Origin of the sequence: Brevibacillus nitrificans, assembly GCF_003710965.1 — a bacterium.
GTDB lineage: Bacteria > Bacillota > Bacilli > Brevibacillales > Brevibacillaceae > Brevibacillus > Brevibacillus centrosporus.
This window is the reverse complement of the sequence record NZ_RHHU01000022.1, coordinates 1-54,546: the sequence shown is the minus strand read 5'-3', so window position 1 is coordinate 54,546 and position 54,546 is coordinate 1. Positions and strand designations below refer to the sequence as shown.

73 protein-coding genes, 1 rRNA gene and 1 other annotated feature (1 of these 75 only partly in view) are annotated in these 54,546 nt (G+C 48.8%); of the genes, 70 read left to right on the top strand and 4 right to left on the bottom strand.

The genetic code is table 11. The features are described from left to right. Positions 1-34: the final stretch of a DNA integrity scanning diadenylate cyclase DisA gene (disA, locus tag EDM59_RS28805; protein ID WP_122926763.1), read on the top strand. It extends 1,043 nt beyond the left edge of the window; the window shows 34 of its 1,077 coding nt (coding positions 1,044-1,077); the start codon falls outside the window, past its left edge; it ends in the stop codon at positions 32-34. 113 nt (positions 35-147) lie between these two features. Further along, the gene (gene pssA, locus EDM59_RS28800) at positions 148-876 is read left to right on the top strand and encodes a CDP-diacylglycerol--serine O-phosphatidyltransferase (protein ID WP_092276910.1); all 729 of its coding nucleotides are present in this window, start codon (positions 148-150) and stop codon (positions 874-876) included. Between the two features lie 176 nt (positions 877-1,052). Here the strand turns inward: pssA and EDM59_RS28795 are convergent, their stop codons facing one another. Beyond that, the gene (locus tag EDM59_RS28795; RefSeq protein ID WP_122926762.1) at positions 1,053-1,448 is read right to left on the bottom strand and encodes a nucleoside triphosphate pyrophosphohydrolase family protein; all 396 of its coding nucleotides are present in this window, start codon (positions 1,446-1,448) and stop codon (positions 1,053-1,055) included. A 288-nt stretch (positions 1,449-1,736) separates the two neighbouring features. Between EDM59_RS28795 and EDM59_RS28790 the strand changes: the two genes are divergently transcribed. The 26 genes from EDM59_RS28790 to EDM59_RS28665 all read left to right on the top strand — a co-directional run bounded on the left by EDM59_RS28790 (position 1,737) and on the right by EDM59_RS28665 (position 28,469). Continuing rightward, positions 1,737-2,825: a PIN/TRAM domain-containing protein gene (locus EDM59_RS28790; RefSeq protein WP_122926761.1), complete on the top strand. Its 1,089-nt coding sequence runs from the start codon at positions 1,737-1,739 to the stop codon at positions 2,823-2,825. A 21-nt stretch (positions 2,826-2,846) separates the two neighbouring features. Beyond that, positions 2,847-3,533 carry a 2-C-methyl-D-erythritol 4-phosphate cytidylyltransferase gene (gene ispD, locus EDM59_RS28785; RefSeq protein WP_122926760.1) on the top strand — a complete coding sequence of 229 codons (687 nt, stop codon included), beginning with the start codon at positions 2,847-2,849 and terminating at the stop codon, positions 3,531-3,533. A gap of 3 nt (positions 3,534-3,536) precedes the next feature. Beyond that, positions 3,537-4,010, top strand: a complete 474-nt coding sequence (ispF, locus tag EDM59_RS28780; RefSeq protein WP_122926759.1) for a 2-C-methyl-D-erythritol 2,4-cyclodiphosphate synthase — start codon at positions 3,537-3,539, stop codon at positions 4,008-4,010. Positions 4,011-4,076: 66 nt separating this feature from the next. Then, complete coding sequence (gltX, locus tag EDM59_RS28775) at positions 4,077-5,543, top strand: glutamate--tRNA ligase (RefSeq protein WP_122926758.1); 1,467 nt, start codon at positions 4,077-4,079, stop codon at positions 5,541-5,543. Positions 5,544-5,887: 344 nt separating this feature from the next. Continuing rightward, entirely contained in the window at positions 5,888-6,553 is a 666-nt protein-coding gene (gene cysE, locus EDM59_RS28770) for a serine O-acetyltransferase (protein ID WP_092276928.1), read from the top strand. Beyond that, on the top strand, positions 6,534-7,940 hold the full coding sequence (gene cysS / locus EDM59_RS28765) for a cysteine--tRNA ligase (RefSeq protein WP_122926757.1): 1,407 nt from the start codon (positions 6,534-6,536) through the stop codon (positions 7,938-7,940). Before cysE ends, cysS begins: the two co-directional genes overlap by 20 nt. Before the next feature lie 17 nt (positions 7,941-7,957). Further along, a complete protein-coding gene (locus EDM59_RS28760) occupies positions 7,958-8,359 on the top strand; it encodes a Mini-ribonuclease 3 (RefSeq protein ID WP_122926756.1) in 402 nt (133 codons plus the stop codon). 2 nt (positions 8,360-8,361) lie between these two features. Further along, entirely contained in the window at positions 8,362-9,117 is a 756-nt protein-coding gene (gene rlmB / locus EDM59_RS28755) for a 23S rRNA (guanosine(2251)-2'-O)-methyltransferase RlmB (RefSeq protein WP_092276934.1), read from the top strand. Between the two features lies 1 nt (position 9,118). Continuing rightward, entirely contained in the window at positions 9,119-9,643 is a 525-nt protein-coding gene (locus tag EDM59_RS28750) for an NYN domain-containing protein (protein WP_122926755.1), read from the top strand. A gap of 81 nt (positions 9,644-9,724) precedes the next feature. Further along, the gene (sigH, locus tag EDM59_RS28745) at positions 9,725-10,375 is read left to right on the top strand and encodes an RNA polymerase sporulation sigma factor SigH (RefSeq protein ID WP_092276940.1); all 651 of its coding nucleotides are present in this window, start codon (positions 9,725-9,727) and stop codon (positions 10,373-10,375) included. 298 nt (positions 10,376-10,673) lie between these two features. Continuing rightward, positions 10,674-10,823: a 50S ribosomal protein L33 gene (gene rpmG / locus EDM59_RS28740; protein ID WP_003392018.1), complete on the top strand. Its 150-nt coding sequence runs from the start codon at positions 10,674-10,676 to the stop codon at positions 10,821-10,823. Then, entirely contained in the window at positions 10,823-11,071 is a 249-nt protein-coding gene (gene secE, locus EDM59_RS28735; protein ID WP_092276943.1) for a preprotein translocase subunit SecE, read from the top strand. Before rpmG ends, secE begins: the two co-directional genes overlap by 1 nt. 45 nt (positions 11,072-11,116) lie before the next feature. Continuing rightward, positions 11,117-11,653, top strand: coding sequence for a transcription termination/antitermination protein NusG (gene nusG, locus EDM59_RS28730; RefSeq protein WP_092276946.1), 537 nt, complete (start codon positions 11,117-11,119; stop codon positions 11,651-11,653). A gap of 181 nt (positions 11,654-11,834) precedes the next feature. Continuing rightward, a complete protein-coding gene (rplK, locus tag EDM59_RS28725; RefSeq protein WP_023558754.1) occupies positions 11,835-12,260 on the top strand; it encodes a 50S ribosomal protein L11 in 426 nt (141 codons plus the stop codon). A gap of 88 nt (positions 12,261-12,348) precedes the next feature. After that, positions 12,349-13,032 carry a 50S ribosomal protein L1 gene (gene rplA / locus EDM59_RS28720; protein WP_092276949.1) on the top strand — a complete coding sequence of 228 codons (684 nt, stop codon included), beginning with the start codon at positions 12,349-12,351 and terminating at the stop codon, positions 13,030-13,032. A 42-nt stretch (positions 13,033-13,074) separates the two neighbouring features. Next, positions 13,075-13,239 (top strand) — a sequence feature (ribosomal protein L10 leader region). 24 nt (positions 13,240-13,263) lie between these two features. Beyond that, complete coding sequence (gene rplJ, locus EDM59_RS28715; RefSeq protein WP_122926754.1) at positions 13,264-13,779, top strand: 50S ribosomal protein L10; 516 nt, start codon at positions 13,264-13,266, stop codon at positions 13,777-13,779. A 56-nt stretch (positions 13,780-13,835) separates the two neighbouring features. Then, on the top strand, positions 13,836-14,198 hold the full coding sequence (gene rplL / locus EDM59_RS28710) for a 50S ribosomal protein L7/L12 (protein WP_092276955.1): 363 nt from the start codon (positions 13,836-13,838) through the stop codon (positions 14,196-14,198). A 122-nt stretch (positions 14,199-14,320) separates the two neighbouring features. Next, positions 14,321-14,917, top strand: a complete 597-nt coding sequence (locus tag EDM59_RS28705; RefSeq protein WP_092276958.1) for a class I SAM-dependent methyltransferase — start codon at positions 14,321-14,323, stop codon at positions 14,915-14,917. Positions 14,918-15,224: 307 nt separating this feature from the next. Further along, on the top strand, positions 15,225-18,767 hold the full coding sequence (rpoB, locus tag EDM59_RS28700) for a DNA-directed RNA polymerase subunit beta (protein ID WP_122926753.1): 3,543 nt from the start codon (positions 15,225-15,227) through the stop codon (positions 18,765-18,767). Between the two features lie 29 nt (positions 18,768-18,796). Continuing rightward, the gene (rpoC, locus tag EDM59_RS28695; RefSeq protein WP_122926752.1) at positions 18,797-22,423 is read left to right on the top strand and encodes a DNA-directed RNA polymerase subunit beta'; all 3,627 of its coding nucleotides are present in this window, start codon (positions 18,797-18,799) and stop codon (positions 22,421-22,423) included. Between the two features lie 147 nt (positions 22,424-22,570). Further along, on the top strand, positions 22,571-22,825 hold the full coding sequence (locus EDM59_RS28690) for a 50S ribosomal protein L7ae-like protein (RefSeq protein WP_092276967.1): 255 nt from the start codon (positions 22,571-22,573) through the stop codon (positions 22,823-22,825). 120 nt (positions 22,826-22,945) lie between these two features. Next, positions 22,946-23,389, top strand: coding sequence for a 30S ribosomal protein S12 (rpsL, locus tag EDM59_RS28685; protein ID WP_005828873.1), 444 nt, complete (start codon positions 22,946-22,948; stop codon positions 23,387-23,389). A 53-nt stretch (positions 23,390-23,442) separates the two neighbouring features. After that, entirely contained in the window at positions 23,443-23,913 is a 471-nt protein-coding gene (gene rpsG, locus EDM59_RS28680; protein WP_007716226.1) for a 30S ribosomal protein S7, read from the top strand. 71 nt (positions 23,914-23,984) lie between these two features. Then, positions 23,985-26,063, top strand: coding sequence for an elongation factor G (fusA, locus tag EDM59_RS28675; protein WP_122926751.1), 2,079 nt, complete (start codon positions 23,985-23,987; stop codon positions 26,061-26,063). Positions 26,064-26,181: 118 nt separating this feature from the next. Continuing rightward, positions 26,182-27,372, top strand: coding sequence for an elongation factor Tu (gene tuf / locus EDM59_RS28670; RefSeq protein ID WP_092276973.1), 1,191 nt, complete (start codon positions 26,182-26,184; stop codon positions 27,370-27,372). A 161-nt stretch (positions 27,373-27,533) separates the two neighbouring features. Next, positions 27,534-28,469, top strand: a complete 936-nt coding sequence (locus tag EDM59_RS28665) for a DMT family transporter (RefSeq protein ID WP_122926750.1) — start codon at positions 27,534-27,536, stop codon at positions 28,467-28,469. A gap of 8 nt (positions 28,470-28,477) precedes the next feature. On the opposite strand, the gene EDM59_RS28660 is transcribed toward EDM59_RS28665, so the two are convergent. After that, the gene (locus EDM59_RS28660; protein WP_122926749.1) at positions 28,478-28,876 is read right to left on the bottom strand and encodes a globin domain-containing protein; all 399 of its coding nucleotides are present in this window, start codon (positions 28,874-28,876) and stop codon (positions 28,478-28,480) included. Positions 28,877-29,234: 358 nt separating this feature from the next. Here EDM59_RS28660 and rpsJ point away from each other — a divergent pair, with 358 nt between their 5' ends. From rpsJ to EDM59_RS28465, 38 genes are all read left to right on the top strand, one after another. Beyond that, on the top strand, positions 29,235-29,543 hold the full coding sequence (rpsJ, locus tag EDM59_RS28650; RefSeq protein WP_005828858.1) for a 30S ribosomal protein S10: 309 nt from the start codon (positions 29,235-29,237) through the stop codon (positions 29,541-29,543). 149 nt (positions 29,544-29,692) lie between these two features. Next, a complete protein-coding gene (gene rplC / locus EDM59_RS28645; protein WP_092276984.1) occupies positions 29,693-30,322 on the top strand; it encodes a 50S ribosomal protein L3 in 630 nt (209 codons plus the stop codon). A gap of 20 nt (positions 30,323-30,342) precedes the next feature. Next, positions 30,343-30,966: a 50S ribosomal protein L4 gene (gene rplD / locus EDM59_RS28640; protein ID WP_092276987.1), complete on the top strand. Its 624-nt coding sequence runs from the start codon at positions 30,343-30,345 to the stop codon at positions 30,964-30,966. Next, positions 30,966-31,256, top strand: a complete 291-nt coding sequence (rplW, locus tag EDM59_RS28635) for a 50S ribosomal protein L23 (RefSeq protein WP_007716243.1) — start codon at positions 30,966-30,968, stop codon at positions 31,254-31,256. Before rplD ends, rplW begins: the two co-directional genes overlap by 1 nt. Before the next feature lie 32 nt (positions 31,257-31,288). Beyond that, on the top strand, positions 31,289-32,119 hold the full coding sequence (rplB, locus tag EDM59_RS28630) for a 50S ribosomal protein L2 (protein WP_092276990.1): 831 nt from the start codon (positions 31,289-31,291) through the stop codon (positions 32,117-32,119). 49 nt (positions 32,120-32,168) lie between these two features. Beyond that, entirely contained in the window at positions 32,169-32,450 is a 282-nt protein-coding gene (rpsS, locus tag EDM59_RS28625; RefSeq protein WP_092276993.1) for a 30S ribosomal protein S19, read from the top strand. Positions 32,451-32,479: 29 nt separating this feature from the next. After that, entirely contained in the window at positions 32,480-32,812 is a 333-nt protein-coding gene (rplV, locus tag EDM59_RS28620; protein ID WP_092276996.1) for a 50S ribosomal protein L22, read from the top strand. Positions 32,813-32,825: 13 nt separating this feature from the next. Beyond that, entirely contained in the window at positions 32,826-33,488 is a 663-nt protein-coding gene (rpsC, locus tag EDM59_RS28615) for a 30S ribosomal protein S3 (RefSeq protein ID WP_005828842.1), read from the top strand. 2 nt (positions 33,489-33,490) lie between these two features. After that, positions 33,491-33,925, top strand: a complete 435-nt coding sequence (rplP, locus tag EDM59_RS28610; RefSeq protein ID WP_007787078.1) for a 50S ribosomal protein L16 — start codon at positions 33,491-33,493, stop codon at positions 33,923-33,925. Then, the gene (gene rpmC / locus EDM59_RS28605) at positions 33,915-34,112 is read left to right on the top strand and encodes a 50S ribosomal protein L29 (RefSeq protein ID WP_092276999.1); all 198 of its coding nucleotides are present in this window, start codon (positions 33,915-33,917) and stop codon (positions 34,110-34,112) included. The genes rplP and rpmC overlap by 11 nt, the downstream gene beginning before the upstream one ends. A 22-nt stretch (positions 34,113-34,134) precedes the next feature. Continuing rightward, positions 34,135-34,401 (top strand): 30S ribosomal protein S17, encoded by a 267-nt coding sequence (rpsQ, locus tag EDM59_RS28600; RefSeq protein WP_092277002.1) that lies wholly within the window; start codon positions 34,135-34,137, stop codon positions 34,399-34,401. A gap of 41 nt (positions 34,402-34,442) precedes the next feature. Further along, a complete protein-coding gene (gene rplN, locus EDM59_RS28595) occupies positions 34,443-34,811 on the top strand; it encodes a 50S ribosomal protein L14 (RefSeq protein WP_092277005.1) in 369 nt (122 codons plus the stop codon). Positions 34,812-34,860: 49 nt separating this feature from the next. After that, entirely contained in the window at positions 34,861-35,175 is a 315-nt protein-coding gene (gene rplX / locus EDM59_RS28590; RefSeq protein ID WP_092277008.1) for a 50S ribosomal protein L24, read from the top strand. 27 nt (positions 35,176-35,202) lie between these two features. Further along, the gene (gene rplE / locus EDM59_RS28585) at positions 35,203-35,745 is read left to right on the top strand and encodes a 50S ribosomal protein L5 (RefSeq protein WP_092277011.1); all 543 of its coding nucleotides are present in this window, start codon (positions 35,203-35,205) and stop codon (positions 35,743-35,745) included. Positions 35,746-35,769: 24 nt separating this feature from the next. Beyond that, positions 35,770-35,955 (top strand): type Z 30S ribosomal protein S14, encoded by a 186-nt coding sequence (locus tag EDM59_RS28580; RefSeq protein WP_007716256.1) that lies wholly within the window; start codon positions 35,770-35,772, stop codon positions 35,953-35,955. A 27-nt stretch (positions 35,956-35,982) separates the two neighbouring features. Continuing rightward, a complete protein-coding gene (gene rpsH / locus EDM59_RS28575; RefSeq protein ID WP_092277014.1) occupies positions 35,983-36,381 on the top strand; it encodes a 30S ribosomal protein S8 in 399 nt (132 codons plus the stop codon). 38 nt (positions 36,382-36,419) lie between these two features. After that, positions 36,420-36,956: a 50S ribosomal protein L6 gene (gene rplF, locus EDM59_RS28570; protein WP_092277017.1), complete on the top strand. Its 537-nt coding sequence runs from the start codon at positions 36,420-36,422 to the stop codon at positions 36,954-36,956. Positions 36,957-36,988: 32 nt separating this feature from the next. After that, a complete protein-coding gene (rplR, locus tag EDM59_RS28565) occupies positions 36,989-37,351 on the top strand; it encodes a 50S ribosomal protein L18 (protein ID WP_047074697.1) in 363 nt (120 codons plus the stop codon). Positions 37,352-37,369: 18 nt separating this feature from the next. Then, the gene (gene rpsE, locus EDM59_RS28560; RefSeq protein ID WP_055746222.1) at positions 37,370-37,867 is read left to right on the top strand and encodes a 30S ribosomal protein S5; all 498 of its coding nucleotides are present in this window, start codon (positions 37,370-37,372) and stop codon (positions 37,865-37,867) included. Between the two features lie 17 nt (positions 37,868-37,884). Beyond that, positions 37,885-38,064 (top strand): 50S ribosomal protein L30, encoded by a 180-nt coding sequence (gene rpmD, locus EDM59_RS28555; protein WP_092277020.1) that lies wholly within the window; start codon positions 37,885-37,887, stop codon positions 38,062-38,064. 32 nt (positions 38,065-38,096) lie between these two features. After that, on the top strand, positions 38,097-38,537 hold the full coding sequence (gene rplO / locus EDM59_RS28550; RefSeq protein WP_007716272.1) for a 50S ribosomal protein L15: 441 nt from the start codon (positions 38,097-38,099) through the stop codon (positions 38,535-38,537). Further along, a complete protein-coding gene (gene secY, locus EDM59_RS28545) occupies positions 38,537-39,832 on the top strand; it encodes a preprotein translocase subunit SecY (protein ID WP_092277024.1) in 1,296 nt (431 codons plus the stop codon). Before rplO ends, secY begins: the two co-directional genes overlap by 1 nt. Positions 39,833-39,893: 61 nt before the next feature. Further along, positions 39,894-40,538 (top strand): adenylate kinase, encoded by a 645-nt coding sequence (locus tag EDM59_RS28540; protein WP_122926748.1) that lies wholly within the window; start codon positions 39,894-39,896, stop codon positions 40,536-40,538. 6 nt (positions 40,539-40,544) lie between these two features. Beyond that, positions 40,545-41,291 (top strand): type I methionyl aminopeptidase, encoded by a 747-nt coding sequence (gene map, locus EDM59_RS28535; protein ID WP_092277030.1) that lies wholly within the window; start codon positions 40,545-40,547, stop codon positions 41,289-41,291. A 116-nt stretch (positions 41,292-41,407) separates the two neighbouring features. Then, positions 41,408-41,626 (top strand): translation initiation factor IF-1, encoded by a 219-nt coding sequence (gene infA / locus EDM59_RS28530; RefSeq protein ID WP_023558720.1) that lies wholly within the window; start codon positions 41,408-41,410, stop codon positions 41,624-41,626. Positions 41,627-41,660: 34 nt separating this feature from the next. Then, on the top strand, positions 41,661-41,774 hold the full coding sequence (rpmJ, locus tag EDM59_RS28525) for a 50S ribosomal protein L36 (RefSeq protein ID WP_003333770.1): 114 nt from the start codon (positions 41,661-41,663) through the stop codon (positions 41,772-41,774). 21 nt (positions 41,775-41,795) lie between these two features. Next, positions 41,796-42,164: a 30S ribosomal protein S13 gene (gene rpsM / locus EDM59_RS28520; RefSeq protein WP_092277034.1), complete on the top strand. Its 369-nt coding sequence runs from the start codon at positions 41,796-41,798 to the stop codon at positions 42,162-42,164. A 16-nt stretch (positions 42,165-42,180) separates the two neighbouring features. Further along, entirely contained in the window at positions 42,181-42,582 is a 402-nt protein-coding gene (gene rpsK / locus EDM59_RS28515; RefSeq protein ID WP_092277038.1) for a 30S ribosomal protein S11, read from the top strand. A gap of 156 nt (positions 42,583-42,738) precedes the next feature. Beyond that, the gene (locus EDM59_RS28510; RefSeq protein WP_049742248.1) at positions 42,739-43,683 is read left to right on the top strand and encodes a DNA-directed RNA polymerase subunit alpha; all 945 of its coding nucleotides are present in this window, start codon (positions 42,739-42,741) and stop codon (positions 43,681-43,683) included. Between the two features lie 58 nt (positions 43,684-43,741). Then, complete coding sequence (gene rplQ, locus EDM59_RS28505) at positions 43,742-44,101, top strand: 50S ribosomal protein L17 (RefSeq protein WP_122926747.1); 360 nt, start codon at positions 43,742-43,744, stop codon at positions 44,099-44,101. Positions 44,102-44,281: 180 nt separating this feature from the next. After that, a complete protein-coding gene (locus EDM59_RS28500) occupies positions 44,282-45,133 on the top strand; it encodes an energy-coupling factor transporter ATPase (protein WP_122926746.1) in 852 nt (283 codons plus the stop codon). Next, positions 45,109-45,981 carry an energy-coupling factor transporter ATPase gene (locus EDM59_RS28495; protein WP_122926745.1) on the top strand — a complete coding sequence of 291 codons (873 nt, stop codon included), beginning with the start codon at positions 45,109-45,111 and terminating at the stop codon, positions 45,979-45,981. The genes EDM59_RS28500 and EDM59_RS28495 overlap by 25 nt, the downstream gene beginning before the upstream one ends. A gap of 2 nt (positions 45,982-45,983) precedes the next feature. Continuing rightward, positions 45,984-46,781 carry an energy-coupling factor transporter transmembrane component T family protein gene (locus EDM59_RS28490; protein WP_122926744.1) on the top strand — a complete coding sequence of 266 codons (798 nt, stop codon included), beginning with the start codon at positions 45,984-45,986 and terminating at the stop codon, positions 46,779-46,781. Then, positions 46,778-47,512, top strand: coding sequence for a tRNA pseudouridine(38-40) synthase TruA (truA, locus tag EDM59_RS28485; protein ID WP_122926743.1), 735 nt, complete (start codon positions 46,778-46,780; stop codon positions 47,510-47,512). The genes EDM59_RS28490 and truA overlap by 4 nt, the downstream gene beginning before the upstream one ends. Positions 47,513-47,764: 252 nt before the next feature. Then, complete coding sequence (gene rplM / locus EDM59_RS28480) at positions 47,765-48,202, top strand: 50S ribosomal protein L13 (RefSeq protein ID WP_092277054.1); 438 nt, start codon at positions 47,765-47,767, stop codon at positions 48,200-48,202. A 20-nt stretch (positions 48,203-48,222) separates the two neighbouring features. Further along, on the top strand, positions 48,223-48,615 hold the full coding sequence (rpsI, locus tag EDM59_RS28475) for a 30S ribosomal protein S9 (protein ID WP_005828788.1): 393 nt from the start codon (positions 48,223-48,225) through the stop codon (positions 48,613-48,615). Between the two features lie 131 nt (positions 48,616-48,746). Beyond that, positions 48,747-49,469, top strand: coding sequence for an N-acetylmuramoyl-L-alanine amidase CwlD (gene cwlD / locus EDM59_RS28470; RefSeq protein ID WP_281274599.1), 723 nt, complete (start codon positions 48,747-48,749; stop codon positions 49,467-49,469). Positions 49,470-49,566: 97 nt separating this feature from the next. Further along, positions 49,567-50,679: a P-loop NTPase gene (locus EDM59_RS28465; RefSeq protein ID WP_122926742.1), complete on the top strand. Its 1,113-nt coding sequence runs from the start codon at positions 49,567-49,569 to the stop codon at positions 50,677-50,679. 64 nt (positions 50,680-50,743) lie between these two features. Here EDM59_RS28465 and gerD read toward each other — a convergent pair whose 3' ends face one another. Further along, positions 50,744-51,379 carry a spore germination lipoprotein GerD gene (gene gerD, locus EDM59_RS28460; protein ID WP_092277061.1) on the bottom strand — a complete coding sequence of 212 codons (636 nt, stop codon included), beginning with the start codon at positions 51,377-51,379 and terminating at the stop codon, positions 50,744-50,746. 125 nt (positions 51,380-51,504) lie between these two features. Here gerD and EDM59_RS28455 point away from each other — a divergent pair, with 125 nt between their 5' ends. Then, positions 51,505-52,092, top strand: a complete 588-nt coding sequence (locus tag EDM59_RS28455; RefSeq protein ID WP_122926741.1) for a KinB-signaling pathway activation protein — start codon at positions 51,505-51,507, stop codon at positions 52,090-52,092. Positions 52,093-52,132: 40 nt separating this feature from the next. On the opposite strand, the gene pdaB is transcribed toward EDM59_RS28455, so the two are convergent. Further along, positions 52,133-52,897, bottom strand: a complete 765-nt coding sequence (gene pdaB, locus EDM59_RS28450) for a polysaccharide deacetylase family sporulation protein PdaB (protein WP_122926740.1) — start codon at positions 52,895-52,897, stop codon at positions 52,133-52,135. Positions 52,898-53,024: 127 nt separating this feature from the next. Between pdaB and EDM59_RS28445 the strand changes: the two genes are divergently transcribed. From EDM59_RS28445 to EDM59_RS28435, 3 genes are all read left to right on the top strand, one after another. Then, the gene (locus EDM59_RS28445; RefSeq protein WP_122926739.1) at positions 53,025-53,669 is read left to right on the top strand and encodes a stage II sporulation protein M; all 645 of its coding nucleotides are present in this window, start codon (positions 53,025-53,027) and stop codon (positions 53,667-53,669) included. A 124-nt stretch (positions 53,670-53,793) separates the two neighbouring features. Continuing rightward, the gene (locus EDM59_RS28440) at positions 53,794-54,027 is read left to right on the top strand and encodes a hypothetical protein (RefSeq protein ID WP_092277074.1); all 234 of its coding nucleotides are present in this window, start codon (positions 53,794-53,796) and stop codon (positions 54,025-54,027) included. 192 nt (positions 54,028-54,219) lie between these two features. Continuing rightward, positions 54,220-54,546: ribosomal RNA gene (locus tag EDM59_RS28435) — 16S ribosomal RNA — on the top strand; the annotation flags it as partial.

Sequence of the window (54,546 nt, the reverse complement as noted above, 5' to 3'; positions counted from 1 at the left end):
TCAGGAGCAAGTGTTCATTGACAGGCACATTTAAAGTAGAATAGGATTAAGGCATTATTTGTATTCAACATTTGCCTAGGGGACCCGATAGCTTACAGGGTCAACAGGATACTCGTCTCCTTCGCAAAAGAAATCAGGAGGTAGTCTATGTTCGTGAAATCGTTACCGAACATACTAACCGTAAGCAATTTGTTTTTAGGTGTACTCGCAATCATTTTGGCGTTTCGAGGCGATGAATTCGTCGATTATGCGGCCATTACCGTAATTATTGGGATGCTGGCTGATGGCTTGGACGGGCGTGTAGCCCGGATGCTGAATGCACAAAGTGAGTTTGGGAAGGAACTGGATTCCTTGTCAGACGTCATCACCTTTGGCGTAGCACCTGCCTTTATCATGTATGTTGTCGTGTTGAATGATTTTAACTGGATTGGCATCTTGATCACAGCGATCTTCCCGATCTGTGGAGCGCTGCGGTTGGCTCGTTTTAACGTACAGGCTGGTGTTCCTGGCTATTTCATTGGACTGCCGATTACGGCGGCAGGCGGCGTGCTTGCGACTCTTGCCCTGTATCACCAAGTATTTAATACGGCCCTGCTCGCCATCAGCATGCTGCTGCTCGCCTTTTTGATGGTATCGAAGGTCAAATACCCGAACTTCAAAAAAGTAGGAATCCCGAAATCTGCGTACTGGATTACCCCTGTGATTATTGCGATCGTCGTTGTTGTAGCGATTAAATATCCGCAGCAGTTTCCGAAAATCGTGTTCTTGCCGCTTGCTTTTTACGCTTTATACGGGATAAAAAAAAACGTTGACTTTCTTGTCAAAAAGTTTCGCAAGAGAAAAAACAAAGAAGAGGAATCCGTTCCTTTCGAATAGGTGAGCAGATGAGAAAACTTGGCTCCGCCAATCCTTTTGGCGGGGCCTTAGTTGCACTTATGCTGGCTAAGAATCTATAAATTGTTACTGTATGAAAAAACCCGCTAATCCATTAGCGGGTTTTGCATTTTTCCATGCAACCTTTTGAGCGTTCGTTCGTAATACGAGTGTGAGGCCTAGGAAAGATTGAAGACACCGAGCGTGTTCAAGCGGGTGGATTCCTTTTGCAGGACGTCTTCTAGCTTGATGTCCGTGATGTTGCAGAGAGCTGCCAGGTAAAAAAGGTTTTTGCCCAGCTCGGCGGTTACGACATCGCGGCAATGCTCGCACAAGGGACCTGTGAAATGGGTGTCCAAATACGATTTGTTTTCCTCCAGATTTTTACTGGAGTCGTACGTTTGTTTCTTCGCAGCTACTTCGACACAGCCGCACTCCGTGACCGCTTTTGTCAGCGATCGATTGATGCGGGATGCAGTTTCCTGAACTTTGGACATGACGTCCAGTACGCTTCGATGCCTGATCAAGAGTTCGGAGACTTGCGTTTGAAAGTCATCTAAGTTGCTTCTGTCCATGTGGTTCACCTCTGCTTTAGGCTGTAAATATCGTCAAAATTTTCGAACATTACGCTACAGCCATTATAAGAAGGGAGCCATGCCTCTGTCAATTTGTATCAAAAGGAAACGGACGTTCGAGGTTGACGGCAAAATGTTAGTTATGTTAAAATTTTTAGCTATTTGACATGGCAAATTAAATTTTGCTATAGTTGGGGGGAAAGTGGTGATGATTGGTTTTCACCATTTGGAAAGAAATAGGGTTTTACTTATAGGCTTCTGTCTATATTAATAAAAGGAGGTGAAGGCATGGTACGCCGCATAGGAAAAATCTTTTTTGTTTTGGTTGGTGGGGGCTTGGGCTACCAGTATGGGGCTGACTTGTTCTCATTGTTAAACCAGCTGTTGAATTTTGGAGAGATCGCAGGTACGCAATACATTGGTGCGGTTCTTGGTGCCATCTTGTTCTTCTTTTTAGCCAACTGGCTCTTGGACTACATCTTGAGAGTGATTCGTTGGGGAGAAGAGACGCTCGTTAAGATGCCAATTGTGGATGTCATGTTCGGAGCGATGGGGTTGATTAGTGGTCTTATTGTTGCCTTTTTATTATTCCTGCCCATCAGTAAAATTCCGATTCCCGTGATAGGAGATTTGTTGCCACTGGTCGTGTCTGGTTTGCTTGGTTATTTGGGTTTCCAAGTGGGATTCCGCAAACGGGACGAAATTATGGCTGTATTTTCTATCGGTCGGAAGGATAGGAAAAAAGACAATAGCAACACCACTACGAACGTCGAGAACAAGATTCTCGATACGAGCGTGATCATCGATGGCCGCATTGCGGACATCTGCCGCACGGGCTTCTTGGAAGGCGTGCTGGTCATTCCAGGATTCGTACTGGAGGAACTTCAACATATTGCTGATTCTTCCGACGTGCTGAAACGAAACAGAGGACGTCGTGGACTTGATATTTTGAACAAGATTCAAAAGGAAATGAAAGTGAAAGTGCAGATTTGGGAAGGTGACTTTGAAGAAGTCTCTGAGGTAGACAGCAAGCTGATCAAGCTGGCGAAAGTCATGAACGGGAAAGTCGTGACGAATGACTTCAACCTGAACAAAGTATGCGAGCTGCAAGGTGTCGCTGTGTTGAACATCAATGATTTGGCAAACGCGGTGAAGCCGGTCGTCCTGCCAGGTGAAGAAATGAACGTTCAAGTCATCAAGGACGGCAAGGAGCACGGCCAAGGGGTTGCTTATCTCGATGATGGCACCATGATCGTCGTGGAAGGCGGACGTGAGTATATCGGCAATGAAGTGGATGTACTCGTGACCAGCGTGCTGCAAACTTCTGCTGGACGTATGATTTTCGCTAAGCCTAAACTGTTGGAAAAAGCATTGTAGAGAGATTGAGAGGGAAAACAAGTGGGGACAGGAGTCGTGATCGTGGCCGCAGGTTCTGGGAAAAGAATGGGCGGTGAACGAAACAAACTGTGGTTGCCTCTGGGTGGGGAGCCGATTTTGGCTCATACGGTTCGCCTGTTTGCTACACACCGGGAGATTGATGAGATCGTACTGGTTGTGAGTGCAGAGGACCATAGTAATGTACTGAAATGGCTTGATCGGGAGCGGATCCGTGTAAAGGTGACCTTAGGTGGTGCCGAACGGCAGGACAGCGTGAGAAACGGACTGACCGCTCTTTCTGATAACTGCTCTTTTGTGCTTGTTCACGATGCTGCCCGTCCTTTCATTACTCGCCAACAGATCAGCGCTCTGATCAAAAAGGTTCAACAGGATCAGGCAACGATTGTGGCTGTACCAGTCAAGGATACGATAAAAGTGGTGGGGGCGACTGGGATTGTAGAGTCGACCCCAGCGCGTGAAAGCTTGTGGGCTGTGCAAACCCCACAAGCTTTTCGTATGTCTTTGCTAAGAGAGGCGCATCAGGCGGCTGTGGAGACCGGCAAAATGGGAACAGATGACGCCATGCTCGTGGAATGGCTAGGTCACCCTGTGACAATCATGCAAGGAAGCTATGAGAATATAAAAATCACCACGCCCGACGATCTGTGGCTAGGTGAAGAGATCTTACGGAAAAGAAAGGGAGAGTAAACCATGCGGATTGGACAAGGCTTTGATGTGCATCAGTTGGTAGAGGGACGGCCATGTATGATTGGAGGAGTCACGATCCCTTATGAAAAGGGGTTGCTTGGACACTCCGATGCAGATGTTCTGCTGCATGCGATCAGCGACGCGATTCTGGGAGCGATCGGAGAAGGGGATATCGGCAGACACTTTCCCGATACGGATCCCGAATTCAAGGACGCGGATAGCGTAAAGCTGCTGGAGCATGTGTGGGGATTGGTCAAAGAGAGAGGCTATCGTTTGGGGAATGTCGATGCGACGATCATTGCGCAAGCTCCCAAAATGGCTCCGTACATCCCGCAAATGCGTGAAGTCATAGCGCGCGTGCTGGAAGCGGAAGATCCTTCGCAAGTCAACGTGAAGGCGACAACGACGGAAAAACTGGGCTTTCCAGGACGTGGAGAGGGAATCGCTGCTCAGGCTGCTTGCTTGCTTGTCAAGTAGAGGGGCAAGGTGTAACATAAGGCATTAGAAACATTTTCGTTTATATTCATAAGGATGGTGCTACCCATGGCGAAAGAAATCCGTACGCGATATGCTCCTAGTCCTACGGGGCATTTACATATCGGCGGTGCTCGTACAGCGCTTTTTAACTACCTGTTTGCGAAACATCACGGCGGTTCCTTCATTGTTCGGATTGAAGATACCGACCAAACGCGCAACAAGGAAAATGCTGACGAAGAGCAAATGAAAAACCTGAAATGGCTCGGCGTGAAATGGGAAGAAGGTACAGACGTTGGCGGTCCTTATGGGCCTTATCGCCAAATGGAGCGTCTGGACATCTACCGTACCTATATCGAGCAATTGCTCGCAGAAGGCAAGGCGTACTATTGCTACGCGACCAAAGAAGAGCTGGATGCAGAACGCGAAGAGCAGCTCGCTCGCGGAGAAACACCTCGCATCCTGGAAAAGCATCGTCATGTTACAGATGAGCAGCGCGCTCAATTTGAAGCAGAAGGACGCGTACCATCCATTCACTTCCTCGTTCAGGACGACCGCGAGTACGTGGTCGATGACATGATTCGTGGACAAGTGACTTTTAACTCGAACGAAATGGGCGATTTCGTCATTTGCCGTCCCGACGGAATCCCTACCTATAACTTCGCGGTGGTCATCGACGACTACCTGATGAAGATCAGCCATGTCATTCGTGGGGAAGAGCATCTTTCCAACACCCCGCGTCAGCTGATGATTTATGAGGCGTTTGGTTGGGAGCCGCCACAATTTGCTCACTTGGCTTTGATTCTGAACCAAGAAGGCAAAAAGATGTCCAAGCGCGACGAGAGCATTCTCCAGTTCATCGAGCAATACCGTGATCTGGGCTTCTTGCCGGAAGCGATTGTGAACTTCCTCGTGCTCTTGGGCTGGTCTCCGGGCGGCGAAGAAGAGATCTTCCTCATCGATGATCTCATCAAGCTGTTCTCGATGGATCGCGTGAACAAGTCCCCAGCTGTATTCGATGCAACTAAAATGAACTGGATGAACAACTTCTATCTGAAGCGTCAGCCATTGGATCTGATCACAGATATGTGTGTGCCGCATCTGCAAAAAGCAGGATTTATCGAAGAAAACCTGTCCGATGCCAAAAGAGATTGGGTTCGCAGCATCGTGGGGCTGTATCAGGAGCAAATGTCGTACTGCGCGCAAATCGTTCCGCTCGCAGCTCTTTTCTTCCTCGACGAAGTGGTGTACGATGAGGAGGCGATGTTGGTTTTGAAGGAAGTGCAGCTGCCAGAGGTATTGACTTCTTTCGTCAAACACCTATCGGCACAAGAGGCATATAATGTGGATGTTATCAAAGCGGCGCTGAAGGATGTTCAAAAGGAAACGGGACACAAAGGCAAGGCGTTGTTCATGCCGGTTCGTGTAGCGGCTACAGGGCAGGCGCACGGACGTGATCTCGCAGAAACGCTGTATCTGTTGGGCCGTGACAAAGTGCTGGCCCGCACCAATCAAGTGATTGCAAACGGGCGATAAATTTACGATTGCCTGATTGATAAAAGGATGCGACGACCAGGAGAAGTACGGCGTCAGACACATCTACAGAGAGGGTGGAAAGGTGAGAGCCGCCCGATGTGTCCCGTCTGGAAATGCACCTGGGAGCAATGAGCTGAACGTGCCTGTTTCCTGATGGGCATCAGTAGGTGATTCGGCAGCCCGCCGTTATCGGGCTTATGAGCGCGATCGCTGTGCACCGATGGGGGGCGAACGATCGTAAGCAGAGTGGAACCACGGTAAAAAGCCGTCTCTGTCCCTTTTGATTGAGGGACAGGGACGTTTTTTATTTTACAGAAAGAAAATGAGGCGGGAGGTGCCACCCAGTGTTTGCACAATTAAAAGACGACATTCAAGTTGTATTTGAACGAGACCCGGCAGCGCGCAGTACTCTGGAGGTTGTCATGACCTATTCCGGTTTGCACGCGATATGGGGGCACCGGATTGCCCACAAGCTGTGGAAGGCGGAGTGGTGTACATTGGCTCGCGCTGTTTCTCAGTTATTCCGGTTTTTTACGGGGATTGAGATTCATCCGGGTGCGAGAATCGGCAGAGGGTTGTTTATCGACCACGGAATGGGTGTCGTAATTGGGGAAACGTGTGAGATTGGCGATAACGTGACGATCTACCAGGGTGTGACCTTGGGGGGGACGGGAAAAGAAAAAGGAAAGCGGCATCCGACTATTGGCAATGATGTCATCATCGCGACAGGAGCAAAGGTGTTGGGTTCCTTCAAGATTGGCGATAATTCAAAGATAGGGGCAGGCGCTGTCGTCTTGCAGGAAGTGCCGCCTAACTCGACGGTAGTAGGGATCAAGGCGCGCATTGTCATCCAGGATGGCAAACGCGTAAAATGCGATTTGGACCACGTGAATCTGCCTGACCCAGTGGCAGATACGATCCGTCAAATGCAACGGGAAATTGATCACTTGCGCAAGGAATTGGATCATTTGAGGGAGGATAAAAAGAATCATGAGCATTCAGTTGACTAATACATTGACCAGGCGAAAAGAACCGTTCGTCACAATCGAGCCGGGAAAGGTAAAGATGTATGTGTGCGGTCCTACCGTGTACAACTACATCCACATCGGAAACTCCCGCCCAGCGATCGTGTTTGATACGCTTCGCCGTTATTTGAAGTACCGCGGCTACGAAGTGACTTTCGTGCAAAACATTACGGATGTGGACGACAAACTGATTCGCGTGGCAAACGAGGAAGGGACGACGGTCAAGGAAGTGGCGGACCGCTTTACAGATGCCTTTAACGAAGACCTGCGTTCGCTCAACGTATTGCCGCCGGATATTCAACCGCGCGTCATGCAGACGATTCCGGAAATCATTACTTTTGTCGAAGGTCTGATTGAAAAAGGATTTGCCTACGAAAGTGAAGGGGACGTCTATTTCCGCACTGGCCGTTTTCGTGAATACGGCAAGCTGTCACATCAGCCGCTGGATGACTTGCAGGCAGGTGCCCGTGTGGAAATCAACGAGAAGAAAGAGCATCCTCTCGATTTCGCCCTGTGGAAAGCCGCGAAGCCAGGTGAAGTGGCTTGGAGCAGCCCTTGGGGAGAAGGCCGCCCAGGCTGGCATATCGAATGCTCGGCGATGGCACTGAAGTTTCTTGGGGAAGAAATCGATATTCATGCCGGTGGTACGGATCTGGTGTTCCCGCACCATGAGAACGAAATTGCGCAGTCTGAATGCTTTACTGGCAAGGTATTTGCTCGCTACTGGCTGCACAACGGCATGCTGAATATCAACAACGAAAAAATGTCCAAATCACTGGGGAACTTCCTGCTGGCGAGAGATTTGGTGCAAAAGTTTGGCGGTCAGCTAATTCGCTTTTTCATGCTGCTGGGTCATTATCGCAACCCGATCAATTTCAGCGATGACCTGCTGGAGCAAGCCTCCAATGGACTGGAACGAATCAAGACAGCCTACAACAACTTAAGCTACCGCCTGGACTTGGCGCGAGACGAGGAGCCGAACGGTCAGGCAGAAGAGCAAGCACGGATCATCGGCGAGCTGCGAGAGCGGTTCATTACAGAAATGGACGACGATCTGAATACAGCCAACGCCATCACGGTACTGTTTGATGTGGTCAAAGAAGCAAACCTGTACATGCGCCAGGAGAATGTTGGGAAGACGGAAATTCAGGCGTACAAGGATCTGCTCGTGGAACTGACAGGGGTGCTCGGTTTGATCCTGGAGCAGGAAGAAGACCTGCTGGACAGTGAGATCGACGCTTTGATCGAGGAGCGGACAGAAGCTCGCAGGGCCCGTAATTTTGCGCGTTCCGACGAAATTCGCGATCTGCTGGCTGCAAAAGGAATCGTGCTGGAAGACACTCCACAGGGTGTTCGCTGGCGCCGAAAATAAGGGGCCGAAGAGACGAAATGCAAAAAGAAGAATTGACCCGAGACCCGAATCAGACGAATCCGCTCGTGCTGGCTTTCCTCGGAGACGCTACGTATGCCCACTGTGTGAGGTATCATTTGATTGCCAAGGGGCTGGTGAAACCAAATCTGCTCCACAAAACGGCAAACCGTTACGTTTCGGCAAAGGCGCAGGCGAACATTTTGTTGACCCTGCTGCCTACTTTGCCGGAAGACGAGGTAAACGTCGTGAAGCGGGGACGAAATGCCAAGTCCGGGTCTACCGCGAAAAATGCGGATATTATTGATTATCGACATGCGACAGCATTTGAAGCGCTCATCGGGTATTTGTATCTGAACGGAAAAGAAGAGCGGATCGCTGAAATCATGCAACAGGCTTTTGCGATTGTGGAAGGAGAATAACGATGAGTGAAGAGTGGATTCTCGGGAAAAACCCGGTGATCGAGGCGCTCCGGTCAGGGCGCACGATCAATAAGATTTGGATTGCGGAGGGCACGAACAAGAACCTGATGGCACCTGTCTTTGCGCTGGCAAAGGAGCAAGGTGTGATCGTGACGACAGCCAATCGCAAAAAGCTGGATCAGCTTGTTTCTACAGATAACCACCAGGGTGTAGTGGCTTCTGTTGCTGCGTATGATTACGTGGAAGTAGACGACATTTTGAAACGGGCGGAAGAGAAGAACCAGCCGCCATTTATTCTGCTGCTGGACGAGCTGGAGGATCCGCACAATCTCGGCTCCATCATGCGTACGGCAGATGCAGTAGGCGCGCATGGTGTCATCATTCCGAAAAGGCGCTCGGTAAGCCTGACAGCAACTGTGGCGAAAGCGTCAGCGGGCGCGATCAACTACGTTCCGGTTGCCAGGGTAACGAATCTGGTTCGTACGATGGAAGAGCTGAAAGAACGCGGTGTCTGGATTGCAGGCACAGATGCGAGTGCCAAACAGGATTTCCGTCAAGGCGATTACACGATGCCACTCGCGATCGTGATAGGCAGTGAAGGAAAAGGCATCAGCCGTTTGGTGCGGGAAAACTGTGACTTTCTGTACAGCCTTCCTATGGCGGGCAATGTGACCTCGCTGAATGCCTCTGTGGCAGCCGCTCTCTTGATGTATGAAGTCTATCGCTCCCGGAGTCCATTACCGACGCGGGTGAAATAATATGGCCAAAAAGAAAGCCAAGCAACTGTTGATCGTGGATGGTTACAATATCATCGGTGCCTGGCCGGACCTGCGAGCCTTGAAAGATCAGGATCGAATGGACGAGGCTCGCGATCTGCTGGTTTCCAAAATGGCGGAATACCAGAGCTTTACCGGCATGAAAGTCATCATAGTGTTTGACGCGTACAATGTGCCGGGAATCGGACGTCAAATCGAAGACTACAAAGTGGAAATCTACTTCACCAAGAAAAAGGAGACAGCTGACGAAAAAATCGAGCAGCTCGTCTCCGAATTTCAGCAAAAAAATCGGCAAATTTATGTAGCAACCTCTGACTATACCTCGCAGCGTGTCATATTTGGTCAGGGGGCTTTGCGCAAATCGGCACGGGAGTTATTGCTGGACATGGAAGTAGCAGGCAAAGAGATCAAGCAGCAGGTCGATCAAACCAAGGAAGAACGCTTCTCCAAACGCATTTTGCTGAATGATGAAATAGCGAAAATATTCGAAAAATGGAGAAGGGAATAACTTGGATTCGGTTGACGCTTTTTTACGGCACATGTATAATAACGCTATCTATGGAGAAACCGGTTGGCGGAGGGATCATTTGTGAGTGTTGACCTCAAGGAGCTAATGCATGCCCAATATGAACTAATGACCGACGAAGAAGTTGTCGACCTGGTTCGCGATAATCACGCCGAAGCCTTGGAGTACTTGATTAACAAGTACAAAAACTTCGTGCGCGCCAAAGCGAGATCCTATTTTCTTATTGGGGCTGACCGCGAGGATATCGTACAGGAAGGCATGATTGGCCTGTACAAGTCTATTCGCGACTTCCGAGGGGACAAGCTCACTTCTTTCAAGGCATTTGCCGAGCTATGCATCACCAGGCAGATTATTACAGCGATAAAGACGGCTACCAGACAAAAGCATATCCCGCTCAACTCCTACGTATCGCTGGATAAACCTATCTACGATGAGGACTCTGACCGCACCCTGCTGGATGTCATTTCAGGAACCAAGGTAACGGATCCCGAGGAATTGTTCATCAATCGCGAAGAGTTTGATGATATCGAAGGGAAAATGAGCGAGATTTTAAGCGATCTGGAACGGCAGGTATTGATGCTCTATCTGGACGGGAGATCGTACCAGCAGATCGCAGTCGAGCTGAAGCGTCACGTAAAATCGATCGATAACGCTCTGCAGCGAGTTAAGCGCAAACTAGAGCGATATTTGGAAGGAAGAGAGATTCATCTGTAAATCAGAGAATCTCTCTTTTCTTTCATTTCATGAAATATCAGTGGGCGCATCCCTTGACAGTCAAGGGAAAATCTGGTCTTTTGATGGAACAAAATGTTTTCACTTTGTCAAGCCGTTTTGTTGACATGAGTTTTTGGGTGTGATAAATTTGTTTAGGTAGCCATAGACTCTTGTCTCTCTTGTTCTATGGTTGCTTTGGTGAAATGGTCAGGAAAAAGTAGCGGTTTTCCCGTACTATTAATCATCGGGTTTACTTTTAACTAATAGCAGGTTTGAAATGAGATGGAGGTGGCAATAAATGCGAGTAAACATCACGTTGGCGTGCACTGAGTGTGGCGAGCGTAACTATATCTCCACAAAGAACAAACGCACCACAACTGAGCGTGTTGAACTGAAAAAGTATTGCTCCCGTGACAAGAAGCAAACCCTTCATCGCGAGACGAAGTAATGGTTGACGCGACGAAGTCTGGGGGTGGCAAAGTGGGTTTTTTAGCACGAATCGGAGCCAGTTTTCGCCGAACCGGTGGATTTTTTGGCGACGTAATGTCCGAACTGAAGAAAGTTCGTTGGCCCAACCGTAAAGAGTTAACGACCTACACACTGGTAGTTATGGTTACTGTTGTGCTGCTGGCGATATTCTTCTTCGTCGTTGATTTGGGTATCTCGCGCTTGATCGATTTGATTCTAGGAAAGTAATTTTGCTAGTCTTAGGAGGGACGGACGGTAATCGTCCTGTTGGATATGGAAAAAGCATGGTATGTACTTCATACGTACTCAGGTTACGAAAACAAGGTTAAAACCAATCTAGAGAAGCGACTCGAGTCGATGGGCATGGAAGACAAGATCTTTCGCGTTCTTGTCCCCACTGAAGAAGAGGTGGAGACCAAGGATGGTAAAAAGCGTGTCGTCACGAAAAAAGTGTTTCCTGGATACGTCCTTGTTGAAATGGTGATGACGGACGATTCTTGGTATGTCGTGCGTAACACTCCTGGGGTTACCGGCTTTGTCGGATCCACGGGCGCCGGTTCCAAGCCGACAGCGCTGCGTCCTGAAGAGGCCGATACGATTCTCAAACAAATGGGAATCGAAATTCCCAAGATCAGAGTCGATTTTGCTCTCCGCGATATGGTGCGCGTCACAGATGGTCCGTTTTCCAATCGCACCGGGGAGATTATCGAGATTCACCCGGACAGGCAGAAGGTCCGCGTATTGGTGGACATCTTCGGTCGCGAAACACCGGTAGAGCTAGACTTTACACAAGTTCAGAAATTGGATTAGGATTCAACTTGAAAAGTATCGCGCTATGTGGTACATTTCATTTTGTTTTTACAATCCCACCACAATATTTTGGGGTTTCTTGCACTCTCACTATAGATCGAAAGTCATTATGGCTTTCACCAAACAGTGGGAGGGGGCATTCCCCCGTAATAACCACATGTGAAGTAAGGAGGTGTCTTACGTGGCTAAGAAGGTTATCCGCGTAATCAAATTGCAAATCCCAGCAGGTAAAGCGAATCCTGCACCTCCAGTAGGTCCGGCTCTCGGTCAAGCTGGTGTAAACATCATGGGATTCTGTAAAGAATTCAACGCTCGCACTGAAAGCGAAGCAGGCATGATCATTCCGGTGGAAATCACCGTATTTGAAGATCGTTCTTTCACTTTCATCACGAAGACTCCACCAGCTGCTGTTCTGTTGAAAAAAGCTGCTGGCATCGAGTCCGGTTCCGGCGTACCAAACAAAACAAAAGTTGCTACGCTGAAACGCGACAAAGTTCGTGAAATCGCTGAACTGAAGCGTCCTGACCTGAATGCTGCATCCGTGGAAGCGGCTATGCGCATGGTGGAAGGTACAGCTCGTTCTATGGGCATCGTTATCGAAGACTAATTGTCTTGGTGCAAGGGGGCACAGACGTTGTGCCCCCTGTCTGTGGGAGGATTAACCGCTACGACCACATTGAAGGGAGATTTAAAAAATGGCCAAAAAAGGTAAGAAATATCAAGAGGCTGTAAAGCTCGTTGATAAAAACAAAGTTTACGAAGTAGCAGAAGGTATTGAGCTGGTTAAAAAAGCAGCTACTGCTAAATTCGATGAAACTGTTGAAGCAGCATTCCGTCTGGGTGTAGACCCTAAGCGTGCTGACCAACAAATCCGTGGTGCAGTTGTACTGCCACACGGTACTGGTAAAGTTCAACGTGTTCTGGTATTCGCTAAAGGCGAAAAAGCGAAAGATGCAGAAGCAGCTGGCGCAGACTTCGTAGGCGATGCTGACATGATCGCAAAAATTCAAGGTGGCTGGTTCGACTTTGACGTCGTAGTAGCTACTCCAGATATGATGGGTGAAGTAGGTAAATTGGGTCGTGTACTCGGTCCAAAAGGCCTGATGCCAAACCCTAAAACCGGTACTGTTACTTTCGACGTAACAAAAGCGGTTAACGAAATCAAAGCTGGTAAAATTGAGTACCGCGTTGACAAAGCAGGTAACATCCACGCTCCGATCGGTAAAGCATCCTTCGATGGTGAGAAATTGGTTGAAAACCTGGCTGCGTTGACTGAAGCACTGAACCGTGCAAAACCAGCTGCAGCAAAAGGCATTTACATGAAAAATGTAACACTGAGCTCCACTATGGGTCCTGGTGTACGCGTTGCTGTGAAATAATGACACTTGACTTCCTTTTGGGAAGTTGATACGATAGTGCCTGTTGATGAAAAGAATATGCCGTAGACAGAAGGTGCGAGGTTCGCGAGAGCTGAGCTTAATATCCCTCCGAGGCGTGTAATGTACGAAAGAGGAAACGACGCTTTCCTTTGACGATATAGCATTATGCCCTCGTGAATGTCTGCGAGGGCATTCTTCATTTTCTAGGATAGAGCACGGGAGGTGTAAACAATGGCAGAAATTCGTCCAACCGTTATTCGTGAAGAGAAAGTACAAGCGATCAACGAAATCGCTGGCAAATTGCGTGATAGCCAAACCACAGTAGTGGCTGACTACCGCGGTCTGACTGTAGCCCAAGTTACTGAGCTCCGCAAACAATTGCGTGAAGCAGGTGTTGAGTTCCAGGTGTTGAAAAACTCCCTGACTCGCTTGGCTACTGAGAAGGAAAGCCTGACTGAACTGGATCAATATCTGACTGGCCCGAACGCTTTGGCGTTCTCCAAAGATGATATCATCGCTCCAGCGAAGATCATTGCTGAATTCGCGAAGAAAAACGACAAGCTGGAAATCAAAGGTGGCGTAATCGAAGGTAAAGTTGTTGGTGCTGAACAAATCAAAGCACTGGCTTCCCTACCATCCCGCGAAGGTCTCCTTTCCATGCTTCTCTCCGTCCTGCAAGCTCCAATGCGCAACGTTGCACTGGCAGTCAAAGCAGTGGCAGAACAAAAAGAAGGTCAAGGCGCGTAATCGTCTGATCGGCTAGTAACAACTAAAAACTTTTCCTTGAATGGGAGGATTTCAAAATGTCTAAAGAGCAAATCTTGGAAGCCATCAAAGGCATGTCCGTTCTCGAACTGAACGATCTGGTAAAAGCAATTGAAGACGAATTCGGTGTTACTGCTGCAGCTCCTGTAGCTGTAGTTGCTGGTGGCGCTGCTGAAGCTGCTGCTGAGCAAACTGAATTCACTGTAAACCTGGTAAGCGGCGGCGCTTCCAAAATCAACGTAATCAAAGTTGTTCGCGAACTGACTGGTCTGGGTCTGAAAGAAGCAAAAGACCTGGTAGACAACGCTCCAAAAACACTCAAAGAGGGCGTTTCCAAAGACGAAGCAGAAGCTCTCAAAGCGAAACTCGAAGAAGCTGGCGCACAAGTAGAAGTAAAGTAAGTTAGCTTCCCAATGGAAATCCCCTTGCCTGCGGCAGGGGGATTTTCTGTACAGATAGGAATCCTGCATTCCTGTCCGGCACCATTTGCTTTTGTATGGATGAAGAAAGGTGGATCACACAAGTGTCAGATCACTACTACACCAGTCGACCAGGTGCTGCGCATGACGAACAGCAATTTTCTTTTCTACTACGAGGGTATGAGCTTCGCTTTTATACGGATGCGGGTGTCTTTTCCCGAGATCGGATTGACTTCGGGAGTGTCCTGCTCATTGAAAATATGAAAGTGGCTCCCCATGCGCGCGTGCTCGATGTGGGTTGTGGTTATGGGCCCATCGGCTTGACTGCTGCAAAACTCGCTGCGCAAGGCAAAGTGACCATGATTGATGTAAATGAGCGTGCCGTTCATTTGGCTCGGCGAAATGCAGAAGGCAACGGCATCAAAAATGTCGATATCCGCGTAAGTGATGTTTACAGCGAGGTACAAGGCGAAACGTTTGATGTCATCTTGACCAACCCACCGATTCGCGCAGGTAAGGAGATTGTGCATCGGATCTTTACCGAAGGATACGAGCTGCTTGCTGAAGGCGGAGAGATGTGGGTGGTCATCCAGAAAAAGCAGGGTGCCCCGTCAGCATTAAAGAAACTGCAAGAAACGTATCGGGAAGTAGAAGAAGTAGACCGTTCCAAAGGCTACTCCATTTTTCGGGCAGTGAAATAGTCAAGATTCAGTTCTTAGAAAAGTTTTCTTGACGCGTATATTTCATTGTGGTAGCATTATAAAATGTCAATATGGGATAAATGTCTATTTTTCAGTAATTCCCTGTCTGTCAAGCATTTTCTTCTTTTTTCCTTTGGGAGGAATGTTCGAGTAAAAACATGGGAATTCTTTTAAAATAGAGTTTCTCTGGGTTAAAAATGGTCTTACTGGTTTAACCCATTTTTCTATTTGAGGCATTCGTCTGCGATTTAAGCTGATTGAATGCCAAGTTTCTATGTGTGAAAACACAACCTGAGGGGTGAATAAGTTGGCAGGTAAAGTGATTCAAAGTGGCCGACACCGCCAGCGTCGTACGTATTCACGTATTAACGAAGTGCTGGGCCTTCCAAATCTCATCGAGATTCAGCAAAAGTCCTACCAATGGTTCCTTGATGAGGGTCTGCGTGAGATGTTCCAAGACATTTCGCCAATCCAGGACTTCACTGGCAATCTCGTGCTGGAGTTTATCGACTACAGCTTGGGAGAGCCGAAGTACGATGTTGACGAGTCGAAAGAACGTGACGTCACCTATGCGGCGCCTCTGCGTGTGAAGGTACGTTTGTTGAACAAAGAGACGGGAGAAGTGAAGGAACAAGAAGTCTTCATGGGGGATTTCCCGCTCATGACCGAAACGGGAACCTTCATTATTAACGGGGCTGAGCGTGTCATTGTCAGCCAGCTTGTTCGTTCCCCCAGTGTATATTACAACACCAAAGTGGACAAAAACGGCAAGCAGACGTTTACAGCAACTGTAATCCCGAACCGGGGTGCATGGCTGGAGTTGGAGACCGATGCGAAAGACGTCATTTATGTCCGCATCGACCGTACGCGAAAAATCCCGGTAACGGTCCTTTTGCGTGCGCTGGGCTTTGGTTCTGACATCGAGATCCTCAACTTGCTGGGTGAAGACGAGTACATCAAGAACACGCTGGAAAAAGACAATACGGACTCTACCGAGAAAGCGCTGATCGAAATCTATGAGCGCCTTCGTCCAGGTGAGCCGCCAACAGTCGAGAACGCGAAGAGCCTGTTGATCTCTCGCTTCTTCGATCCAAAGCGTTATGACCTCGCTTCTGTTGGTCGTTACAAAATGAACAAAAAGCTTCATCTGAAAAACCGTCTGTACAATCAGCGTCTGGCGGAAACGTTGGTAGATACCAGCACGGGTGAGATTTTTGCCGAAGCCGGCCAAATGATCGACCGTCGTATCCTGGATCGTATCCTGCCAGGTCTGGAAGAGAGCATCAACTTCATTGATGTTCGTACACATGGCGGTGTTCTGGAAGATGAAGCGATTCATCTGCAATCCATTAATATTTTCTCTCCGATTGAAGATGGCAAGATCATCAAGGTAATCGGAAACGGAAATGTAGATAAATCGTTCAAACACATTACGCCTTCTGATATCGTAGCAGCGATCAACTACTTCATGAACCTGCTGCACGGCGTAGGTTCGACAGACGATATTGACCACTTGGGTAACCGTCGTCTGCGTTCCGTGGGTGAGCTCTTGCAGAACCAGTTCCGTATCGGGCTTTCCCGTATGGAGCGCGTAGTACGTGAGCGCATGTCCATCCAGGACCAGAACCAGATCACGCCGCAAGCTCTGATCAACATCCGTCCAGTGATCGCATCACTGAAGGAGTTCTTTGGTAGCTCACAGCTGTCTCAGTTCATGGACCAAACCAACCCGCTTGCTGAGCTGACGCACAAACGCCGTCTCTCTGCACTCGGACCAGGTGGTTTGACTCGCGAGCGCGCGGGCTTTGAAGTGCGCGACGTTCACCATTCCCACTACGGTCGTATGTGTCCAATTGAAACGCCAGAGGGTCCAAACATTGGTTTGATCAACTCCCTGTCGTCCTTTGCGCGCATCAACGACTACGGCTTTATCGAAACACCTCGTCGCAAGGTAGACCCTGAGACTGGTTACGTTTTAACCGATATCAGCTACCTGACAGCCGATGAAGAAGACGTGTTCAACGTGGCTCAGGCGAACCAACCACTCGACGAAGTGGGTCGCTTTGTAAATGACATGGTTATTTGTCGACGTAAGGGCGAGATTCTGAGCGTACCACGTGACAAAGTTGACTTCATGGACGTATCGCCTAAGCAGGTTGTGTCTGTAGCGACCGCTTTGATTCCGTTCCTGGAAAACGATGACGCCAACCGCGCACTGATGGGTTCCAACATGCAGCGGCAGGCCGTTCCGCTTTTGATTCCACAAGCACCGTTCGTCGGTACGGGTATGGAGCATAAAGCAGCACAGGATTCCGGGGTAGCGATCGTAGCCAAGCATCCGGGTCAAGTGGAACGCGTGACTGCCCGCGAGATCTGGATTCGTCGTTACAAGGAAATCGACGGCAAGAAGGTTGCTGGCGATGTCGACAAATATAAAATGCATAAATTTATCCGTTCCAACCAAGGTACGTGCATCAACCAACGCCCGATCGTAAGCCGCGGCGACTGGATTGAAAAAGGCGATATCATTGGTGACGGTCCATCCACCGAAAAAGGTGAATTGGCTCTCGGTCGTAACGTGATTGTCGCGTTTATGACATGGGAAGGGTACAACTACGAAGATGCGATTCTTCTTTCTGAGAAACTGGTAAAAGACGACGTTTATACGTCTATCCATATCGAAGAATACGAATCCGAAGCTCGTGACACCAAGCTCGGTCCGGAAGAAATCACGCGCGACATCCCGAACGTAGGGGAAGACGCGCTGAAAAACCTGGACGAACGCGGTATTATCCGCGTGGGTGCGGAAATTCAGGACGGCGACATTCTGGTAGGTAAGGTTACTCCTAAAGGGGTTACTGAGCTGACAGCAGAAGAGCGACTCCTGCACGCGATCTTTGGTGAAAAAGCACGTGAAGTCCGCGATACTTCCCTGCGCGTGCCGCATGGTGGTTCCGGTATCATCGTAGACGTAAAAGTATTTACCCGCGAGAACGGCGACGAGCTGCCTCCTGGCGTAAACCAACTGGTACGTGTCTACATCGCCCAAAAACGGAAAATTTCCGTGGGTGACAAAATGGCCGGACGCCATGGTAACAAAGGGGTTATCGCCCGTATCATGCCTGAAGAAGACATGCCATTCTTGCCAGACGGTTCTCCGGTAGAGATCGTACTCAACCCATTGGGCGTACCTTCTCGGATGAACATCGGTCAGGTACTCGAGACTCACCTCGGTATGGCAGCCAAGCTTCTCGGTATCCACGTGGCGACTCCGGTATTTGACGGTGCACGTCAGGCGGAAGTATTCGAGACATTGGAAGAAGCCGGATTGGACCGCGACGGTAAAACCATTTTGTACGATGGACGTACAGGTGAACCGTTCGATCGTCGTGTAACAGTCGGTTGCGTATACATGCTGAAACTGGCTCACTTGGTGGATGACAAAATCCACGCCCGTTCTACGGGACCATACTCGCTCGTTACGCAGCAGCCATTGGGTGGTAAAGCTCAATTTGGTGGACAGCGTTTCGGGGAGATGGAGGTTTGGGCACTGGAAGCATACGGTGCTGCCTACACCTTGCAAGAGATCCTTACTGTCAAGTCCGATGACGTCGTGGGCCGCGTGAAAACGTACGAAGCGATCGTGAAAGGCGAAAACGTTCCAGAGCCAGGCGTTCCTGAGTCCTTCAAAGTATTGATCAAGGAACTGCAAAGCTTGGGTATGGACGTGAAGATCCTGTCCGGTGACGAGCAAGAGATCGAAATGCGTGAAATGGAAGACGAGGATGAGGGCAGCGGTGAAAAACTGAACCTCGTACTCGAAGGCGGAAGCTTGAACGACGACGAGTAAGATTCCGGTACAAAGGGAGGTAACGCCCTGTGATAGACGTGAACAACTTCGAATATATGAAGATCGGCTTGGCTTCCCCCGATAAGATCCGTTCGTGGTCTTTCGGGGAAGTCAAAAAGCCGGAGACGATCAACTACCGTACGCTGAAACCGGAAAAAGACGGCTTGTTCTGCGAACGCATCTTTGGACCAACCAAAGACTGGGAATGTCATTGCGGTAAGTACAAGCGCGTTCGTTATAAAGGGGTCGTGTGCGATCGTTGCGGCGTGGAAGTGACTCGCGCCAAAGTACGTCGTGAGCGCATGGGGCACATCGAACTGGCTGCCCCAGTTTCTCACATCTGGTATTTCAAAGGGATTCCAAGCCGTATGGGTCTGGTTCTCGACATGTCTCCTCGTTCCCTGGAAGAAGTTATCTACTTTGCTTCTTATGTAGTAACGGATCCAGGTGACACCCCTCTCGATAAAAAGCAGCTGCTCTCCGAAAAAGAGTACCGCAACTATCGTGAGAAATACGGCCACTCCTTCCAAGCGATGATGGGTGCAGAAGCGATCAAGCGTCTGCTCGCAGAGATCGATTTGGATAAAGATGTGGAAACGTTGAAAGAAGATCTGAAAACGGCACAAGGACAACGTCGCAACCGTGCGATCAAACGACTGGAAGTACTCGAGGCTTTCCGCAACTCCGGCAACCACCCGGATTGGATGGTATTGGATGTACTCCCAGTGATCCCGCCAGAGCTTCGTCCGATGGTTCAATTGGATGGTGGCCGTTTTGCTACCTCCGACCTGAACGATCTGTACCGTCGTGTGATCAACCGGAACAACCGTCTGAAGCGCCTGCTTGAGCTGGGTGCTCCTGACATCATCGTTCAAAACGAAAAAAGGATGCTGCAAGAAGCAGTAGACGCGCTTATCGATAACGTCCGTCGCGGTCGTCCAGTAACAGGACCAGGTAACCGTCCATTGAAATCCCTCAGCCACATGCTGAAAGGAAAACAAGGACGTTTCCGTCAAAACCTGCTCGGTAAACGTGTAGACTACTCCGGTCGTTCCGTTATCGTAGTAGGACCAAACCTGAAGATGTATCAGTGCGGTTTGCCAAAAGAAATGGCACTGGAGCTCTTCAAGCCGTTCGTGATGAAAGAGCTGGTGGCAAAAGGCCTCGCTCACAACATCAAGAGCGCTAAGCGCAAGGTAGAACGCGTTCAGCCAGAAGTATGGGACGTTCTCGAAGACGTGATTCGCGAGCATCCTGTTCTGTTGAACCGCGCCCCCACCTTGCACCGTCTGGGTATCCAGGCGTTCGAACCAGTATTGGTTGAAGGTCGCGCGATTCGTCTGCATCCACTCGTATGTACGGCATACAATGCGGACTTCGACGGTGACCAAATGGCTGTTCACGTTCCGTTGTCCGCAGAGGCGCAAGCAGAAGCGCGCATCCTCATGCTGGCAGCGCAAAATATCTTGAACCCGAAAGACGGCAAACCAGTAGTAACGCCATCCCAGGACATGGTGCTTGGTTCTTACTACTTGACGTTGGAGCGGGAAGGCGATCGCGGTGAAGGTACGATCTATCGTGATCCGCACGATGCTATTGCTGCGTATCAACAAGGCTTCGTAAGCCTGCAGACTCGTATTGCGATCCCTGCGAAAAGCCTGAAGAAAACGAGCTTTACTGAGCGCCAGCAGAACGCGCTTCTCGTAACGACTGTAGGGAAAGTGATCTTCAACGAGATCTTCCCTCCAGAGCTGCCGTTCATTAATGCTCCTACAAAATCAAACCTGCAAAACATGGTTCCGGATGAGTACTTTATTTTCGAAAAAGGTACGAATGTGAAGGAGTTTATCAAAGCCCTTCCAGATCCGGGTGCTGTGAAAAAAGGCTTCCTGGGTACGATCATCTCCGAGTGCTTCCGTCGTTTCGGTACGATGAAATCCTCGATGATCCTCGATAAAATCAAAGAGCTCGGCTTTACGTACTCCACGAAAGCTGGTATCACGATTGCGGTCGCGGACATTGCCGTACCAGGCAAGAAGAAAGACATCCTCGATGAAGCCGATGCAAAGGTTGCAACTGTCATGACGCAGTTCCGTCGCGGTTTGATCACCGAAGACGAGCGCTATGACCGCGTTATCTCCATCTGGTCCAAAGCCAAGGACGAGGTAACCGAAGTGTTGATGAAATCGATGGATAAGTTCAACGCGATCTTCATGATGGCGAACTCCGGTGCCCGTGGTAACGTATCCCAGATCACTCAGCTGGCTGGTATGCGCGGTCTGATGGCAAACCCATCCGGTCGAATCATTGAGTTGCCGATTAAATCGAACTTCCGTGAAGGTCTGACCGTATTGGAGTACTTTATCTCCACGCACGGTGCGCGGAAAGGTCTCGCCGATACGGCACTGCGTACTGCGGACTCGGGTTATCTGACTCGTCGTCTCGTAGACGTTGCCCAAGACGTGATCGTCCGCGAAAGAGATTGCGGAACGGATAAAGGTATTCGCGTTACAGCGATCAAGGATGGTAAAGAAGAAATCGAGAAGCTGTCTGACCGTCTGGTTGGACGTACTTGCTTCGAGACTCTGCGCCACCCTGAGACGAAAGAAGTTATCGTGGGCCGCAACGAGGAAATTTCCGAAGAAGTGGCTGAGTATATCGAGAAAGTCGGTATTACCGAAGTCTACATCCGTAACGTACTGGCTTGCCGCACCAGCCATGGTGTCTGCAAACTTTGCTACGGACGCAACCTGGCAACAGGAGCCGAAGTGGAAGTTGGGGAAGCGGTTGGTATTATCGCGGCTCAATCCATTGGTGAGCCGGGTACCCAGCTGACCATGCGTACCTTCCATACCGGTGGGGTTGCGGGAGACGACATCACCCAAGGTTTGCCGCGTATTCAAGAGCTTTTCGAAGCGCGTAATCCGAAAGGGCAAGCGGTTATCTCCGAAATCGACGGGGAAGTGGTCGATATTCGCGAAGGTAAAGATCGTCGAGAAATCGAAGTTCGTGGGGACGCAGAAAATAAAGTGTACGCAGCTCCGTACGGTTCCCGTATCAAGGTAAGTGTTGGTGCGAAACTGAATGCTGGGGATGAGCTCACTGAAGGTTCTGTTGACCCGAAAGAAATGCTGAAAGTTCGCGGCATGCGCGGCGTTTCCAACTACATCTTGCAAGAGGTACAAAAGGTATACCGTATGCAAGGGGTAGAAATTAACGACAAGCACGTTGAGGTTATGATTCGTCAGATGCTTCGCAAACTGCGTGTCATCGACAGTGGCGATACGGACCTCTTGCCAGGCTCTTATGTAGAAGTACCTGAGTTTGAGCAAGCGAACGCAAAAGTATTGATCGAAGGAAGAAATCCAGCAGTAGGTCGTCCGGTTCTGTTGGGGATTACCAAAGCGTCCCTGGAAACCGACTCCTTCCTGTCGGCAGCTTCTTTCCAAGAAACGACTCGTGTTCTTACCGATGCAGCGATCAAAGGAAAAGTTGACCGCTTGCTGGGTCTGAAAGAGAACGTAATTATTGGGAAACTGGTACCAGCTGGTACAGGTATGTCTCGCTATCGCAATATCAAAGTAGCAAGTCAAGTAGATTACGAAGCAGAGCTTGAGGCGCTGAACGCGCAGCAAGAAGCAGTTTCTGTAGAGTAATCATGGCAAAGCGCCCATGCTGCTACGTGGGCGCTTTCCAAATCTTGCTATCGCAAATAAAAGTAGTCGGGCAGTTGACATCCAAAAGCCCACCTGATATTATATTCAAGTGTGCCTGACATCTGTACTTTGGAGGATATGAAAATCATGTCTTATGAAAAAGTAGAGCGGGCCAAGGAGTTAACGATCGGTATCAAGCAAACGATTAAAGCTGTAGAACACCAACAGGTAGAAGCGGTTTACATCGCCATTGATGCTGATAAGCGTTTGACCCAAAAAGTCGAGCTCCTTTGCAAAGAGAAGGGTGTTCCAGTCATTCATGTAGATTCCATGCGTCGATTAGGCAAAGCGTGCGGAATCGAAGTGGGAGCAGCTACGGCTGCGATTAAAAAGAGTGGTTGACGATGTTTTTGTCCGTGTTTACACGTTGCGTAGGTTTGGACAAGGACTTTCTATTTGACCCAAAATGACTCACCTGGATCTGTGGTCTTGAGATTGGGTATTAAGAAGGGAGGTAACATCATGCCTACAATTAACCAATTGGTACGTAAAGGTCGCGAGGATAAGGTTGTGAAGTCGAAGTCCCCAGCTCTTCAAAAAGGGTACAACAGCTTCAAGAAATCTCAAACCAACCAAAGCTCTCCTCAAAAACGTGGTGTTTGCACCCGTGTAGGTACCATGACTCCGAAAAAACCAAACTCCGCGTTGCGTAAATACGCTCGTGTGCGTTTGACTAACGGTATCGAGGTAACAGCTTACATCGGTGGTATTGGCCACAACCTGCAAGAGCATAGCGTCGTGCTTGTGCGCGGCGGTCGTGTAAAAGACTTGCCAGGGGTACGCTACCATATCGTTCGTGGTGCTCTTGACACTGCTGGTGTGAACAACCGTAAACAAGGTCGTTCCAAGTACGGTACGAAACGTCCAAAACCAGGTCAAGCAGCTGCAGCAGCGAAAAAGAAATAAGAAAACGCCCGTGAGTTGGCGTGAATTGATAACGAAAAGAAGGAGGGAATACGATGCCTCGTAAAGGTCCTGTAACCCGTCGTGACGTGCTGCCAGACCCTATTCACAACAGCAAATTGGTTACTCGTTTGATTAACCGTCTGATGTTGGATGGTAAGCGCGGTGTAGCTCAGAACATTCTCTACAACGCATTTGACATCATCCAGGAGCGCACAGGTCGCAACCCGATGGAAGTTTTCGAAGAAGCACTGAAAAACGTAATGCCAGTACTGGAAGTAAAAGCTCGCCGTGTAGGTGGTGCTAACTACCAAGTACCAATCGAAGTAAAACCGGAGCGCCGCACCACTCTTGGTCTGCGTTGGATGGTTAACTACTCCCGTAACCGCGGTGAGAAAACCATGGAACAACGCCTGGCTAACGAGATCATGGATGCTGCTAACAACACCGGTGCAGCAGTGAAAAAGCGTGAAGACACGCACAAGATGGCTGAAGCGAACAAAGCGTTTGCTCACTATCGCTGGTAGGAAATTGAATCGGGTGTCCGTCTTGGATACCCGTTTATTCAAAAACACGAGTATGGAAGGAGCATACCTGAATGGCTCGCGAGTTCTCTTTGCCGAATACGCGTAATATCGGTATCATGGCTCACATCGATGCTGGTAAAACGACAACGACTGAGCGTATTCTGTTCTACACTGGTCGCGTTCATAAGATTGGTGAGGTGCACGAAGGTGCAGCTACCATGGACTGGATGGAACAAGAGCAAGAGCGCGGTATCACCATCACTTCGGCTGCTACTACTGCTCAATGGAATGGTCATCGAATCAACATTATCGACACACCAGGCCACGTAGACTTCACTGTAGAAGTTGAGCGCTCCCTGCGCGTTCTTGACGGTGCTGTTACCGTTTTTGACGCAAAAGGTGGCGTTGAGCCGCAAACCGAAACTGTATGGCGCCAAGCTGACCGCTATGGCGTACCGCGTATGTGCTACATCAACAAAATGGATATTCTGGGTGCTAACTTCGAAATGACCCTGGGCCAGATCAAAACTCGCCTGGGTGCAAATCCAGTAGCTATTCAATATCCAATCGGTGCAGAAGACCATTTCAAAGGCATGGTTGACCTGATCGAAATGAAGGCAATCGTGTACACTGATGACCTGGGTAAAACTTCTGATTCCACTGAAATCCCTGCTGATCTGAAAGAAAGATGTGATGAGCTTCGTCTCGCATTGGTTGAAGCAGCAGCAGAACAAGACGAAGAGCTCATGATGAAGTACTTGGAAGGCGAAGAGCTGACCAACGACGAAATCCGTGCTGCTCTGCGTAAAGGTACCATCGAGTGCAAACTGACTCCTGTAATGTGCGGTTCTTCTTACCGTAACAAAGGTGTTCAGCCTATGCTCGACAACGTAGTTACTTATCTGCCATCTCCGGTAGATATCCCAGCAATCAAAGGTACTCTGCCTGACACTGAAGACGAAGTTGAACGTCCTGCTGACGACAACGGTCCGTTCTCTGCTCTTGCTTTCAAGATCATGACTGACCCGTACGTAGGCCGTCTGACTTTCTTCCGCGTTTACTCTGGCGTACTGAACTCCGGTTCTTACGTTCTGAACTCTACTAAAGGTAAACGTGAACGTGTAGGTCGTATCCTGCAAATGCACGCAAACCACCGCGAAGAGATCCAAACGGTTTACTCCGGTGACATTGCTGCAGCTGTAGGTTTGAAAGATACCACAACTGGTGACACTCTGTGCGATGAAAAGTCTCCTGTAATCCTGGAGTCCATGGAATTCCCAGAGCCAGTTATCTCTGTTGCGATCGAACCAAAATCCAAAGCAGACCAAGACAAGATGGGTATCGGCCTGTCCAAGCTGGCTGAAGAGGATCCAACGTTCCGTACGCGCACAGACGAAGAGACTGGTCAAACAATCATCTCCGGTATGGGTGAGCTTCACCTGGAGATCATCGTTGACCGTCTGAAACGCGAATTTAAAGTCGAGTCGAACGTAGGTGCACCACAAGTTGCTTACCGCGAGACATTCCGCAAAGAAGCAAAAGTGGAAGGTAAATTCGTTCGTCAGTCCGGTGGTCGTGGTCAATACGGTCACGTTTGGGTGGAGTTCGCTCCTCTCGAACCAGGTCAAGGCTTCCAATTCGAAAACAAAATCGTTGGTGGTGTAGTACCGCGTGAATACATCCCTGCTGTTCAAGCGGGTATCGAAGAATCGATGAAAAATGGTGTTATCGCCGGCTTCCCGCTGGTTGATATCAAAGCTACTATCGTAGACGGTAGCTACCATGATGTCGACTCCTCCGAGATGGCATTTAAAGTAGCAGGTTCTCTCGCTCTGAAAGAAGCTGCGAAAAAATGTGGCGCAGTATTGCTCGAGCCAATCATGAAAGTAGAAGTTACAATGCCAGAAGAGTACATGGGCGACGTAATGGGCGACCTGAACTCCCGCCGCGGTCGTATCGAAGGTATGGAAGCTCGTGCAAACGCACAAGTTATCCGTGCAATGGTACCACTGTCCGAGATGTTTGGTTACTCCACAATTCTTCGTTCCCGTACCCAAGGCCGTGGCGTTTACTCCATGGTGCTCGACCACTACGAAGAAGTACCGAAATTCATCGCTGAAGAAATCGTTAAGAAATCCAAAGGCGAATAATTTCTGGTTCGACTTTATCTTGGAACAGGAAAGGTTTACAATATTGAAGGGACAACCCCGGATAGGGTAAACCTTTCTTCAACACATATACCCTTATATATAAGGAGGCTTTTCTCTCATGGCAAAAGCGAAATTTGAACGGAATAAACCACACGTTAACATCGGTACTATTGGTCACGTTGACCATGGTAAAACTACCCTGACTGCTGCTATTACAACTGTATTGGCACAACAAGGTAAAGCACAAGCTATGAACTACGCTGCAATTGACGCTGCTCCAGAAGAAAAAGAGCGCGGTATCACAATCAACACTGCACACGTTGAGTATGAAACTGACAACCGTCACTATGCACACGTTGACTGCCCTGGTCACGCGGACTATGTGAAAAACATGATTACTGGTGCTGCTCAAATGGACGGCGCAATCCTGGTTGTATCCGCAGCTGATGGCCCAATGCCACAAACTCGTGAACACATCCTGTTGTCCAAACAAGTAGGTGTACCATACATCGTAGTATTCATGAACAAATGCGACATGGTAGACGATGAAGAGTTGTTGGAACTGGTTGAAATGGAAATCCGTGACCTGCTGTCCCAATACGACTTCCCAGGTGACGACACTCCAGTAATCAAAGGTTCTGCTAAAGAAGCTTTGGATAACCCAACTGGTGACTGGGCTAAGAAAATCGCTGAGTTGATGGACGCTGTTGACAGCTACATCCCAACTCCTGAGCGTGCAACTGACAAGCCTTTCTTGATGCCTGTAGAGGACGTGTTCACGATCACTGGTCGTGGTACAGTTGCTACTGGTCGCGTAGAGCGCGGTGTAGTTAAAGTTGGTGACCAAGTTGAAATCATCGGCTTGGCTGAAGAAACGAAAAACACAACTGTAACTGGCGTTGAGATGTTCCGCAAATTGCTGGATTCCGCTCAAGCTGGTGACAACATCGGTGCTTTGCTGCGCGGTGTTGATCGTAAAGATATCGAGCGTGGACAATGCTTGGCGAAACCAGGTTCCGTTAAGCCTTACACCAAGTTCAAAGCAGAAGTTTACGTTCTGTCCAAAGAAGAAGGCGGACGTCACACTCCTTTCTTTGCTAACTACCGTCCACAATTCTACTTCCGTACAACTGACGTAACAGGTATCATCCAACTGCCAGAAGGCGTTGAAATGATCATGCCTGGCGACAACACTGAGTTCACTGTTGAACTGATCGCTCCAGTAGCGATGGAACAAGGTACTCGCTTCGCTATCCGCGAAGGTGGCCGTACAGTAGGCGCTGGCGTTGTAGCTTCCATCGAAGCTTAATTGATTCATAGAAGAACCCGACAACCTCGTGTTGTCGGGTTTTTTACTTTTTATGAACTTCCATTTATCGGATTTTTTCATGACTCCCATCAAAATGATTCAGCCAGAGGGATTGTGGGAATGTGCTACAATACGATCAGGATTTGGATGGGGGAAGAGAGATGAAAAACAAAGAGCGATTATTGTTTGTCATGCTGGCTGGGGTAGTGACACTCTGGGGCTTGAATGTCGTGATGGTCAAGTATCTAACCATGTTTCCGCCGATGTATGTAGCGGCGATCCGGATGACCATTGCAGGGGTCTTTTTAGCACCGATTCTTCTTCAGTACCGAAAAAGCCTGCGAATTGGGTGGGCCAATTGGCTGTTAGCTGCAGGGGTAGGAGCAACCTCGATTGCTCTTCATCAAATTACATTGGCAACTGGAGTACAGTACACATCTGCGGGAAATGCATCGCTGATTTTAGGACTGAATCCTCTGGCAACGGCTTTGCTTGCGATGGTGTTATTGGGGGAAGGAATGTCCTGGCGTAAAGCATGGGGAATTGCGATTGGTTTTGCGGGAGTATTAATCGTAGTCATTTCTCAGCATGGCGGCATTCATGTGAATGGATGGGGAGACGCCATTATGTTTTTCTCCATGCTGATGTATGTGGCAGGTGGACTACTAATTCGAAAGCTCTCCTTACGAGGAGTACCGGTCTTATTAATCACGGTACTGTCACAGTGGTTCGGGGTCCTGTTTTTATGGATAGCCGCTTTAATGGTGCAGCCGGCTTCTTATTATATAGGTTTGGATGTAACGCCATTCCAATGGCTCGTGATTCTGACATCCGCTGTTCTTTCCACCGCTGTTGGTTCGGTGGGATGGAACTATGGGATTCGTCAACTCGGTGCAAGCAGAACGGCAGTATTTTTGAACGGAATGCCATTGGCTAGCTTGTTGTTCGCGGCTTTGTTTTTAGGGGAGCAGCTGCTACTGGTTCATTTACTGGCGTTACTAATGATTGTAGGTGGCGTCTATCTGGGATCGCGGAGTCAGCTAAAGCCGAATTCCGCCCCAGGTGTTGTACCGTCCGATATAACGACAAAAGCGTAGGGAGCCCCCTACGCTTCTTCTTTTTGCTCCCATTGGTTAATCATATGGTGGGCCGTGAGTCGGAGTCTGTCGAAGATCTGCTCGCGAATGCCGTTTTCAAGTCCAGTCTGATCCATAGCTTTTGCCATGCATTGCAGCCAGGCTTCTGCTTGAGCAGTACCGATAGGAAAACGCATATGCCGAGCACGCAGCATGGGATGGCCGTGGATGTCAGAGTAAAGGGTAGGCCCGCCTAAGAACTGCGTGAGAAACTGATACTGCCGTTCCTTTACGGGAGTCAGATCCTCAGGAAAAAGAGGGGCCAGATCCGGGTGACGTTTCACATGGTTATAAAAAATATCGACAAGACGAGCCAAAGTTTCAGCTCCGCCAATGCGCTCATATGGGGTAAGGTTGTCCGTAGACATCGGGCAGGTAACCTCCTTTGCATTGAAAAATCCAACCCTAGTATAACGTGTTTCTTCTATTATAGATAGCAGAGGGGCAAAGTTGGCAACCAATCCCGCTTGCGTTTTTTGGACGAGATCTGTAATATGGTCAAAGTGAGCCAATTGCGGTTCGCTCGCTTGTACAAAAAAAGTACGGAAGCCTAAGAAAAAACTTGCGTTGCCCAATGCTTTTTAGTACAATAGTGAATGTTGGTCATGGACTTGCGATGATGTGGGAGGTTGCTGACACACCCGGCCCCTTTGCCATGACCGGGGTGCAGGATATTTCCACGGAGAAATGTCTGTTTAGAAAATGGGCGAAAAAGGAGGGACTAAAATGGCAAAGCAAAAGATTCGTATTCGTTTGAAGGCGTATGATCACAAAATCCTGGATCAGTCTGCAGAGAAAATCGTAGACACTGCGAAGCGTTCCGGTGCAAATGTATCCGGTCCAATTCCACTCCCTACGGAGAAAGCTGTTTACACTATCCTGCGTGCGGTTCATAAGTACAAAGATTCTCGCGAGCAATTCGAGATGCGTACTCACAAGCGTTTGATCGACATTCTGAATCCTACACCACAAACAGTAGATGCTTTGATGCGTCTGGATCTGCCATCTGGCGTGGATATCGAGATCAAGCTGTAAGGTCCCAAAACGCGATACACGCGCAGGCGTTGTCTTGCTAAGCGTGTTATACCAAGCATCAAACCCCTGAAATGGCACCCCTGCGCATCGGTGGGGACTTGATACAACATTAAAACGTTTTGTTGAAATAAGCACAGGAGGTGGCACTAATGACCAAAGGAATCTTAGGGAAAAAACTTGGCATGACTCAAGTTTTTGGTCCAAACGGAACAGCGATTGCTGTAACGGTCATCGAGGCTGGTTCTAACGTAGTTCTCCAAAAGAAAGACCTGGAGAATGACGGTTATGAAGCAATTCAAATCGGCTTTGAAGACAAAAAAGAGCAGCGCGCTAACAAGCCGGAAAAAGGACATGCAGCGAAAGCTAACACTGCTCCTAAGCGCTTCGTTCGCGAAATTCGCGGAGTTAACCTCGCAGACTTTGAGGTTGGTCAAGAGTTGAAAGCTGACATTTTTGCTGAGGGAGAAATCGTTGACGTAGCTGGCGTATCCAAGGGTAAAGGTTTCCAAGGTGCGATCAAACGTCACAATCAATCCCGCGGTCCTATGGCTCACGGTTCGCGCTACCATCGCGGCCCAGGTTCTATGGGTGCTGTAGCTCCAAACCGCGTATTTAAAGGTCAAACACTGCCAGGTCAAATGGGTGGCGACAACGTAACCATTCAAAACCTGGAAGTAGTAAAAGTAGATGCTGAGCGTAACCTGATTCTCGTTAAAGGCTCCGTGCCTGGTCCGAAAAACAGCTGCGTATTGGTATCCACGGCAGTCAAGAAGAACTAGTTAGGAAAGGAGGAACTGACATGCCGAAAGTAGCTCTTTATAACCAATCCGGTTCTCAAGTTGGCGAAATCGAATTGGCAGACAGCGTGTTTGGTATCGAGCCTAACAGCGCAGTTCTGTTCGATGCGATCGTGATGCAGCAAGCATCCCAACGTCAAGGAACTCATGATGTAAAGAACCGCTCTGAAGTACGTGGTGGTGGCCGCAAGCCATGGCGCCAAAAAGGTACAGGTCGCGCACGCCAAGGTTCCATTCGCTCTCCGCAATGGAAAGGTGGCGGTGTTGTATTCGGTCCAACTCCGCGCAAATACGGTTACAAACTGAACCGTAAAGTTCGTCGTTTGGCTCTGAAATCCGCTCTGTCCACAAAAGTTCAAAACAATGAACTCTTGGTATTGGAAGCTCTGAATTTCGCAGCTCCTAAGACCAAAGAAATGACTGCTGTACTCAGCAGCCTGAAAGTAGATCGCAAAGTTCTGATCGTTACCTCCGAGTATGATCAAAACGTTGCTCTCTCTTCCCGCAACATCCCAGGTGCAAAAATCGTAGATGCTGCAGGCATTAACGTTCTGGATCTGGTAGCGCATGACAAAGTAATCGTGACGAAAGAAGCGGTTGCGAAAGTAGAGGAGGTGCTCGCATAATGAAGAGCCTTCATGATGTTCTTAAACGCCCTGTCATTACCGAGCGCACCACTGACATGATGGCTGAGAAAAAGTACGTATTCGAAGTACCTCTCAAAGCCAACAAGACAGAAATCAAGCAAGCTGTTGAAAAAGTATTTGGCGTAAAAGTAGAAGCAGTTAACACCGTTCGTGTTCCTGCGAAACCAAAACGCTACGGAAAATACTCCGGTTACACCTCTGAGTGGAAGAAAGCGATCGTAAAGCTGACTGATGACAGCAAAGAATTGGCCTTCTACGAGGGAGTATAACCTCGACGACTACCGAAAAGGAGGGTATTAACATGGGTCTCAAGAAGTTTAAACCGACTTCTCCTGGTCGTCGCCAAATGACGGTTTCTACTTTCGAGGAGATTACTACTTCAACTCCCGAAAAATCCTTGCTCGCGCCTCTTTCCAAAAAAGCTGGCCGCAACAACCAAGGAAGAATTACCGTTCGTCATCAAGGTGGCGGTCACAAACGTAAATACCGTATTATCGACTTCAAGCGTAACAAAGATGGCATCGTAGGTCGCGTAGCTACTATCGAGTACGATCCAAACCGTTCCGCTAACATCGCGCTGATCAACTATGCAGACGGTGAAAAACGTTACATCCTCGCTCCTCACAACCTGAAAGTGGGCGATGAGATCGTATCCGGTGCAGATGCCGACATCAAAATCGGTAACGCATTGCCGCTGGAAAAAATTCCAGTTGGTACTACGATCCACAACATTGAGCTGAAACCTGGTAAAGGTGGCCAACTGGTTCGTGCAGCTGGTACTTCCGCTCAATTGCTCGGTCGTGATGGTGAGTTCGTAATCGTACGTCTTTCTTCCGGTGAAACTCGCCGCATCCATAACGTATGCCGCGCTACCATCGGTCAAGTAGGTAACTTGGATCACGAACTGGTTAACATCGGTAAAGCAGGTCGTTCCCGTTGGTTGGGTATTCGTCCAACTGTACGTGGTAGCGTAATGAACCCTAACGATCACCCACACGGTGGTGGTGAAGGCCGCGCTCCAATCGGACGTAAAGCACCTGTTACTCCTTGGGGTAAACCAACTCTGGGTCTCAAGACTCGCAAGAAGAAGAACAAATCCGATCAATACATTATCCGCCGTCGCAAGAAGTAAGCTAGGCTGATACTATAACCGAACGCCTTTGGCGAAGGGAGGTTCACTAATGGGACGTAGCTTAAAAAAGGGTCCTTTCGTGGATGACCACTTGATGAAAAAAGTTGACGAGCAAAATGAAAAGAACGAGAAGCGCGTGATCAAAACTTGGTCCCGTCGTTCCACCATCTTCCCTCAGTTCGTAGGACATACTTTTGCTGTGTACGATGGTCGTAAACATGTACCAGTGTATGTTTCGGAAGACATGGTTGGTCATAAATTGGGTGAATTCGCACCAACTCGTACCTTCAAGGGTCACGTCGACAACGACAAGAAATCCAAGAAGCGCTAATTTTCTCTTGACAGAGAGGAGGTACAAAGATGGAAGCAAAAGCAGTTGCTCGGAATATTCGCATCGCGTCTCGTAAAGTCCGCCTGGTGGTTGACTTGATCAGAGGCAAGCAAGTAGGTGAAGCTTTGGCGATCCTGAAACACACGCCAAAAGCAGCATCTCCAGTTGTTGAAAAGCTCCTGAAGTCGGCTATTGCAAACGCTGAGCACAACTATGAGCTGGATCCAAACAACCTCGTAGTGGGCAAAATCTTCGTAGACCAAGGTCCTACGTTGAAGCGTTTCCGTCCGCGCGCTATGGGCCGCGCTAGCCGCATCCATAAACGCACGAGCCACATCACCGTGGTACTAAACGAGAAATAAGGAGGGATTACGTGTGGGTCAAAAGGTAAGCCCGGTCGGTCTTCGTATCGGTGTCATCCGTGACTGGGAGTCCAAGTGGTACGCTGACAAGGACTTTGCGACACTGTTGCATGAAGACTTGAAAATCCGCAAGTTTGTAAAAGGGCGTCTGAAAGATGCTGCAGTATCCACAATCGAAATCGAGCGCGCAGCTAATCGCGTGAACGTTACGATTCACACCGCTAAGCCTGGTATGGTAATTGGTAAAGGTGGAGCAGAGGTAGAAATTCTGCGTAAATCCTTGACTGATCTGACTGGCAAGCGTGTACACATCAACATCAACGAAGTAAAACGTCCGGATCTGGATGCTACTCTGGTAGCTGAAAACATTGCACGCCAACTGGAAAACCGCATTTCCTTCCGCCGTGCGCAAAAGCAATCGATCACTCGTACGCTGCGCGCTGGTGCAAAAGGTATCAAAACCTTGGTTAGCGGTCGCCTTGGCGGTGCTGATATCGCACGTTCTGAAGGTTACAGCGAAGGTACAGTTCCTCTTCACACTCTGCGTGCTGACATCGACTACGGTACTGCTGAAGCACATACCACTTATGGTCGTATCGGTGTAAAAGTGTGGATCTATCGTGGAGAAGTCCTTCCGGCGAGAAAGAACGTCGCTACTGAGGAAGGAGGCAAGTAATCATGTTGACGCCAAAACGCGTGAAACACCGTAAACAACACCGCGGAAAAATGGCTGGTAACGCTAAAGGCGGTACTACTGTTGCGTTCGGTGAATACGGATTGCAAGCATTGGAACCATCTTGGGTAACAAACCGTCAAATCGAGGCAGCTCGTATTGCGATGACTCGTTACATCAAACGTGGTGGTAAGGTTTGGATTAAAATCTTCCCTGACAAACCAATTACGCAAAAGCCGCTCGAAGTACGGATGGGTTCCGGTAAAGGTTCTCCTGAGAAATGGGTAGCGGTAGTGAAACCAGGCAAGATCATGTTTGAACTTGCTGGCGTTCCTGAAGAAGTCGCTCGCGAAGCTATGCGTCTGGCTATGCACAAACTGCCTATCAAGTGCAAGTTCGTGAAGCGTGAAGAAGTGGGTGGTGACGCACATGAAGGCTAATGAGTACCGTAACTTGACCACTGCCGAGATCGAACAAAACGTCGCTTCTTTGAAAGAAGAGTTGTTCAACCTTCGTTTCCAGCTGGCTACGGGTCAACTCGAAACCACATCTCGCATTAAACAAGTGCGTAAGGATATCGCACGTGCGAAAACCATCCTGCGCCAGAGAGAATTGGGAATCGGCTAATTAAAGGAAGGAGGTTTGAACGATGACCGCAGAACGCAATATGCGTCGAACAGTTACTGGTCGCGTTGTTTCCGACAAGATGGATAAAACCATCGTTGTTCTGGTTGAAACTTACAAGACTCACCCGCTGTACGGCAAACGCGTGAAGTACTCCAAAAAGTTCAAGGCTCACGACGAGAACAACACGGCAAAAGTGGGCGACATCGTAGAAATCATGGAAACACGTCCATTGTCCAAAGACAAACGTTTCCGTTTGGTACGTATCGTCGAAGAGGCAGTAATCGTATAAGTCAGATTTTCGGATATCAAATCCGAAAGGAGGAACAGTAAATGATCCAAACTCAGACGAGATTGGCTGTTGCTGACAACTCCGGTGCAAAGGAACTCATGTGCATCAAGGTTCTGGGTGGTTCCGGTCGCAAAACGGCGAACATCGGCGATGTTATCGTGTGCTCCGTTAAATCCGCTACACCCGGCGGCGTTGTCAAGAAAGGTCAAGTAGTTAAAGCGGTTGTAGTACGCACAGTAAGCGGCGTTCGTCGTCAGGATGGTTCTTACATCCGTTTCGATGAAAATGCAGCAGTAGTTATCAAAGACGACAGATCCCCACGTGGAACTCGTATCTTTGGACCTGTAGCTCGTGAGCTCCGCGACAAGGATTTCATGAAGATCATCTCTCTGGCTCCAGAGGTTATCTAATTGAACGGCAAAACTCAGGCAGTTTGTTCGATAGGAGGTGCACCAAGCGATGCACGTTAAAAAAGGCGACACTGTTATCGTAAATGCGGGTAAAGATAAAGGCAAAAAAGGTCGCGTTCTCGCTGCTTATCCGAAGAAAGAACGCGTTCTGGTTGAAGGTATCAACCTCGTTAAGAAACACAGCCGTCCGTCTCAAGCTAACCCGCAAGGTGGCATTGTGACTCAAGAAGCAGCGATTCACGTTTCCAATGTATCTTTGATCGATCCGAAGTCCGGAAAAGCTACTCGCATCGGTTACAAAGTATTGGAGAACGGTAAGAAAGTTCGGTACGCGAAAAAGTCTGGCGAAGTACTCGACAAGTAGTCAGGTTGGAAAGGAGGATGTCCTTAGATGGCAACAAGACTGAAAGAAAAGTATACCAATGAAATCGTGCCTGGCTTGATGAGCAAGTTTGCTTATACTTCCATCATGCAAGTGCCGAAAGTTGAAAAGATCATCATCAACATGGGTGTAGGCGAAGCGGTTGCTAACGCTAAATCCTTGGATACTGCGGTAGAAGACCTGCAGATCATTGCTGGTCAAAAACCTGTAGTAACACGCGCTAAGAAATCCATCGCTGGTTTCAAACTGCGTGAAGGTATGCCGATCGGTGCGAAGGTTACTCTGCGCGGCGAGCGTATGTACCACTTCCTCGACAAGCTGATGAACGTATCTCTTCCACGTGTACGTGACTTCCGTGGAATCTCTTCCAAGGCATTTGACGGCCGTGGTAACTACACACTTGGTCTGAAGGAACAACTGATCTTCCCTGAGATCGAGTACGATAAAATTGACAAGGTACGCGGTATGGACATCGTAATTGTCACTTCCGCGAAAACGGATGAGGAAGCACGTGAACTGCTGACTCAAATGGGTATGCCATTCCGTAAATAAACCCACTCGTAAGGAGGGAAGAATGTGGCAAAGAAATCAATGATCATCAAGCAACAGCGGGAGCCGAAGTTTGCAGTACGCGCGTACACTCGTTGCGAGCGTTGCGGACGTCCTCACTCCGTATTGCGCAAATTCAAACTCTGCCGTATTTGCTTCCGTGAACTTGCTTATAAAGGTCAAATTCCAGGCGTGAAAAAAGCAAGCTGGTAATTTGAAACGGGAAGGAGGTTTTCTCTCATGGTTATGACTGATCCAATCGCAGATATGTTGACACGCATTCGTAACGCCAACATGGTTCGCCACGAGAAAGTGGAAATCCCGGCGTCCACCATCAAGAAGGAAATCGCGCGCATTCTGAAAGAAGAAGGATTCATCCGCGATGCGGAGTTTGTTGAGGACAACAAACAAGGAATCATCCGCGTTTTCCTGAAGTACGGTGCTGAAAACGAGCGCGTAATCACAGGTCTGAAACGTATCTCCAAACCAGGTCTTCGTGTTTATGCAAAGAACAATGAAGTACCAAAGGTTTTGGGTGGCCTCGGTTGCGCAATCATCTCCACATCCGCTGGTGTGATGACGGACAAGCAAGCTCGTCAAGCAGCAGTTGGTGGAGAAGTACTCGCATACATTTGGTAATCCAACAGAATTGATAAATAGCACAGGAGGTGCACCACATGTCTCGTGTCGGTAGAAAACCGATCGTGGTACCTGCAGGCGTTACCCTCACTCTGAACGGAACTGAGCTGACGGTAAAGGGCCCTAAGGGTCAACTCGTTCGTAACTTTCATGAAGATATCAAAATCAACATCGCTGAGAACGAAGTAGTTGTTGAGCGTCCTAGCGACAACAAATTGCATCGTTCCCTTCACGGTACGACTCGTGCGCTTGTTGCCAACATGGTAAAAGGCGTATCGGAAGGCTTCACTCGCACTCTGGAACTGGTCGGTGTAGGTTACCGTGCAGCTAAATCCGGATCCGGTGTAACACTGTCTCTCGGTTTCTCCCATCCAGTTGAGGTAACTCCTGAAGCTGGTATTGAAATCGACGTGCCAAACCAAACCACTCTGGTGGTTAAAGGGATCAACAAAGAGCGCGTAGGTCAAGTTGCCGCTGAAATCCGTGCACTGCGCAAACCTGAGCCATACAAAGGCAAAGGTATCAAGTACAGTGATGAAGTGGTTCGTCGTAAAGAAGGTAAAAAAGGTAAATAAGCTTCTAGCTTCATGAGAAAGGAGGCCGCTTAATGTTTACGAAAGCTGATAAAAACAAAGCTCGGAAAAAACGTCACCTGCGCATCCGCAAACGCGTGATTGGTTCTACCATTCGCCCGCGTCTGAACGTGTTCCGTTCTTCTAAGCACATCTACGCTCAACTGATCGACGATGCAACTGGAGTAACTCTGGTATCTGCATCCTCTCTGGATAAAGAGCTGGGCCTGAAAAATGGCGCTAACGTGGAAGCTGCTACAGCTGTTGGTACACTGATCGCTAAGCGTGCACAAGAAAAAGGTGCAACTGAAGTGATTTTTGACCGCGGCGGTTACATCTATCATGGACGTATTAAAGCACTGGCAGAAGCAGCTCGCGAAGCTGGTCTGCAATTCTAACAACAAGGAGGGTAAGGAATGCGTATCGACCCTAGCAAATTAGAGCTCGAAGAAAAAGTAGTCGCTGTTAACCGTGTAGCTAAAACGGTTAAGGGTGGACGTCGTATGAGCTTTAGCGCCCTGGTTGTTGTGGGTGACCGTAACGGCCATGTAGGTGCTGGTATGGGTAAAGCTCAAGAGGTTCCAGACGCTATTCGCAAAGCGATTGACGACGCTAAGAAAAAACTGATCCGTGTACCAATGAGAGGAACGACTGTTCCGCACGAAGTACTGTGCCAATTTGGTGCTGGTAAAGTTCTCATCAAACCTGCTTCCGCCGGTACTGGTGTAATCGCAGGTGGACCTATCCGTGCCGTTCTTGAACTGGCTGGTGTAGGTGACGTTTTGAGTAAGTCTCTTGGTTCCAACAATCCTATCAACATGGTCAACGCTACGCTGGAGGGCCTGGGCCGTCTGAAAACAGCGGAAGATGTCGCGAAATTGCGCGGTAAGACTGTTGACGAGTTGTTGGGTTAATAAGGGAGGGAATGAACATGGCAAAATTGCAAATCACCCTCACACGTAGCCTGATCGGACGTCCAGTAGGACAACAGGAAACTGTAAAAGCACTGGGTCTTCGTAAAATCAACTCCACTGTAGTGAAGGAAGACAACGCCGCTATCCGTGGAATGGTTTTCAAAGTGAAGCACTTGGTTGACGTGAAAGAAGTATAATTGAACATCTCAAGAGTTAGGAGGTGCAACGTATGAAATTGCATGAACTGCAACCTGCAGAAGGATCCCGTCACACTCGTAAGCGCATCGGTCGCGGTATCGGTAGCGGTACTGGCAAAACTGCTGGTAAAGGTCACAAAGGTCAAAACGCTCGTTCCGGTGGCGGCGTACGCCCAGGTTTCGAGGGTGGTCAAAACCCATTGTACCGTCGTCTGCCTAAGCGCGGTTTCACTAACATTAGCCGTAAAGAATTCGCGATTGTTAGCCTGGACGCGCTGAACCGTTTTGAAGAGGGTACTGTAGTAACACCTGAGCTTCTGAAAGAAACCGGTGTTATCAGTGCGCTGCGCGACGGTGTTAAGGTTCTTGCTAACGGCGAACTGACAGTGAAGCTGACTGTAAAAGCTCACAAGTTCTCCGGAGCTGCTGCTGAGAAGATCGCACAAGTCGGTGGAACAACCGAGGTGATCTAATGTTAGCGTCCTTAACTAACATTTTTAAGATTAGCGACCTGCGTCGTAAAATCCTGTTTACGCTCATGATGTTGGTAGTATTCCGGATCGGAAGCTTTGTACCAGTTCCTAACGTAAACGTCGAGTTGTTTCAGCAGAACACAAACCACTTGCTTGGATTGTTGAACACCTTTTCTGGTGGAGCTCTGAAAAACTTCTCGATTTTTGCTATGGGTATCATGCCGTATATTACGGCGTCGATTATCATGCAGCTGTTATCGATGGACGTTGTTCCAAAGCTTACGCAATGGGCACGTGAAGGTGAGGTTGGTCGACGCAAGATCGCTACGGTTACCCGCTACAGTACAATTGTCCTCGGTGCGATTCAATCCGTCGGGATGACAATTGGATTCAATAATATGGCGCCTGGCTTGCTCAGCGATACATCCGTTGGCAGCTACGCACTCATTGCATTGACACTGACAGCAGGTACCGCGTTCTTGATGTGGATGGGTGAACAGATTACCGAGAAAGGTATCGGTAACGGGATTTCGATCCTGATCGTATCCGGTATCATCGCGAACATTCCAAATGGAATCGAAACGATCTACTCGACTCAGTTCGCTGATCCATCCCAGAACATTTTCTTCAGCATCGTCAAAGTTGTGATTATCTTGCTGGTGATCCTCGCTATTATTGTCGGGGTTATCTTTATACAGCAAGGTGTGCGTAAGATTCCAGTGCAATATGCCAAACGCGTGGTTGGACGGAAAATGTACGGTGGTCAATCCACCCACATTCCACTGAAAGTCAACTCGGCTGGTGTTATTCCTGTTATCTTCTCCATCTCGCTTGTAATTTTCCCTTCGACAATCGCTCAGTTCTGGGTTGACCAATCCGGAACAGGTATTGCCAACTGGATTTATCAAAACTTCCAAGTTAGTGCACCGCTTGGAATGGCTTTGTACGCCATCTTGATTATCGGGTTTACTTATTTCTATACCTTTGTACAGATGAATCCTGTGCAAATGGCAGAGAACATGAGGAAAAATGGCGGTTACATTCCTGGTATTCGACCTGGTAAAAACACTGAGGTGTACATTACTCGTACATTGAACCGCTTAACATTGGCGGGCGCTCTCTTCCTGATGCTGATTTCCATCTTGCCGTTCTTCTTCAGCAAGCTGGCAAATCTGCCGCAGTCGATTTATATCGGTGGTACTTCGCTCTTGATCGTAATCGGGGTTGCCCTGGATACGATGAAACAGATCGAAAGCCAGATGATCAAGCGTCACTACCAAGGGTTCATCAAGTAATACCTGGGTTTTTACAGAAAAGCCTCTGTAAGCTTTTCTTTATGGGACGGAGGGAATGGACGTGAATATAATTCTGATGGGACTGCCTGGAGCCGGTAAAGGTACACAGGCAGAACGAATCGTTGAAGAGTTTAACATCCCGCACATTTCGACTGGTGATATGTTCCGCGCAGCAGTCAAAAATGAGACATCACTTGGGCTTGAAGCGAAGTCCTACATGGATAAAGGCTTGCTCGTTCCAGATGAAGTGGTTATCGGGATCGTGCGGGAACGTCTGTCGATGGACGACTGCGAAAAAGGGTTTCTCTTGGATGGATTCCCTCGCACCGTTCCACAGGCAGAAGCGTTGACAGCGACTGTTAAGGAGCTGGGACGCGAAATTGATCACGTCATTAATATCAATGTTCGCCGGGGATTGCTGATTGAACGTCTGACCGGTCGCTGGATCTGCCCAGTATGTGGAGCTAGCTATCATACGATGTTCAACCCTCCAAAAGAGGCTGGTGTATGTGATAAAGATGGTGGTAAACTGTATCAGCGTGAAGACGACAAGCCGGAAGTGGTAGCACAACGACTTGATGTCAACATCGCTCAAACACAACCACTGATCGATTATTACTCCGCTCAGGAGCTCCTGCGAGATATTAATGGAGAGCAAGATATCCAGGTAGTGTTTGCGGAAATTAAGTCTCTGCTAAGAGGGTAATTGCGAATGATTATCCTGAAGTCGAAATCAGAACTTGAGGTTATGCGCGAAGCAGGTCGCATTGTCGCACTCACCCATCAAGAACTGGCCAAGGCGATCAAGCCTGGTGTTACGACAAAGCAACTTGACGAAATTGCCGAGACGTTTATCCGTAGCATGGGAGCAATTCCATCATTTAAAGGCTACGGTGGCTTTCCAGGAAGTATCTGTGCTTCAGTCAATGAAGAACTCGTACACGGGATCCCAGGAAAGCGGATGCTGCAAGAGGGAGACATCATTAGTTTGGACATCGGGGCCCAGTTTGAAGGGTTCCATGGAGACTCCGCTTGGACGTATCCGGTTGGGACAGTTTCTGTTGAAAATCAGAATCTGCTGCGAGTGACAGAAGAGTCGTTGTTCAAGGGGCTTGAAAAAGCTGTACCAGGAGCGCGATTGTCTGATATCTCCCATGCCATTCAGATTCATGCAGAAGCTGCCGGCTTCACACTCGTTCGCGAGTATGTGGGGCATGGGATTGGGCAAAACTTGCACGAAGATCCGCAGGTTCCTAACTACGGGCCTCCCGATCGAGGTCCCCGTTTGAAACCAGGCATGGTGTTGGCGATTGAGCCAATGGTAAATGCCGGCGAACGTTATGTCCGCACATTGGAGGACAATTGGACGGTAGTAACAGTGGATCGGAAAACATGTGCTCATTTTGAACACACCATCGCGATAACGGAAGATGGTCATGAGATTTTTACACGTCTGTAAACGATGGAATCCTCAAAATGGGGATTGTCGTCCAACGTGTCGACGATAAGTTCGTTGTGTGATCATTTCGCAAAACTCATGGTCTGACTGAAGAGCAGAAGAAAGGAGAGTTTACCATGGCAAAAGATGATGTAATTGAGGTGGAAGGAACGGTAATCGAGCCTTTGCCGAATGCTATGTTTCGGGTAGAATTAGAGAATGGACACAAGATCCTTGCTCACGTCTCCGGAAAAATCCGCATGCACTTTATCCGTATCCTGCCTGGGGATAAAGTAACTGTTGAACTGTCGCCGTACGACTTAACCCGCGGACGTATTACGTACCGCTATAAATAGTTAGTAAAACCCCTAGAAAAGGGAGGCAAGAACCATGAAAGTGAGACCTTCGGTTAAACCGATCTGCGAGAAATGCAAGGTTATCCGTCGTAAAGGTAACGTAATGGTTATTTGTGAAAATCCTAAGCATAAGCAAAAACAAGGGTAAACAAGGAGGTGCTTTTTACACATGGCACGTATTGCAGGCGTTGACTTGCCACGCGAAAAACGCGTTGAAGTCGCTCTTACCTACATCTTTGGTATTGGCCGCCCCACGTCTCAAAAAATTCTGTCCGCCACTGGCGTAGATGTGAACACTCGCGTTCGTGATCTGACAGAAGACGAAGTTGCTAAACTTCGTGAGTACATTGACAAAACCGTCAAGGTGGAAGGCGATCTCCGTCGTGAGATTTCCCTGAACATCAAGCGTCTGATGGAAATCGGCTGCTTCCGCGGTATTCGTCATCGTCGTGGACTTCCAGTTCGCGGTCAACGTACTAAAACAAATGCTCGTACGCGCAAAGGTCCACGCCGTACCGTAGCTAACAAGAAGAAGTAAAGGAGGGTAATCTGACATGGCGAAAAGAAAACAGGCTACAGCTGCTCGTACCCGTCGTCGTGACCGTAAGAATGTTGAAGTCGGCGTAGCACACATCCGTTCTACATTCAACAACACGATTGTGACGATCACTGATCCACACGGAAACGCGATCTCTTGGTCCAGTGCTGGTTCCCTCGGTTTCAAGGGTTCCCGCAAAAGCACTCCATTTGCTGCGCAAATGGCTGCTGAAGCGGCTGCTCGTGTTGCGATGGAACACGGCATGCGTTCTCTTGAAGTATCAGTAAAAGGCCCAGGTGCTGGTCGTGAAGCTGCGATCCGTTCCCTGCAAGCTACTGGTCTTGAAGTGAACATGATTAAAGATGTGACGCCAATTCCGCACAACGGTTGCCGTCCACCAAAACGTCGCCGCGTGTAACTGGTTTATATCGTTCAGAACATGTCCATACTAGAATGGTAAATTCTGATTTATAGCTTGTCATGCACGCAAACGGTAAACCGCCGGGGAAATTCCTGAGTGGGCACGTATGCGGCCCACCCAAGGATTTCGACGTTTTGAAGGAGGGTTTGTTTAATGATAGAAATAGAAAAACCAAAAATCGAGGTTGTGGAAGTTAGCGACGATAACTCGTATGGAAAATTTGTTGTAGAACCTCTTGAGCGTGGATATGGAACTACCCTTGGCAACTCGCTGAGACGAATCTTACTTTCGTCCTTGCCAGGCGCGGCAGTTCGTACCGTGCAAATCGATGGGGTTCTTCACGAGTTCTCTACGGTGGAAGGCGTCGTTGAAGATGTAACCGAGATCATCCTGAACATCAAAGGCTTGGCGCTGAAGATCCATTCCGATGAAGAAAAAGTAATCGAGATCGATGCAGAAGGCGAAGGCGTTGTCAAAGCGGGAGATATCCGTGCTGACAGTGATGTGGAGGTCTTAAACCCTGATCTTCATATTGCAACGTTGGCGAATGGCGGTCGTCTGCATATCCGCATGACAGCTGGACGTGGTCGTGGTTATGTTCAATCAGATGGAAATAAATCGGAGGATCTCCCAATTGGTGTGATTCCGATTGATTCGATCTACACGCCGATCAAGCGCGTTAACTATCAAGTGGAAAATACCCGTGTAGGGCAAATGACCAACTATGACAAGTTAACCCTTGAGGTTTGGGCAAACGGCAGCATCAGTCCGGAAGAGGCCGTTAGCCTCGGCGCCAAAATCATGACGGAACACCTGAACCTGTTTGTCGGTCTGACCGACGAGGCGAAAGATGCTGAAATCATGGTAGAAAAGGAAGAAGACAAGAAAGAGAAAGTGCTCGAGATGACTATCGAAGAGCTCGATCTTTCTGTTCGTTCCTACAACTGCTTGAAGCGTGCCGGTATCAACACCGTGCAAGAGCTGACGCAGAAGACCGAAGAGGACATGATGAAAGTGCGCAACCTGGGACGCAAATCTCTGGAAGAAGTTCAAGAAAAGTTGGCTGAGTTGGGCCTGTCCCTCCGCAGCGACGACTAGAGCCAGTAGAATACCCGTAAGCACGCTCTGTTCTCTCGAGTAAGAGGGAGGTAAGAACATGGCACAACGTAAATTGGGTCGTCGTAGCGATGCACGTAAAGCGCTGTTCCGCGACTTGGTAACTGACCTGATCATCAACGAGCGCATCGTAACTACAGAGATGAAGGCGAAAGAACTGCGCCCAATCGCTGAGAAAATGATCACGCTCGCGAAACGTGGCGATCTGCACGCTCGTCGTCAAGTAGCTGCTTTCGTTCGTAACGAAGTAGCGAACGAAGAAGGCCGCGATGCAGTTCAAAAACTGTTCGATGAAATCGCTCCTCGCTTTAAAGAGCGTAACGGCGGATACACTCGTATCCTGAAAGCCGGCCCTCGTCGTGGCGATGCTGCACCGATGGCTTACATCGAATTCGTTTAATAGATCCATACAATCTGGTCGTTATACCAAGAACTTGGGACTCGTTCCCCTTTCTTGGAGACTACCGCGAAAAGGGTGGGGGCAGATCTGGTCATAGGCTGGACTCTGATTCAACCCTTTTTTCCTTTATGGAGAGAAAAGCGGATTCCCTGTGAAGGCTGGGGAGGATGTGAACGCCTCATGAAAGAGGAAAGCTTGCTGGCATTTCGAGATGTTTCTTTTTCGTATGATGGCGAAGAAGGACAGCGAATACCTGTACTCAAAAGCGTGGACCTGACGATCGAGAAAGGCTCGTTTGTCTCTGTACTGGGGCACAACGGGTCTGGGAAATCTACGTTGGCAAAGCTTATGAATGCGTTGCTTTTGCCAGAGAAGGGCACCATCATCGTCAGTGGTTTCGATACGAAGAACGAAGAAATGCTCTGGGAGATCCGCAGGCATGTAGGAATGGTCTTTCAAAATCCGGACAATCAGATTGTCGGAGCCACGGTCGAGGATGACGTGGCATTTGGCCTGGAGAACATGGGAGTGGATCCCGGGGAGATGCGTAAGCGGATTGATGAAGCACTTCACTCGGTTGGGATGGAAAAGTACTTGATGGCGCAGCCGCACCGTTTATCAGGCGGACAAAAGCAGCGCGTGGCTATTGCAGGAATCATGGCGATGAGGCCATCTCTCATCATTTTGGATGAGGCGACTGCGATGCTTGATCCACAGGGGCGACAGGAAGTCATGGACTTGGCCAGACGTTTGAATCGAGAAGAAGGCATCACGATCATCAACATTACGCATTTTCCGGAAGAAGCCGTCTTTTCTGATCATGTGACGGTCATGAATGCAGGAGAAGTCCTGCTGGAAGGTTCGCCACATGACGTATTCAGCCAGGTAGAACGGCTCCAATCCGTAGGGCTGGATGTACCGTTTGCTGTTCGGGTACGCCATGCGCTTGCCACGAAAGGAATCGAACTACCGTTTGTACTGCACCAAGAGGAGCTGGTGGAGCACGTATGCAGATTACTTTTGACAAAGTAAGCCATATCTACGGCAAAGGAACGCCGTTTGAACGACTTGCCTTGCAGGAGATTTCCTTGACGATTCCTTCAGGTTCCTTTGTAGGCATTATTGGGCAAACTGGCTCCGGTAAATCCACCTTGATCCAGCATTTGAACGGGCTGCTTTCCCCGTCTTCAGGCCGTATACAGCTGGGGGATGTGGAAATTACTTCTTCTAAGCGTATGCCGCATGCGAGACGTCGGGATATCGGTTTGGTTTTCCAGTATCCTGAGCATCAACTGTTTGAAGAGACGGTAGCGAAAGACGTCTCGTTTGGACCACTGAATTTTGACTTACCCGTGGAAATGGTTGAATCACGGACACGGGAGTCACTCGAAGTGGTCGGGCTTGATTACGAAACGATCAAGGATCGTTCGCCCTTTCAATTGAGCGGCGGACAAATGAGACGTGTGGCGATTGCTGGTGTGCTGGCAATGCAGCCAAAGGTGCTGGTTTTGGATGAACCGACGGCTGGGCTTGATCCTGCCGGTCGCAAAGCGATTCTGGAAGGGATCTACCGCATTCATCGCGAACAGGGGCTGACGACCTTGCTGGTTACACACAGCATGGAGGAGGCAGCAAGCTATGCGGATTACTTGCTCGTGATGGCTGACGGAAAGGTCGCTCTGCAGGGAACACCTCGCGAAGTGTTTGAGCAGGTAGATTTGTTGAAACAGCTGTCTCTTGATGTACCGGAAACTGTCGCATTGGTTTCCCGGATGAATCAATCGTTGCCGGACAACGAGCATTTGCCGCACTCCCTTTATCGGGAAGAAGAGCTGATTGACCATCTGCTGAAACGGCTGTCCGTGCCAAAGGAGCGTTAGGCATGCTACAGAACATTGCGATCGGTCAGTACGTACCAGGACAGTCCTTTCTTCACCGCGCGGACCCGCGAAGCAAGCTGCTCTTTATCATCCTTTTTGCTACGTTGGTATTTTTGGCGAACAATGCGTTCACCTATGCGGTCCTTATCGTGTTTACCCTGATCACGGCCTTGCTGTCCAGACTTTCGCTCTCTTATATTTTGAAAAGCTTGAAGCCGGTCTGGATCTTGATTCTGTTTACCGTTGTCCTTCATATTTTCATAACAAAAGGTGGAACCGTTTATTATCAATGGGGAAGCTTCACGATTGAGGAAGAGGGAGTGCGTCAAGCTATCTTTATTTCCTTGCGATTAGGACTTCTCATTTTGATCAGTTCCTTTTTGACGTTGACGACGTCGCCTATTGATTTGACGGAAGGCTTGGAGCGACTCTTGGGACCCTTTGGGCGAATCGGCGTACCGGTCCACGAGATTGCGCTGATGATGTCTATCGCGCTCCGTTTTATCCCAACGCTCATGGAAGAGACGGACAAGATCATCAAAGCGCAGACAGCAAGAGGAGCCAACTTTAGCAGTGGCAGCCTTCTACGCCGTGCGAAGAATCTCATTCCCATCGCGATTCCGCTGTTTATCAGCGCGTTTCGTCGTGCCGAGGAGCTCGCTTTGGCGATGGAGGCGCGTGGATATCGAGGAGGCGTCGGGAGGACAAGGCTGAACAAGCTGGCATTTTCCTGGCGGGATAGCTGCGTGGCTGCCGCGGGTATTGTGCTGTTGTTTGTGATAGGGTGGTGGCGTTCTTGAGACGGCTAAAATGTGTCGTAGCTTATGACGGTACCGATTTCAGCGGTTTTCAGGTACAGCCTGATCAGGTGACGGTACAAGGAGAGATTGAGGCAGCTCTGCAGCGTATTACGGGCGAAGAGATCCAGATATCTGGGTCGGGACGTACCGATGCGGGCGTTCATGCGCGAGGCCAGGTCATTCATTTTGACACGGCTAGTCATATCCCTCTGGAAAAATGGGGGTTTGTGCTGAACAATCAATTGCCGGATGCGATCGTCATACGTTCCGTGGAAGAGGTAGAACCGACCTTTCACGCGCGTTTTGATGTACAGGTAAAGGAATACCGCTATTGCATCGACAACCGTCCCGTAGCCGATGTGTTTCGGCATCGATATGCGGATCATATTCGCTTTCCTCTGGATGTAGAGGCGATGCAAAGAGCTGCGCGCCATCTGGTAGGTGAACACGACTTTACGTCTTTTTGCTCGGCAAAAACCTACGTAGAGGACAAGGTCCGTACGGTTTATGGTCTGACTGTCGAGCGCACGGGGGACGAAGTCTGGGTGACGTGTCGGGGAAACGGCTTTTTGTACAACATGGTCAGGATCATTGTAGGGACATTGGTGGAAGTCGGACAAGGCAAACGTCAGGCCGATGAGCTAATGGACATTCTCGCCGCGTGTGACCGGGAGAGGGCTGGAAAGACAGCTCCTGCCAAAGGTCTGACGATGTGGGAAGTCGTCTATTAGGTTCTCAATTTCCAGTTAATAGAGCAAGTGCAGGCACTTGACTCTGACCCTTCACATGTAGTACGATAATCCTTGGTATTTTAACCCCGCTAGCCCCACTCTAGCCCCGGTGTTGAAAGACAAGTTCGTGATGAAACACCTGGAAGTGTTGCTCACCCGTTACGTAGCAATAACTTCCATTTGCAAGTTTTGATTGAATTGGTTATAAGTAAATGTGAATTGTGTAAGGTAAGATATTTAGGAGGGACAAACATGCGTACCACATATATGGCGAAACCGCTCGAAGTTGAGCGCAAATGGTACATCGTTGACGCAGAAGGTCAAACGCTTGGCCGTCTGGCTAGCGAAGTAGCTTCGATCCTGCGCGGCAAACTGAAACCTGAATTTACTCCTCACGTTGATGCTGGCGATTTCGTAATCGTAATCAACGCTGACAAAGTAAAACTGACAGGTAAAAAACTGCAAGACAAAATCTACTACACTCACTCCCTGTATCCAGGTGGTTTGAAAAAGACCACTGCTGGCGACATGCTGAACAAGCGACCAGATCGTCTGTTCGAATTGGCTGTAAAAGGTATGCTGCCTAAAAACAGCCTGGGACGTCAAATGTTCACCAAGCTGAAAGTATACGCTGGAACTGAGCACCCACATGCAGCACAAAAACCAGAAGCTTGGCAAATCCGCGGTTAAGGTAAAGGGAGGAAATATACGTGGCACAAGTACAATACTACGGTACAGGTCGTCGTAAGCACTCCGTAGCACGCGTTCGCCTGGTTCCAGGTGAAGGTCGCATTGTGATCAACAAGCGTGAAATGGACACTTACTTTGGTTTGGAAACATTGAAATTGATCGTAAAACAACCACTCGTTCTGACTGAAACTCTTGGTCGTTACGATGTTCTGGTTAACGTAAACGGCGGCGGAACCACTGGTCAAGCTGGTGCAATCCGTCACGGTGTGGCTCGCGCTCTGCTGAAAGCAGATCCAGAACTGCGCGGCGCTCTGAAACGCGCTGGCTTCCTGACTCGCGACCCTCGTATGAAAGAGCGTAAAAAATACGGCTTGAAAGCAGCTCGTCGCGCACCTCAATTCTCCAAGCGCTAATGGTTGCTTTCCAGATACAACCCCTTGTCTGTTCGCAGGCAGGGGGTTTTTCCTTTTGGTTTAGATGGTCATATTTGTCCACCTTTGTCCATATGATGGATACGAGAATGGGACAAAGGGGACGGTACACAGTGACACGAAAAGGGATAGGCTGGATTTTGGCTTTCGCGCTGCTGGTGGTGTTGTTCACTTATGAGGCACCGGATCGCTCCTCCTGGACAGCTTGGTCGCTTCCTCTTGCGGGGACAGTGATTGCCATCGATGCCGGCCATGGGGGAAAGGATGGGGGCGCCACGTCGGCTACAGGAGAAGTTGTAGAAAAAGACGTTACGCTTGCCATCAGTATGTACTTGCGTGATTTTCTCCAGCAATCAGGTGCCTATGTCATCATGACGAGGGAAGAAGACAAAGATTTGGCGTCACCAGAAGCAGATGCAAACCGAAAACGCAAATCAGAGGATATTCGCAACCGGGTCAAGCTCGTCAATGAAAACACACCGGATTTTCTGATTAGTATTCACGTCAATTCGATTCCCTCCCCCAAATGGTCGGGTGCCCAAACCTTTTACTCGCCTGGCTTTAAAAAGAGCGCAGAGATGTCTTATCTGATCCAGGACGAGATCAAGCGCGTTATCGGGAATACGGATCGGGTACCAAAGTTGACGAACAACGTTTTTCTGATCCGGGAGGTAGCTTGTCCGGCAGTACTGGTGGAGGTAGGGTTTGTCAGCAATACGCAAGAAGCAAAGCAGCTTCAATCGGTTGATTACCAGAAGGCAATGGCCAATGCCATTTATCAAGGGATTTTACGGCAATATTCCGGTGAAAAAGTCTCGGTTACACCGGAGAGCTGACGCCCGCGTGTCCCTCAGGACTGAATATGCTATAATGGACGCGCAAACATGAAAGCTACAGGGGTCATGGAAAAGACAATAGATGAGGTGAACCAAGATGTTGACCAAAGAACAAGTTCTCGAAGCACTGCGCGACGTAAAGGATCCGGAAATCAACCGCAGTCTGGTCGAACTGAATATGATTCGCGACATCCGTATAGAAGGAAGTACTGTTAGTCTGACAGTCGTTTTGACCATATCGGGCTGTCCGCTGAAGGCAAAGATTGAAGACGATGTTATCGCGGCTCTCCGCGAGCTGGGTGCAGAGGATGTCCGCCTGCAATTTGGATCGATGACAGATGACGAACGTGCTGCTCTCAGCGCACAGCTGCGTGGGGGTGGAGCTGGACAGACTCACAATATGACGCCCGGACAAGCACCGCTGCTCAATCCGATCCTGGACAAAAATTCGAATACGACCTTTATTGCGGTCACATCCGGAAAAGGTGGCGTTGGGAAGTCCACTGTTACCGTTAACCTGGCTGTCGCATTGGCTCGTATGGGCAAAAAAGTCGGTATTATTGATGCGGACATTTATGGCTTCAGTGTTCCTGACATGATGAACATCGATCAACGCCCGACCGTTATCGGCGAAACGATTTTGCCTGTTGAAAAAATGAATGTAAAAGTGATGTCCATGGGCTTTTTTGTAGAGGACAACTCGCCGATCATCTGGCGTGGTCCGATGCTGGGTAAAATGCTCCGCAACTTCTTTTCCGAAGTTCACTGGGGCGAAGAGCTGGATTACCTGCTTTTGGACTTGCCTCCTGGAACCGGGGATATGGCGCTGGACGTTCATACGATGATTCCTCAGAGCATGGAGATTGTAGTAACCACTCCTCACGCGACGGCTGCGTTTGTTGCGGCCCGTGCAGGGGCTATGGCGAAGCGTACGGGACATGAGATTCTGGGAATCGTGGAAAACATGGCGTGGTACGAAGCCAAAGACGGCTCCAAGGAATACGTCTTTGGCCGTGGTGGCGGTGCGAAGCTGGCGGAAACATTGGCGAGTGAACTGTTGGCGCAAATACCGCTGGGACAGCCGGATAACCATCCATCTGAACCGGACTACACGCCATCTATCTACCGTGAACAATCCAATATTGGTCAGATCTACATGGATATGGCGAGACGTGTCGCAGAAAAATGCGAAAGCGCCGCGAAACAATAACGAAGAAGCAAAAAGGTGGGCTCCCTGGAAAAGAGCTCACCTTTTTTGTTTCGATTACCGAGGGTTAGCTTGATTTGCCTTCGTCGCTGCTTTCGCCACCGCCGCTGTCCTTCTTACCGCCTTTTTTCGGCTTCAGCTCTTTTGGTTTCGTTAAATCCTCTTGTGCCTTCGTCATCAGCTTCAGCATTTCTGCCTGAAACAACGGGCTTTGCAAGGATTCCTTCATGATCTGCATCGTTTGCTGACGATATGCCGAGCTTTTCATTAAGTCCATCAGGTTCTTCTCGAATTCCGGATCCTTCATGACGGTGATCAGCTCTTTTTGGTATTCCGGGTCCTTCATCAGATCCTTCATGAGATTCTTTTGTTCCGTTTTCATCGACTTGGCGAGGGTACTGGCGAATTGCGGATCTTTGAAGGCTTCTTTAATGTGGGTGCTGTTTGGATTGGTCATGCTTTGGATCAAGGTGGTCCGTACTGTAGATTCGTCCAGCATGATATTCTGCTTGAACTTATCATCTTTCATCATTTTTTCCATCGATTTCTTTGCTTCGTCCGTCTGTAAAATGTCCAGCACCATGTCTTTTACGCTCTTATAGTCAGGCTGAGACGAGCCTTGCGCTTGTCCGCCGCTTGAGCATCCGGTCATAACCAAACAGACAAGTGCCAGCAGCCAAAAGGTCATCGACTTTTTTCTCATGGGGTGGACACCTCCTTCTTTGCTCTGCCTATAGATAACGTGTGCATTTTGTTTTGTTCTTACGCTAGTATTTTCTTGCATGCATTGGTACAATCATAGTCGATGTGGATGGGAGGGAATGTCTGGTGAGTTTGCGTAAGTATGGTTGGCTCTTTTTCACTACTCTGCTGCTTGGCGGATTGGGTGGTGCACTTGTTGCCTTTATTTTTGATTGGAGCAAATTAACGGAAAGCACGGTCGGCAACTTTCTGGTAGGCACTCTAATGTACATATTGTATGGAATGACGATCAGCATTGTGGCCCAAATGGGTTTTTTCGCGTATATGACGATTAATTACTTTGCAAAAACTATTTTCAAAACGCCGACATTGTGGAAAAGCGTGCAGATCTTCCTTGTTGTCTTTGTCTTTTTTGATATGATCTACCTGCGTTATACGTCTTTAGGGGAAGGCGGATCGATCGGGCCTTTTTTTATTGAGCCGATTCTCTTATTAGTCGTCTCGGTGGTGACGGCTTACGGCAAATCCAATTTGACGAACCGAACTGCTTGGATTCCCACCTTGTTCTTTATGTTTGTCGTGACATCACTGGAGTGGATTCCGGCCCTTAAAGAAACGGATGTGCACTCCACCTTGTCCATGCTGGTTCCATTATTATTTTGCAACGTCTGGCAAGTCATGCAATTGCATCGTCTGGTAAAAAGAGAAAGCTGACCCTATGCGGTCAGCTTTTTTTGTGGATTCTCCCTGATGGTTAGTTGACTTCCTTGCTCTTCATATCGGTCCCCGCAATCAGCTCAGATACGGTGACAAATTCATATCCTTGCTGACGCAGCTTATCGATGATAACGGGAAGAGCGAGATGCGTTTCTTTACAGGAATCGCTTGCATGCATGAGAATGATGTCACCGGGATGGGCTTTTGACAATACATTGTTGATGATGTTCTCTGTACCTGGGTTGGTCCAGTCTTTTGAATCTGTATCCCATTGAATGACCGTGTAGTCCATATCACCGGCAATTTGCAGGACTCGCTTGTCAAAATCACCGTTTGGCATCCGTATCAGATTGGGTTTTTTCCCAGTCATTTCGGTCAGAATGGTATCGGCCTTTCCGATCTGGGAGCGGATTTCTTCATCGGTATATTTACTGTAATTGTCATGCTTGTGGCCATGGGAGCCAATCTCGAATCCATCCTCTTTAATGCGTTTGACGATTTCCGGGTGGCGCTGACTCCATGGAGAGGATAAAAAGATGGTTGATTTGGTCACGTTTTTTGCCTTTAAAATATCCAGGATGGGGACGGTGCGGGATTCACCCCAGCTGATGTCGAAAGTTAAGGCAATCTTTTTCTCTTTGGTATCGACCTTGTAAATAGCCTGTGGCGCTTGGCTTCCTCCAGCGAAGGCAGAGATCGTATCTTGTTCTGCATAGCCAATTCCTGCTGCCATCAAAATAGCGGCAGTGATGATGAGAACTTGTTTCAAGCGTTGTGCACTCACCACGTAGATCCATCTCATGGATAAGCACCTCCTTTGTCCAATAACAGTTTATGCATGTGAGACAAGGATATTCTTTGGCCTGTTGGCTATAGTTGAGGTACAATGCATATAGTGGAATTACCAGGCTGTAAAAGGAGCGTGGCTCATGAAAAATCAATTGCGGCGGTTGTGGATTGACAATAGAGGGTTCTTCCTAGCCGCATGTTTGCTGTTTATTGGTGGTGGACTGATTGGATTTTTGCAAGCCTCTGCCGTGGAGTCAATGGTGAACCAGCTCATGGACCAGCTGAAGGAAATTGTGGAAAGAATAAGAGAAAGTGGCGGAGGTGTGCTTGCTACCTTCTGGATGATCTTTTCCAATAATGTGGTCAGCTCCTTGATGATGATGGCTTTGGGATTGTTCTTTGCATTCTTTCCCATAATTGGATTGCTGTCGAACGGGATTTTGCTCGGATTTATCCTGGCCAAAGCACAGGGAGTAAGCCCGTGGTTAATGCTTGGAGCGGGGATTTTGCCTCATGGCATTTTTGAATTGCCAGCGGTCCTTTTTGCAGCGGGGTTTGGTATTCGCTTGGGTGTACTGAGTTTTCGCTCTGTAGGCGTACTCATCCAGCCGCATAAAGGAGAAAGATTGAAAAATGATTGGTATGATACACTCAAGCAATTTCCAGTTGCCGTGCTGGCTGTTATCGGGTTGCTCCTAATCGCAGCTATTGTCGAAAGCGCGATTACACCGTATATCATTCAGGAACTGCTTGGGGGAAAGATGAAGATCAACTTGCTGAATTAGTAAGAGATGCAAGAAAAGACTCGCATATTGAAGCCTTCCTAAACGGAGGGCTTTTATTTTTGAATAGCGGTGAATTCTGATGGAAAGGATAGTGGGGAGACTCGTAAGGCGGAGGTCGATTTCATTGCTAGGGTTTTTGTTTAACACGAAAGAAGTACAGGAATTGGAGTACCTGCTAAAGCGGGAATTAGAAGAGATGCTGCTCGACTTTAGCGATAAACGGATCGACTATTTGGTTAAGCGTGCGATGGAGGAACGGTACTCTATTATGTTTCGTATGTACGCTAGAATTGCCTCTCCCAATGAGCTTTCGAAGTATGTCCGACGCAGAAAAATAGGCGACGAGAATTTTACTTGAAATCTTTTTTAAAAAACCTATTGACTCTAATATGGCGAACATGATAGATTAGTTCTTGTCCTTAAGACGACGTAACACAAACGGTGAGCTTGAGGTCATGAAAATTAACGGATGCTCTTTGAAAACTGAACAGCGAAAGCGTTGATGAGTCTATCATGAAATGATTTGCCAGCTTTGAACCAGATACAAACTTTATTGGAGAGTTTGATCCTGGCTCAGGACGAACGCTGGCGGCGTGCCTAATACATGCAAGTCGAGCGAGTCTCTTCGGAGGCTAGCGGCGGACGGGTGAGTAACACGTAGGCAACCTGCCTCTCAGACTGGGATAACATAGGGAAACTTATGCTAATACCGGATAGGTTTTTGGGTCGCATGATCCGAAAAGAAAAGGCGGCTTTAAGCTGTCACTGGGAGATGGGCCTGCGGCGCATTAGCTAGTTGGTGGGGTAATGGCCTACCAAGGCGACGATGCGTAGCCGACCTGAGAGGGTGACCGGCCACACTGGGACTGAGACACGG

Excerpts from the sequence above, each read along its gene's own strand:
- rplL (WP_092276955.1), top strand. The coding sequence starts at position 13,836 with ATGTCTAAAGAGCAAATCTTGGAAGCCATCAAAGGCATGTCCGTTCTC.
- infA (WP_023558720.1), top strand. The coding sequence starts at position 41,408 with ATGGCAAAAGATGATGTAATTGAGGTGGAAGGAACGGTAATCGAGCCT.
- rplM (WP_092277054.1), top strand. The coding sequence starts at position 47,765 with ATGCGTACCACATATATGGCGAAACCGCTCGAAGTTGAGCGCAAATGG.
- rpsM (WP_092277034.1), top strand. The coding sequence starts at position 41,796 with ATGGCACGTATTGCAGGCGTTGACTTGCCACGCGAAAAACGCGTTGAA.
- EDM59_RS28760 (WP_122926756.1), top strand. The coding sequence starts at position 7,958 with ATGCAAAAAGAAGAATTGACCCGAGACCCGAATCAGACGAATCCGCTC.
- EDM59_RS28795 (WP_122926762.1), bottom strand. The coding sequence starts at position 1,448 with ATGGACAGAAGCAACTTAGATGACTTTCAAACGCAAGTCTCCGAACTC.
- rpsL (WP_005828873.1), top strand. The coding sequence starts at position 22,946 with ATGCCTACAATTAACCAATTGGTACGTAAAGGTCGCGAGGATAAGGTT.
- rpsJ (WP_005828858.1), top strand. The coding sequence starts at position 29,235 with ATGGCAAAGCAAAAGATTCGTATTCGTTTGAAGGCGTATGATCACAAA.
- rpsH (WP_092277014.1), top strand. The coding sequence starts at position 35,983 with ATGGTTATGACTGATCCAATCGCAGATATGTTGACACGCATTCGTAAC.
- rpsS (WP_092276993.1), top strand. The coding sequence starts at position 32,169 with ATGGGACGTAGCTTAAAAAAGGGTCCTTTCGTGGATGACCACTTGATG.
- rpsK (WP_092277038.1), top strand. The coding sequence starts at position 42,181 with ATGGCGAAAAGAAAACAGGCTACAGCTGCTCGTACCCGTCGTCGTGAC.
- EDM59_RS28790 (WP_122926761.1), top strand. The coding sequence starts at position 1,737 with ATGGTACGCCGCATAGGAAAAATCTTTTTTGTTTTGGTTGGTGGGGGC.
- map (WP_092277030.1), top strand. The coding sequence starts at position 40,545 with ATGATTATCCTGAAGTCGAAATCAGAACTTGAGGTTATGCGCGAAGCA.
- EDM59_RS28495 (WP_122926745.1), top strand. The coding sequence starts at position 45,109 with ATGCAGATTACTTTTGACAAAGTAAGCCATATCTACGGCAAAGGAACG.
- EDM59_RS28750 (WP_122926755.1), top strand. The coding sequence starts at position 9,119 with ATGGCCAAAAAGAAAGCCAAGCAACTGTTGATCGTGGATGGTTACAAT.
- EDM59_RS28445 (WP_122926739.1), top strand. The coding sequence starts at position 53,025 with ATGAAAAATCAATTGCGGCGGTTGTGGATTGACAATAGAGGGTTCTTC.
- gltX (WP_122926758.1), top strand. The coding sequence starts at position 4,077 with ATGGCGAAAGAAATCCGTACGCGATATGCTCCTAGTCCTACGGGGCAT.
- EDM59_RS28510 (WP_049742248.1), top strand. The coding sequence starts at position 42,739 with ATGATAGAAATAGAAAAACCAAAAATCGAGGTTGTGGAAGTTAGCGAC.
- rplB (WP_092276990.1), top strand. The coding sequence starts at position 31,289 with ATGGGTCTCAAGAAGTTTAAACCGACTTCTCCTGGTCGTCGCCAAATG.
- tuf (WP_092276973.1), top strand. The coding sequence starts at position 26,182 with ATGGCAAAAGCGAAATTTGAACGGAATAAACCACACGTTAACATCGGT.
- nusG (WP_092276946.1), top strand. The coding sequence starts at position 11,117 with ATGGAAAAAGCATGGTATGTACTTCATACGTACTCAGGTTACGAAAAC.
- rpmG (WP_003392018.1), top strand. The coding sequence starts at position 10,674 with ATGCGAGTAAACATCACGTTGGCGTGCACTGAGTGTGGCGAGCGTAAC.
- rplJ (WP_122926754.1), top strand. The coding sequence starts at position 13,264 with ATGGCAGAAATTCGTCCAACCGTTATTCGTGAAGAGAAAGTACAAGCG.
- fusA (WP_122926751.1), top strand. The coding sequence starts at position 23,985 with ATGGCTCGCGAGTTCTCTTTGCCGAATACGCGTAATATCGGTATCATG.
- pdaB (WP_122926740.1), bottom strand. The coding sequence starts at position 52,897 with ATGAGATGGATCTACGTGGTGAGTGCACAACGCTTGAAACAAGTTCTC.
- EDM59_RS28665 (WP_122926750.1), top strand. The coding sequence starts at position 27,534 with ATGAAAAACAAAGAGCGATTATTGTTTGTCATGCTGGCTGGGGTAGTG.
- rplO (WP_007716272.1), top strand. The coding sequence starts at position 38,097 with ATGAAATTGCATGAACTGCAACCTGCAGAAGGATCCCGTCACACTCGT.
- rpmJ (WP_003333770.1), top strand. The coding sequence starts at position 41,661 with ATGAAAGTGAGACCTTCGGTTAAACCGATCTGCGAGAAATGCAAGGTT.
- rplF (WP_092277017.1), top strand. The coding sequence starts at position 36,420 with ATGTCTCGTGTCGGTAGAAAACCGATCGTGGTACCTGCAGGCGTTACC.
- rplX (WP_092277008.1), top strand. The coding sequence starts at position 34,861 with ATGCACGTTAAAAAAGGCGACACTGTTATCGTAAATGCGGGTAAAGAT.
- rplQ (WP_122926747.1), top strand. The coding sequence starts at position 43,742 with ATGGCACAACGTAAATTGGGTCGTCGTAGCGATGCACGTAAAGCGCTG.
- EDM59_RS28500 (WP_122926746.1), top strand. The coding sequence starts at position 44,282 with ATGAAAGAGGAAAGCTTGCTGGCATTTCGAGATGTTTCTTTTTCGTAT.
- rplD (WP_092276987.1), top strand. The coding sequence starts at position 30,343 with ATGCCGAAAGTAGCTCTTTATAACCAATCCGGTTCTCAAGTTGGCGAA.
- rplN (WP_092277005.1), top strand. The coding sequence starts at position 34,443 with ATGATCCAAACTCAGACGAGATTGGCTGTTGCTGACAACTCCGGTGCA.
- secY (WP_092277024.1), top strand. The coding sequence starts at position 38,537 with ATGTTAGCGTCCTTAACTAACATTTTTAAGATTAGCGACCTGCGTCGT.
- rplA (WP_092276949.1), top strand. The coding sequence starts at position 12,349 with ATGGCCAAAAAAGGTAAGAAATATCAAGAGGCTGTAAAGCTCGTTGAT.
- EDM59_RS28490 (WP_122926744.1), top strand. The coding sequence starts at position 45,984 with ATGCTACAGAACATTGCGATCGGTCAGTACGTACCAGGACAGTCCTTT.
- rlmB (WP_092276934.1), top strand. The coding sequence starts at position 8,362 with ATGAGTGAAGAGTGGATTCTCGGGAAAAACCCGGTGATCGAGGCGCTC.
- pssA (WP_092276910.1), top strand. The coding sequence starts at position 148 with ATGTTCGTGAAATCGTTACCGAACATACTAACCGTAAGCAATTTGTTT.
- gerD (WP_092277061.1), bottom strand. The coding sequence starts at position 51,379 with ATGAGAAAAAAGTCGATGACCTTTTGGCTGCTGGCACTTGTCTGTTTG.
- ispF (WP_122926759.1), top strand. The coding sequence starts at position 3,537 with ATGCGGATTGGACAAGGCTTTGATGTGCATCAGTTGGTAGAGGGACGG.
- rpsQ (WP_092277002.1), top strand. The coding sequence starts at position 34,135 with ATGACCGCAGAACGCAATATGCGTCGAACAGTTACTGGTCGCGTTGTT.
- EDM59_RS28690 (WP_092276967.1), top strand. The coding sequence starts at position 22,571 with ATGTCTTATGAAAAAGTAGAGCGGGCCAAGGAGTTAACGATCGGTATC.
- rplC (WP_092276984.1), top strand. The coding sequence starts at position 29,693 with ATGACCAAAGGAATCTTAGGGAAAAAACTTGGCATGACTCAAGTTTTT.
- rpsE (WP_055746222.1), top strand. The coding sequence starts at position 37,370 with ATGCGTATCGACCCTAGCAAATTAGAGCTCGAAGAAAAAGTAGTCGCT.
- rplR (WP_047074697.1), top strand. The coding sequence starts at position 36,989 with ATGTTTACGAAAGCTGATAAAAACAAAGCTCGGAAAAAACGTCACCTG.
- EDM59_RS28660 (WP_122926749.1), bottom strand. The coding sequence starts at position 28,876 with ATGTCTACGGACAACCTTACCCCATATGAGCGCATTGGCGGAGCTGAA.
- rplW (WP_007716243.1), top strand. The coding sequence starts at position 30,966 with ATGAAGAGCCTTCATGATGTTCTTAAACGCCCTGTCATTACCGAGCGC.
- rplE (WP_092277011.1), top strand. The coding sequence starts at position 35,203 with ATGGCAACAAGACTGAAAGAAAAGTATACCAATGAAATCGTGCCTGGC.
- cysS (WP_122926757.1), top strand. The coding sequence starts at position 6,534 with ATGAGCATTCAGTTGACTAATACATTGACCAGGCGAAAAGAACCGTTC.
- rplP (WP_007787078.1), top strand. The coding sequence starts at position 33,491 with ATGTTGACGCCAAAACGCGTGAAACACCGTAAACAACACCGCGGAAAA.
- secE (WP_092276943.1), top strand. The coding sequence starts at position 10,823 with ATGGTTGACGCGACGAAGTCTGGGGGTGGCAAAGTGGGTTTTTTAGCA.
- rplV (WP_092276996.1), top strand. The coding sequence starts at position 32,480 with ATGGAAGCAAAAGCAGTTGCTCGGAATATTCGCATCGCGTCTCGTAAA.
- rpmC (WP_092276999.1), top strand. The coding sequence starts at position 33,915 with ATGAAGGCTAATGAGTACCGTAACTTGACCACTGCCGAGATCGAACAA.
- EDM59_RS28465 (WP_122926742.1), top strand. The coding sequence starts at position 49,567 with ATGTTGACCAAAGAACAAGTTCTCGAAGCACTGCGCGACGTAAAGGAT.
- rpmD (WP_092277020.1), top strand. The coding sequence starts at position 37,885 with ATGGCAAAATTGCAAATCACCCTCACACGTAGCCTGATCGGACGTCCA.
- rpsG (WP_007716226.1), top strand. The coding sequence starts at position 23,443 with ATGCCTCGTAAAGGTCCTGTAACCCGTCGTGACGTGCTGCCAGACCCT.